The organism is Candidatus Oscillochloris fontis, from assembly GCF_004138135.1.
Classification (GTDB): domain Bacteria; phylum Chloroflexota; class Chloroflexia; order Chloroflexales; family Chloroflexaceae; genus Oscillochloris; species Oscillochloris fontis.
Genome location: NZ_RYFD01000013.1, coordinates 1 through 57,671, shown reverse-complemented (window position 1 = coordinate 57,671; position 57,671 = coordinate 1). Strand labels below are relative to the sequence as shown.

Below are 57,671 nucleotides of genomic sequence, written 5' to 3'. Positions count from 1 at the left end.
CAACCCTGGCCGCCTCGTGGGGGTTGTATGGCCCGGCCTATGAGTTGCTCGAACATATGCCGGTACAGGGTCGCGAAGAGTATCGTAATAACGAGAAATATGAACTTCGTACCTGGAATCTCGATGATCCGCGCAGCATTCGCGGCTTCATTGGCCAACTCAACCGTATCCGCAAGGAGAATGTGGCACTCCAGCGCAATGAGAGCCTGCGCTTCCATCGGGTTGAGAACAATTTTACCGAGAATGACCAGATTATTGCCTATAGCAAGCAGAGTGCCGATCTGAGTAATATTGTGCTGGTGGTGATCAGCCTTGATCCGGTGAACCTCCAATCAGCATGGGTGGAATTACCACTCGCCGATTGGGGCCTGAGTTCCCCGGTGCAGATGCATGATCTGTTGAGTGATCAGCGCTATATTTGGAATGATGGCTTTAACTATGTCGAACTGAACCCATATGCCATGCCGGTGCATATCTTCCGGCTGCGCCGCCGTGTGCGCGATGAGCATGGGTTTGAGTTCTATTCGTGAGGTAATGTATATGTGGAGTTTTGGCGGCGTAGCCGCCAAAACTCCACATATACCATTTGCAGCACGCTTCGCTATGTTCAGCCTGACTACCAAGAAAGCAACGCATGACCAGCAGAAAGACCCCGCAGATCCTCAACGGTGATCCGCTCTGGTATAAAGATGCGATCATCTATGAGATCCACATCCGAGCCTTCTGCGATAGTGATGGCGACGGCATTGGCGATTTTAAGGGTCTGATCAGTAAGCTCGATTATCTCCAAGATTTGGGTGTGACTGCAATCTGGCTCCTCCCCTTCTACCCCTCCCCCCTGCGTGACGACGGCTACGATATTGCCGACTACACCGATGTCAATCCCGCGTATGGTACGATCCAGGATGTGCGCACGCTTATCCGCGAGGCGCATCAGCGCGGCTTGCGGATCATCACCGAACTCGTCTGTAACCACACCTCCGATCAGCACGCCTGGTTCCAGCGTGCTCGTACTGCGAAGCCCGGTAGTAACCATCGCGATTTCTATGTCTGGTCGGATACGCCCGATACATACAAAGATACGCGCATCATCTTTAAGGATTTTGAGAGTAGTAATTGGACGTGGGACCCGGTGGCGGGTGCCTACTACTGGCACCGTTTCTATAGCCACCAACCCGATCTCAATTTTGAGAATCCGGCGGTGCATCGGGCGATTTTTAAGGCGATGGAGTTCTGGTTGGAGATGGGTGTGGATGGCCTGCGCCTCGATGCGATCCCCTATCTCTACGAGGCGGAAGGTACCAACTGCGAGAATCTGCCCGCCACCCACACCTTCCTCAAACAGTTGCGCCGCCAGCTTGATGAGCGCTTCCCTGGCCGCATGTTCCTCGCCGAAGCCAACCAGTGGCCCGAAGATCTGATCGCCTACTTCGGTGATGGCGATGAGTGCCACATGGCCTTCCACTTCTCGGTCATGCCGCGTCTCTATATGGCGGTCTATCAGGAGGACCGCTTCCCGATCATCGAGATTATGCGCCAGACCCCTAGCATTCCCGATGCTTGCCAGTGGGCGATCTTCTTGCGTAACCACGATGAGTTGACCCTGGAGATGGTGACGGATGAAGAGCGCGACTATATGTACCGGGTCTATGCGCGTGATCCCCAGGCGCGCATCAATCTGGGTATTCGCCGCCGCTTGGCTCCGCTGCTCAGTAACCATCGGCGTAAGATCGAGTTGATGAATGGCCTGCTCTTCTCGTTGCCGGGTACGCCCGTACTCTACTATGGCGATGAGATTGGTATGGGCGACAACATCTACCTGGGGGATCGTAATGGGGTGCGTACCCCCATGCAGTGGACTGGCGACCGCAATGCGGGTTTCTCTAGGGCCAACCCCCAGCGCCTCTACTTGCCCGTGATTACCGACCCGGAGTACCACTATGAGATGGTGAATGTTGAGAACCAGAGCGCCAATCAACACTCGCTGCTCTGGTGGACGAAGCGCCTGATTGCGTTGCGTAAGCGCTACCACGCCTTTGGGCGCGGGACGCTGGAGTTCCTCCAGCCCGATAACCGCAAAGTGCTCTGTTTCTTGCGCCGCCACGAAGAGGAGATCATCCTCGTAGTGGCCAATCTCTCGCGCTTTGTGCAAGGGGTTGAACTAGATCTGGCCAACTTCAAGGGCATGATGCCGGTCGAACTCTTTGGCCAAGTCGAGTTCCCGCCGGTCACGGAGCGACCCTACTTCATCACCCTTGGCCCGCACTCCTTCTACTGGTTCCGACTGGTGCCGCAGCGCGTCGAGGGCGTTCTGCTTGAGACCCCGCTCAGTGATGAGCCGGTCTTAATCCAGATGCACGACGCCGCCAAGTGGGATGCGATCTTCTATGATGGCCGCCAGACACGCCTAGAGGCGGTCTTGCCCGACTTCATCCAGCAACGCCGTTGGTTTGGCGGCAAATCGCGCAAGATGAAGGCGGTGCAATTTGAAGACCTGATCATCATGCCGATGAGCCGCGAGGCGAGTCTGGATTACCTCACTATGGTGCGGGTTGAGTATCTAGAAGGTAGTAACGAGATCTATCTGCTACCCATGGCCTATGCCGAGGGTGAACGTGCCGAGCAGTTGCTGAGTGAATTCCGCCATACCGTTATCGCCGCCTTGCAAGTGGGGGATCAGACGCAACCGGGGGTGCTCTACGATCCGCTGGTGGACCGCGAGTTCTGCGCGACCTTGCGCGAGTTGGTGTTGGGGCGGCGGCGCTTACGCGGCAATGCGGGTGAACTGATTGGAAGCCCAACCCGTGCCCTGCGTGGGTTGCTCAACGCGCAGCCCGATGCGAATCTCGATCCAATCCTCATCCGCGCCGAGCAGAGCAACTCCTCGATCAACTTCGGTGGCCAGTTGATCATGAAGCTCTTCCGCAAGATGAGCAGTGGCCTCAACCCAGATCTGGAGATCGGGCGCTTCCTGAGCGATGAGGTCGGGTTTGCTAATACCCCGCCGGTGGCGGGCAGTATTGAATACCTGCGCCCCAATGATGAACCACTGACCGTGGCGATTCTGCAAGGTTTTGTGACCAACGAGGGAGATGCGTGGGCCTATACGCTGGATGAGCTACGCACCTACTTCGATGAGGTCTTGGCGCGCCCGGAGATGGCCGCGCCGTCCGTTCCGGTGACGATTGCGGCGCTGCTCAATGCCACCGATGAGCGTGAGCCAGAGTTGGCGGCAGAGTTACTCACCGGCTATATCGAGCGGGCACATCTGTTGGGCCAGCGTACCGCCGAGATGCACCGCGCTCTAGCCGGGGGGCGTGGCGCTGCGTTTGCCCCCGAACCCTTCTCACAACTCTACCAGCGCTCGCTCTACCAGAGCATGCGTACCCTCACCGTGCAGACCTTCCAGAGCCTCCGCAAGCTGCTCCCAACCTTGCCCGAGTCGATCCACGATGAGGCCGCGTTGGTTCTGGCCGAGGAGGACGCCTTGTTGGCGCGCTTCCAGCGCGTGGTGGGCACCAAGATCGACGCGGTACGCACGCGCATCCACGGCGATTTCCACTTGGGCCAGGTGCTCTTCACCGGCAAGGACTTCATGATCATTGACTTCGAGGGCGAACCGGCACGCCCGATCAGTGAGCGGCGCATTAAGCGCTCCCCGCTGCGCGACGTGGCCGGGATGCTGCGCTCGTTCCAGTATGCGGCCTACGCGAGCTACTTCAGCCGCATTGATGCCATGAGCATCTCCGCTGAAGAGGCCGAGCAATTGCAAGGTTGGGCCGACTTCTGGTGCTTCTGGGTCAGTGCGGCCTACCTGGGTAGCTATATTGAACACGCCGGTGATGCCGCGTTTATGCCCACGTCGTGGGCTGCGCTTGAGGTATTGTTAGAGAGCTTTGTACTCGAAAAGGTAATCTACGAAGTTGCGTATGAGATGAACAACCGCCCCACATGGCTAAGCATCCCGCTTCGTGGTATCCTGCAACAGATAACACGTACACCTTAGGTTCTTGAGCTTCCGGGAAGCTCAAGTAACGATATGGAGATCGTATCCTATGACCGATCAGAGCAAGCTTGTCCCCACCACGCCACCTGAACCCACCCCAGCACAAGTCGAAGCGACCCCCGAAGGGGTTGAGGTGATCCCGGCGGTGGTGGAAGTTGCACCCGTGGCCGTATCACCGGGGGTGAGTATTCTTAGTGGCGATGATCTCTTCCTGTTTGGTGAAGGAACCCACTACCGCCTCTACGAGAGGTTGGGTTCCCACATCATGGAGGTAGACGGTGTCGCCGGTACCTACTTCGCAGTCTGGGCACCCAATGCCGAATATGTGGCGGTGATCGGAGATTGGAATAACTGGGACGCTGGTTCGCACCCGCTCAAGATCCGGGGCAATTCGGGGATCTGGGAGATCTTCATCCCAGGGGTTGCGAAGGGCGCATCCTACAAATACCATATTGCCTCACGCTACCACGGTTACCGCGAGGATAAGACCGATCCCTTCGGAGCCTACTATGAGGTGGCCCCGCGCACTGCGGCAGTGGTCTGGGATCGTGACTACACCTGGAATGATAGTATCTGGATGGCCACCCGCTACCAGCACCAGAATCTGCATGCCCCGATGGCGCTCTATGAGGTTCACCTTGGCTCGTGGATGCGCGACCCGGAAGACCCGGAGCGCTTCCTCAACTACCGTGAAGTTGCGCCCTTGTTGGCCGAGCATGTCAAGACATGCGGCTTTACCCATATCGAGTTACTGCCGATCACCGAGCACCCCTTCTATGGCTCGTGGGGCTACCAAGTCACCGGCTTTTTCGCCCCCACCAGCCGCTTCGGCACGCCGCAGGACTTCATGTATTTTGTGGATTACCTGCACCAGCAGGGCATCGGAATCATCCTCGACTGGGTACCTTCACACTTCCCCACCGATGGCCACGGATTAGCCTACTTCGACGGCACGCATCTCTACGAACATGCCGATCCGCGCAAGGGCTTCCATCCCGATTGGGGCAGCTACATCTTCAACTATGGCCGCAACGAGGTGCGCAGCTTCCTGATCAGTTCGGCGATCTGCTGGCTCGACAAGTTCCACATTGACGGCCTGCGCGTTGATGCGGTGGCGAGTATGCTCTACCTCGACTATTCGCGCAAACAGGGCGAGTGGATACCCAACGAGTATGGCGGTAACGAGAATATTGATGCGATTGGCTTCTTGCGCCAGTTTAATGCCGAGGTCTATAAGAGTTTCCCCGATGTGCAGACCATGGCCGAGGAGAGCACCGCATGGCCGATGGTCTCGCGACCAGCCTACGTGGGTGGCTTGGGCTTTGGCTATAAGTGGGACATGGGCTGGATGCACGATACGCTCCAGTACATGCGCCGCGATAGCATCTTCCGCCGTTTCCACCACAACGAACTCACCTTCCGTGGCCTCTACATGTTCACCGAGAATTATGTGCTCTCGCTCTCGCACGACGAGGTGGTGCATGGCAAGGGCGCATTGATTGACAAGATGTCGGGTGATGTGTGGCAGAAGTTTGCCAATATGCGCATGCTCTTCAGCTACATGTATGCCCAACCCGGCAAGAAGCTGATGTTCATGGGGGCAGAATTTGGCCATTGGCGTGAATGGAACCACGACCGAGGGCTAGATTGGAACCTGCTCGACTACCCCTCGCACCAGGGGTTACAGCGTTTAGTCGCCGACCTGAACCGGCTCTACGTCAACGAACCCGCGCTGCACGAGTTTGATTGTGATCCATCCGGGTTTACGTGGGTGGATGCCAGCGATAGCGACAATAGTACCTACACCTTCCTGCGCCGGGGCCACAGCACTAGCGAGAGCATCCTGGTGGTGATCAACGCCACCCCAGTGGTGCGCGAGCAGTACCGTGTCGGGGTGCCCCACGCGGGGTGGTGGCGCGAGATCCTCAACAGCGACGGCGCAGAATATTGGGGTGGCGGGGTCGGTAATGCCGGTGGGGCGATGGCTAATCCTCTCCCAGCCCACGGACACCAGCAATCGCTCTGTTTGACCCTACCACCGCTCGCGGTGCTCTTCTTGAAGAATGAGGTGGTGTAAGACTCCTGTTGTTGGTGTTTGGCGGCTTCGCCGCCAAACACCAACAAAAAAATATAACGAAAGGATCAACAATGACCGAAGCACCACGGGGCCGGTTCCCCGCACACGACTCACCTCCGGGTGCGACCTATCTCGGCGATGGGCGCACGGCCTTCTCGGTTTGGGCCCCCCTCCACACCCAGATCGATCTCTCCCTGCTAGATCCTACTCCGCGCTCGGTACCGATGCAGCGCGACCCCTTTGGCTATTGGCGCGTCACGCTCGATGCCGTGCCACCCGGTACGCGCTACTTCTACCAGATTGATGGCCACGAGCAACGCCCCGACCCGGCTTCGCGCTGCCAGCCGGAGGGGGTACACGGCCCCTCGGCGGTGGTTGACCCGGCCTATACCTGGCATGATGCGGCTTGGCAGGGTATCCCCCTACGCGACTATGTGGTCTATGAACTCCATGTCGGTACCTTCACCCCCGAAGGCACCTTTGATGCAATTATTCCCCACCTAGCACACCTGAAGGAGTTGGGCATCAGCGCCATCGAGTTGATGCCGGTCGCCCACTTCCCCGGCGAGCGCAACTGGGGCTACGATGGCGTCTACTTCTATGCGCCGCACACTGCCTATGGCGGAGTAGACGGGTTGAAGCGGCTCGTGGATGCCTGCCACCAGCACGGCATGGCCGTCATCCTTGATGTGGTCTACAACCACTTCGGGCCAGAAGGCAACTACCTCTGGTCACTGGCGCGGCCCTTCTTCACCGACCGCTACCACACGCCGTGGGGCGACGCGATCAACTATGATGGCCCGGAGAGTGGCCCGGTGCGCCACTTCATCATTGCCAACGCGCTGAGTTGGTTCCGCGAGTACCATATTGATGCCTTGCGCCTCGATGCGACCCACGAGATCTATGATTATTCGCCGATCCACATTCTGGACGAAATGGCGGATGAGGCACGCAAGCTGGCGCAACAGACAGGCCGCCCGGCCTACCTGATCGCCGAGGGGTATGCCCCGCGCCTCGTAACCCCCCGCGCCAAAGGCGGCCACGATCTCGATGCCCATTGGGCCGATCACTTCCACCACGCGCTGCATGTCGTCTTTACCGGCGAGCGCCTGGGCTATATGGCCGCCTTCGCAGGTCTCGAACATCTCGCCCTTGCGTATCGTCAGGCGCATGTCTTTACGTCCGACACGCACACGGAGACTGATCCGCCCCTCGCCCCCATGCCCAACGCCCGCCCCGATCAGTTTGTGGTCTGTTTCCAGAACCATGATCAGGTCGGCAACCGCCCGGTGGGGGATCGCAAGGGGGCATTACTCACCTTCGAGCAACTCAAGTTGGCTGCTGGGGCGCTGCTGCTGGCACCCTTCATCCCACTGCTCTTTATGGGCGAGGAATATGCCGAACCCGCCCCGTTCCAGTTCTTCACCGACCACAGCGACCCCGATCTCGTGCGCGGGGTGCGCGAGGGGCGTAAGCAGGAGTTTGCTGCCTTTGTCGCGGCCCACGGCGTCGAGTTGCCCGATCCGCAGGATGTGGCCACCTTTGTGCGCTCCAAGCTCAACCACGAGTTGCGTAGTGGCGGACGCCACAAGGTATTGCGCGATCTCTACCGCGAGTTGTTACGGCTACGCCGCGAACTCCCCGCCTTGCATGCCGAGGCGCTCACGGATCTGGAGACCGTAGTGGATGCGGCGGCGGGAACCCTATGCCTGCACCGCCGCAATGGCCCCCACCACGTCTGGATTGCGCTCAACTTCGCAGCCACCCCGGTGGCGCTGGCCCCACCAGCGGGGAGTTGGGAACTCCTCCTCGACTCGGCTGCTGCGCGTTGGGATGATCCAGCAACCCCGGCAACACGCTGCGATCCCGATCTATTGGCGGCGCATAGTGTAAAGATGTGGGTGGGTAACGGCTCTTAGTTCTCCTAGCATCCACGTATTAACGCAAAGACGCAAAGACGCAAAGTCTTTAGAATAGGATATTCTCTGCGTCTTCGCGCCTTTGCGTCAATACTGAAGGTTTGCGTTAGAAGAAGGGAATTTCTTATGCCCCGTGCAACCTATCGTATCCAATTCAATACTAAATTCACCTTCGCTGATGCGGAAAAATTGGTTGCCTACCTGCATGATTTGGGAATGAGTGATCTCTATGCCTCACCGATTCTCACCCCGCGTAGTGGGAGTAGCCACGGCTATGACATTACCGATCATAGTAGCCTCAACCCCGACCTGGGCGGTGAGGAGGGCTTTGAGCGCTTGAGCGCCGTCTTGCACGAGCATGCGATGGGCATGATCCTGGATGTGGTGCCCAACCACATGGGGATTGGTGATGTGCGTAATGGGTGGTGGTTTGATGTGCTAGAGAATGGTGCGAGTTCGATCTATGCCCACTATTTTGATATTGATTGGGAGCCGGTGCCGCGCCAATTGGCGGGGAAAGTGCTGCTGCCGGTCTTGGGCGATCAGTATGGGGAGGTGTTGGAGCGCGGCGAACTCCAACTCCATTATGCCGATGGCTCTTTTGTATTGAGTTATTGGGAACATCGGTTTCCGATCAATCCACGTACCTATAGCGATCTCCTCGCGCATCGCCTCGATTACCTGATTGCGACCCAGGGCGCGGATGATCCCGATGTGATGGAGTTGCAGAGTATTATCACTGCGCTTAAGTATTTGCCGCCCCGTACCGAGACTGACCCGGAGAGTATTGCTGAACGTAACCGCGAGAAGGAGATCATCAAGCGCCGGATTGACCGCCTCTACCGGGCGAGTGTGCCGCTTCAGCAGGCGCTGGCGGAGACTTTGAGTGCATATAACGGTACGCCTGGCCATTCGGCTTCGTTCGATCTGCTCGATGCGCTGTTGGAGCGCCAGCCCTATCGTCTGGCCTTTTGGCGCGTTGCGACCGAGGAGATTAACTACCGCCGCTTCTTCGATATTAACGATCTGGCTGCTATTCGGGTCGAGTTGCCCGAAGTGTTGGAGGCAACCCACCAACGCATCTTCCAACTCTTGGCTGCCGGTCAGGCCAGCGGGTTGCGGATTGATCACCCCGATGGCCTCTGGGACCCCTCCGGCTACTTCCACCAGTTGCAGCACCACGCCGAGCAGACGTTGGGCCGCCCGGTCTATATGGTGATCGAGAAGATCCTCTCGCTGCGCGAGCCGCTCCCTGATGATTGGGCCGTGGCCGGAACTACGGGCTATGATTTCCTGAATGAAGTCAATGGGATTTTTGTTGATCAGAGTACGCGGCGGAGTTTTGATCAGATCTATACCGATCTGGTTGGCCCACAGCCTCAGTTTGCCAATCTGGTCAACTCCAAAAAGAAGGAGATTATGCTCGTCTCGCTGGCGAGTGAGATCAATGCGCTCAGCCACATTCTGGACGATCTGACCGAGCATAATCGCCACTTCCGCGACTTTACGCTCAATAGCCTCACCTTCACCATCCGCGAGGTCTTGGCCTGTCTCGACATCTACCGCACCTATATTCGCGGGCCAGAGCGGGTGACTGAACGTGATGTGCGGGCGATAGATGCAGCCGTGCGTGAGGCCAAGCGGAGGAACCCGCGCACGGCCGGGGCGATCTTCGACTTCTTGGGCGATACATTGACGCTACGCAACTTGACCAATTTTGCTCCCGAAGCGCGTGCGGGTGTGCTGCGTTTTGTGATGAAGTTCCAGCAGATTAGTGGCCCGGTGATGGCGAAGGGGGTTGAGGATACCAGTTTCTATGTCTATAACCGGCTGGTCTCGCTTAACGAGGTAGGCGGACACCCCGAACATTTCGGCTCCGACCTGCGCCATCTGCACGCGCACGCCGCCGAACGGGCGCGCCGCTGGCCCGATTCGCTCTTGGCAACTTCGACCCACGATACGAAGCGTAGTGAGGATGTGCGCGCCCGCATCAATGTGATCTCGGAACTGCCCCGCGAGTGGCGGCAGTTGGTGTTGCGCTGGAGCCGCCTCAATGCCGCCAAGAAGACTGTGGTGGATGGTGAAGCCCTACCCTCGCGGAATGATGAGTACCTGCTCTACCAGACGATTGTCGGTGCTTGGCCCCATACCGAGCATGTGACCAGCGTACCCTCGGCCTTCAAGGAACGCATTGCGGCCTATATGGAGAAGGCCACCCGCGAGGCTAAGGTGCATACCAGTTGGGTCAACCCCAACCCGGAGTATGATGCAGCCGTGCAGAGTTTTGTCGCCGCTATTCTGGATGGCCGCCGCAGTCGCGCCTTTATCGAGAGTATCGGTACCTTCAGCCGCAAAGTGGCCTTCTTTGGGCGCTTCAATTCGCTGGCCCAGACGCTGATCAAGCTGACGGCACCTGGCGTACCCGACATCTACCAGGGAACTGAACTCTGGGATCTGAGCCTAGTTGACCCCGATAACCGCCGTCCGGTGGATTACGGGTTACGCCAGCGCCTGCTGGCCGACCTGCGTCAGCGCGAGGCGTCCGGCGATCTGGCCGCATTGGCCAGCGATCTGCTCAGCAACGCGGCAGATGGACGCATCAAGCTCTACCTGACCATGCGCACCTTGGGCTTCCGGCGCACCCAGACCGATCTCTTTGCGGCGGGGAGCTACCTTGCCCTTGGTGCTACGGGGCCACACGCGGAGCATGTCGTGGCCTTCAGCCGCCGCCTCGAACGGCGCGAACTGCTCTGTGTGGTACCCCGGCTGAGCCTGCGCTTGGTGGGGGGTGAGGAGTTAGCGCCGGTGGGTGCGGTGTGGGGCGAGACATGGTTGCCACTACCGGGGGTGGCCGAGGGGACACGCTACACCAACCTCTTCACCGGGGCGCAGGTGGAGGTTGCCGCCCATGCCGAGGGGGGCGGGCTGGCTCTGCGCGATCTGTTAGCGATCTTCCCGGTGGGGTTGTTGGTGCGGGTGTAGCGACATCTGATGAATATGCTACACTTTCGGCATGAGACATCAACCTGCTTCTCTCCCACCGCCGCTACGCGGTGCTGACATCGGCTCCTTCGCCCACGACACGGTAGTGCGGCGCATGCCCGCTACGGTGCGCCGCGTGTTGCGCGAGAATAGCCTTACGCCTGAGGCGGCCCAGGCGGTGTTGGCCTTGGCCGAGGAGATTCCGCACGCGCCCGTCCGTGCCCCCCACGATAGGAGCGCCCCCGATCTGGCGCTCTGGAATGCCTACTGTGACCCCTACGCGGGCCAGAACTGGCTCGATGTGCCTTGGTTCTTTGCCGAGACCGCGATGTACCGGCGTATTCTGGAAGCGACCGGCTACTTCCAACCTGGCCCCGGTTTCTATGCTGACCCCTACGCGGTGCAGAAGCGGCTGGCCTTGGAGGAGTTCGTACTCTCCGGCCTGCCCTGCGATCTCAGTGCGGCCCTAGCCGCTTCTCTGTGGGGCAACCAAGCCGATCTGAGCCTCTGGCCCGCCGGTGAGAACGAGAACCCCGGTGGTACCCACATCCTCGCCGATGATACCCCGCGTGCCGTGGCGCACCTTGGCGCTCTGGCGAGCCGCGATGCGCGGGTTGATCTGATCCTCGATAATGTTGGCAGTGAACTCGTCCATGATCTGCTACTCGCCGATCTGCTGCTCAGCCAGGGAATACAACTGGTGATCCACGCTAAACCCCACCCCACCTTCGTCTCCGACGCGCTAGTGGTGGATGTGCAAACCACGGTCGGTTGGCTGAGCCAGCACGAAGACGCCGCTGCCGCTGCGGCGGGCCAGCGCCTGCTCGCCGCCCTCGCCGATGGGCGCATCGCGCTGCGCGACGACTGGTATTGGACCTCGCCGCTCCCCGGTTGGGAGATGCCCGTCGCCCTCCGCAATGACCTGAGCCAGTCGGGGTTGCTGATCAGTAAGGGCGATGCCAACTACCGGCGCTGGTTCGGGGATCTCCACTGGCCGACCACCACGCCGCTCCAAGAGATTCTTACCTACACCCCGGCCCCGCTGCTGCTCCTGCGTACCTGCAAATCCGAGATCGTCGTCGGCATTCCGCCTGAGCGCAGCCACGCCGTTGCCCAGCAAGATGCCGAATGGATGACCAGCGGGCGCTGGGGGGTGATTCAGTTTTGGGCGGGGTAACAATTGATGGGCGTAACGCATCATATTTCTGGAAAACTCAGGCGATTTTGTCAAGGGTTTGGCGGCTTCGCCGCCAAACCCTCGACAAAAAATATCCTGGGGCGGCTTCGCCGCCCCAGACCCCACCTTCGTGGGTTTCGAGCGATACCAATAAAAAGGAAACCTAAACACCATGAACAACCCTCAGCAACGCGAGCGCGTGATCATCATTGGCGGTGGCGCAGCCGGGATGAGTGCAGCCGCCAAGGCACGCCGCAGTAACCCCAACCTCGATATTATCGCCTATGAGCGCTCCGGCTATGTGAGCTATGGGGCGTGTGGCTTGCCCTACGCGATCAAGGGCGAGATTGCCCAGATTGAGGATGTGGTGGTGCGAACCCCAGCCCAGTTTGCCAAGCAGGGGATTACCGCATTAGTACGCCACGAGGTCTTGGCGATTGATACGGCAGCCCAAACACTGGAGGTACGCAACCTAGCGACGGATACGATCATCACAGAGCATTATGACAAGCTCCTCATTGCAGCAGGTGGCTCACCCAGCCGCCCGCCCATCCCCGGCATTGATCTGCCGGGGGTCTTTGCGCTACGCAATGTTGAAGATGCCAAGGCGATCCATGCCTGGATCAGCGAACACCGCCCCAGCCGGGGCGTGATCATCGGCGGGGGCTACATTGGCCTCGAAATGGCTGAGGCACTAGCAGTTCACGACATCGAACTGACGATTGTTGAGCAACTGCCGCAACTGCTCCCCAGCCTCGATGCCGAGATGGCCAGCCATGTGCATGCCGAACTCGAACGTCAGGGGGTCGTGATCCAGACCAGCCAGGGGGTCAGCGCGATCAACGGTGATGACCGCGTGCGTGAAGTGGTCGCCGGAGCAACCAGCTTCCCCGCCGAGATCGTGATCGTGGCGGTGGGCGTGCGCCCCAACGTCAACCTCGCCCGGCAGGCGGGGATCACCATCGGCCCCACCGGAGCCATCGCAGTTGATGACCAGCAGCGCACCAACCTGCCCAATGTCTGGTCGGCGGGAGATGTGGCCGAGGCGATCAATCTCGTCACCGGCAAACCGACCTGGGTACCGCTGGGCACCACCGCGAACAAGCAGGGCAAGGTGGCAGGTGAGAACATCGCCGGTGGCGCGGCGCGCTTCGGCGGGATCGTCGGCACCTCGGTGGTAAAGATCTTCGAGGCCACCGCCGCCAGCACCGGCCTGACCGAGGCGCGTGCTAAAGCCGAGGGCTTCACGGTCAAGACGGTCAGTGCGACGGCCAACTCGCGTGCCCACTACATGCCGGGCCACGCCGACATTCATGTCAAGTTGGTGTACGAGGCGGGCAGCGGGCGGATGTTGGGTGGGCAGTTGGTGGGCCGCGAGGGGGTCGCGAAGCGGATTGACATCATCGCGGTGGCACTGCATGCAGGGTGGACGGTGGAGCAGGTGGGCGAGTTGGATCTCGCCTACGCGCCGCCCTTCTCGCCGGTGTGGGACCCGATCCTGGTTGCGGCGAACCTAGCGAAAAAATAGGAAGACGGCGTAGAGACGCAATATCTTGCGTCTCGTATAGAGACGCAAAATATTACGTCTCGTATAGAGACGCAAAATATTGCGTCTCGTATAGAGACGCAATATCTTGCGTCTCTACGCCGACCCACCCAACCGCGATAATAGACGCGCCTCGACGCTCGGTGGAAGGCTGATTTCGGTGGGGGTGCTCGCCAAATCATGCACGATCTGTACCGTGCGACGTAGCGTATCCAGCACCACCTTGCAATCGGGGCAATCGCCGATATGCAGCTCAAGTTCGCGACAAAGATCGGCGGGGAGTTCTCCATCCAGATAGGCACTGAGTTGTGAAGCGAGGCCGCCGCAGCGGCATGGGGTCTGATTCTGCTGCGTCGAAGCCATCGTCTCCTTCCTCCTGCCAGGACAACTAATGTCGGGACATATAGGCGGCCAAGGATTCGCGCAGCCTGAGGCGCGCACGGTGCAGGCGCACCTTCACTGCACCAACGCTGATCCCAAGGTGTTCAGCCGTCTCCTCGGTACTCAAACCTTCCATATCGCGTAACGTGACCACCAAGCGTAGGCTGGCGGGCAATTCGGCGATGGCAGCTTCGATCTCGCGACGCAGTTCGGAATCGAGAGTTGAACGCAACGGATCTTCGGGCCATGCCATGCGGTTGCCCGGCATATCCTCCGGCTGAAGCGTATCCGCCACGTCATCAATCGCCAATGCCTGCCGCCGACTGCGCAAGTGCATCAAGCCTTCGTTAGTGGCAATCCGGTAGAGCCAGGTTCCCAAACCACTCGTACCATCAAAGTTGTCAATCGCATGACACGCCTTAATGAAGGTGGTCTGAAGAATCCCCTCGGCCTCATCGGGATCGCCAACCAGGCGCATGGCCCGCGCATAGACGAGCGGGGCAAACCGCTTGACCAAGCAGGTGCAAGAGTCAGGATCATGATGGCGCAGCCCTTGGAGAAGTTGCTGCTCATCATCATAGACAGTGATCGTGATCGTCGGTCCCGGCACGAGCGCTACCTCCAGAAAACGGTGGATCGCTATTGGTAGTATAGCATGCCGTTGGGGATCGCTCTGTGGGTTTAGATGCAGAGATGGGGTGGATGGTTACATTGCATGCAGTTTGTGGATCTGCTTGATCCGCCCAAGGAAGTAGTGTTCGATCTCATGGGCTATCGCCTGCTCGATTGGGCTGATGGGAAGTTTGCGCACCTCTTCAAAGAACCAGCGCACCATACTCATCTGGTGTTCAGATTTCACACCATTGCGCGGTAGAACACCCTGCGCCCATTCAAGTTCCTGATCGGCTAACGAGGGCAGGTCGAAGATCAGGATGGCGCGCACCAGTTCATTGAGCCGTTCGACCGCCACCGCCGAGAGCCGCCGTACCGGCGTATAATTCTCTTCAAGGCGCAGGCTCTGCGCAATCTCCGGGTACTCAGCCAATAGACGCGCTGAGACGTGGTCGCAAAGAGATTGGTGGTGGGCGCTGAGGGTATCGGCAAGTTGGCTCGCTGCGGCGCTATCCATGGGTTGGCTCTTCTAGAATGGGCGAAGCATCGCCCACCATGTGGCACGGGGAAGACGAACTCTATTGGACGGGCGATGCTTCGCCCCTACGTGTTGATGGTTTCGGAGATCATTATAGCATTCTGGCTTGTGGCTGCGCAATGTGTTAGGAACGCGCCACCAACGGCAGATAGACCCGATAGATCGGCAACCCGGCCAACTCGCGGTAGACCCAAAAACTCTGGCGGTAGGAGGCCGGTTCGCCACTGACGGTGTAGCATGCGCCACCCGGACATGCCGGATTATCGGTGAAGTTGATCCGCACAATCCCCCAGCGTTGCGCGTTGGGGCCATCGGCGGGCGGGAAGTCCTCGTACTTGAACCAGAAGATGCTGGCGACATCCGGGCGCGCCGCCAAGGTGGTATAGACCGCCCGCATAAACGCGGCCTGCCCGGCCTCGGTTTGGGTTTTGAAGGCGGTGTTGTAGCCAATCTCGGTGATCCAGAAGGGGCGGTAGGGATCGTTGATGCTGGCTAAGACGTTACGTAGCGTATTGAGCCGGTCGGTGATCAGGTCAACATCGGCCTGAAGACTGAGCCGGATCTCCTCTGGGTAGGGGTGGTAGCCAATCCCGTCAAGGGGCAGGAAACCATAACGGGTCTGGTAGGCTGGAAAGGGGTCAGTCGGGATGATCTGGCCAGTAGTGAGGTTGTAGCCATACAACTGGCGCAGGTAATCACTATCGCGCAGGTAGCCAGGGCTGTCCTTCTCTAAGGTGCCCTTGGGGTGCAACCCGCCAATAATCACCTGAACACTCCTGCGCCACGCAGCCCCATCGGGAGGGGTGGGGAACTTGAGGTGGTGGAAGAACTTGGTGTGTAGGCGCGCCGCGAGGTAGGCTGGCACCGCCTTGCCGCTCGGCGGCAAGCGGTTTTGCTCGTTCAGCACCTCATAGGCGGCGATCTTCGCGCCATAGCGGTTCGCTATCGCTAAAGAGCGCGTGAGCCAACGCTTGATGTAGGAATTTACCCCACCTCCGTACTGTAGATCATCGAAAAATGGGACAGCGGTAATCCCCGTATTAGGATCGAGGACATCGCTCTCATTCACGATACCAAAACCAACCAGCGCCAGGATCTTAAAGTTGTGGCGCGGCGCGACTTCATTGATAAAGTAGTCGTAGCGCGCAAAGGTCTGGTTGAGCGCCTCCTGCCCATCACCAAGCACAAAAAACTCTAACCGCACCCAACGCACCCCCGCCTCGGCCAAGACCTGACCCATGCGATCCTGGGCAACCCGGTTGGGTTGGTTGGGCATCCCTGGGTAGGTACCGAAATCGTACCAGGGATCGCGGATGACCATGCCCATCATGTCGCGGGGGAGTGCCTGGGGTTGGGTTGATGGTTGTTGGGCAACAACCGGGGGTTGAATCGGGCTGAGCAACACACTCACCACTATGATGAGGATGTCCGCGTGAAGCATGAGGCGCATCGCGGTCTCCTTTCAATATCCTGTAGGGGCGAAGCATCGCCCTCCATGTGGTAGGGGAATATCATCTAAGTTGGCGGGCGATGCTTCGCCCCTACGGGATGATCGGGGAACCCCTTTCAATATCCTGTAGGGGCGAAGCATCGCCCTCCATGTGGTAGGGGAATATCATCTAAGTTGGCAGGCGATGCTTCGCCCCTACGGGATGATCGGGCAGGCTGCACACAGTATTGCAATCAGTGTTACCATTGAACCACAATCGCAAGCAATCTATGAAGGAGGCGACGATGAGTGACCTGCGCGCTCAGTTTGACCAGGCGGCCCTAGATGCCAAGAACCTCCCCAAGCGCCCCGACAATAACGAGTTGCTGAAGCTGTATGCCCTCTACAAGCAGGCTACTGTGGGCGATGTGAGTGGCTCCCGTCCCGGTATTCTCGACATGACCAACCGGCTCAAGTATGATGCCTGGGCCAAACTCAAGGGCACAACTCTAGAACAGGCGCAAAACGACTATATCGCGCTCGTTGAACAACTCAAGGCTGCTACGGACTAACACCATACGCAGCAATACGTGTAATAACGATGTGATATGCTGTCAGACACAGCGTTTTTGGGTAAAACTGATCAATCTCCTCGTTCGGTCAGATAGCGGATCGTTCCGATCTGATCTGCCCTTCACCATTGAAACAACGAGCCACTAGGAGCCTCCGATGGCGACGATTATCTCTGTCCACTCCTTCCGTGGCGGTACGGGGAAGTCCAACACTACCGCTAATATCACCGCACTGCTCGCCGCACAGGGCTATCGTGTTGGCGTGATTGATACCGATATTCAGTCTCCGGGTATTCACGTCCTCTTTGGTCTGGATGAAGACCATATGGCCCACTCGCTCAACGACTATCTGTGGGGGACGTGCGAGATTGAAGATGCGGCCTATGATGTCACCAACGAGCTTGGAACACCCATCAGCGGGAAGATCTTCCTCATTCCTTCCAGTATCAAGGCGGGTGAAATCGCGCGCGTACTACGCGATGGCTATGATCCGGGCTTGCTCAACGATGGCTTCCAGCGCCTGGTTGAGGCGCTCGATCTCGATGTCTTGATGATTGACACCCACCCCGGACTGAACGAGGAGACCCTACTCTCCATCGCAATCTCCGATGCGCTGCTGATCATTATGCGCCCCGACCAGCAGGACTACCAGGGCACTGGGGTCACGGTCGAGGTAGCACGCAAGCTTGATGTGCCGCATCTGTTGTTGATGGTCAATAAGGTACCTCAGACCTACGACATGAACGATGTCGGGAAGCGGGTGGAGCAGATCTATAACTGCCCCGTTGCCGCTGTCATCCCCCATTCGGACGAACTCATGGCCCTGGCAAGTGCGGGCGTCTTTGCGCTGCGCTTCCCCGATCACCCAGTAACTGCCGCCTATCGTCAGGTGGCGGCACGCTTGATGGGTTAATCTACCGCTGCCGGAGGGGGCAACGGTGCGGATGTTGAGGAGTGAGGTTATGGCTGCTACAGCCACATCGCGGGGGGTTCGCGTTGGTCTGGTCTGGCGCTTTCTGTTGGTGGCACTACTGATTGGTCTCGCTCCGCTGGGCGTGATCAGTTTCTTTGCGATCAATGGCTACCAAGAGGCAGGCGATCAGGCGACTGAGGTGACACGGGCAACGCTCGATGAGAAGTCGCTCGATTCGCTCCAGTTACGCACGGTCGAAACCGCCAATGCGATTGCACGCTTTCTTGAAGAGCGCGTACAGGATACCCGAACGGCTACGCTGATCCCCCGCGATGCGGCGAGCTTCACCACCTTTCTCGCCGCTCGTCAGGCTGAAGTCTGGTATCTGGGCGGGACGAACGCGGCTCCGGTTGAGATGCGCGAGATGATGCCGATCTTCCGCGAGATAGCCTATGTGGGTGCGGATGGCCGCGAACGCCTGCGGGTTGCTGATGGCCAAGCCCTCCCCGCCAATCAACTGCGCGATGTCAGCGACCCCGCAAATACGACCTACCTCTCTGAAGACTACTTCGCCGCAACGAAAGCCCTCGCACCCGGCGAGATCTATGTCTCGCACGTCACCACCTGGTATGTCAGCCAAGCGGAACAGTTGGGCGATGCCGCTGATCCGTTGGCGGCGGTGGAGGGTAAAAAGTATGAGGCGATCATCCGCTTTGCCGCTCCGATCTATACCAAGACGGGAGCCTTTGATGGTTTGGTTGTGCTCTCGCTCGATTATCGCCATGTGATGGGCTTTGCGCTGCACATTCTGCCCACCTCAAACAAGAATTTTACCGTCTTCCCCGATTATGCGAGTGGCAATTATGCCTACATGTTCGACAATGAGGGCTGGGAGATTGCCCACCCGCGTTTCTGGGTCTTGCGCGGTCTCGACCCGACCGGCCAACTGGTGAGCCCGGTGCTAGAGGAGATGAGTAAAGAGGAGCGCGGTCGGCATCCGATGAACCTCCAGTATGGGGCATGGGCTGATCCCAATCTGCCGATCATGTATGAGAAGGTGCTCCAGGGTGAAGATGGCTTTGTCATTACGGTGAACCAGTCGAATGCCAAGAAGGCAACCACCTATGCACCCATCCGCTTTGCGCATGGAGTCTATGCGGAAGATGGGGTATTTGGTGGGTTGGCGGTTGGGGCCGAGATGGCTGAATTCCATATGGCGGCTGACAAGGTGACGACGAGTATCGCAACCCAGCGCCGGAGCCTAGAGATCCAGATGATCGGCGTCATCATCGCCACGGCGGTAGTAGTGGTGATCGTCGCCATCGTGATGAGCCGTTCGATTAGTGCGCCGGTGCAACGCTTAGGTGAAGCGGCGCAAGCCCTCGAACGGGGTGAGATGGCCGAGGAGATCCTCAACGAGCTCCAGCAACGCCGTCTACGCGATGAGGTCAGCGATCTAGCGGCGGTCTTCCGTTTGATGGCCGAGCAGGTCATCAAGCGCGAACACTCGCTCAAGCAGCAGATCGCGGCACTGAACATTCAGATTGATGATCAGAAGAAACGCCAACAGGTCGAGTCGATCACCGAAACCGACTACTTCCAGAGTTTGCGCGCCAGCGCGGGGCAGATGCGCCGACGCCACCAAGATCGGCGTAGTAGTGAAGAATCATGAGCAACTCGCGTTTCAGCTTACCAACCGACCGAGTAACGCTCAATGAGGAGACGTTGCGCGATGGCGAACAGACGGCGGGGGTCATCTTTTTGCGTGATGATAAGGTGGCGATTGCGCACCAGATCGCGGCGGCACTACCCGGTTGTATCATCAATTCCGGCTACCCACCGATCAGTCCGGCTGAATTTGAGGCGGTGCGTGCTGTAGCCCAGCATGTCACCGGGGCGCAGGTTGAATGTGCCGGCCGCGCTACCCGCGAGGATTTCCAACTCTGCTACCAGGCCGTCGCCGATGCCGAAATGCCACGGGTCTCGTTCTGGTTCCCGGTCTCGCGGCTGATGTTGGAGAGCCGCATGGGGATGAGCCAGCGCGAAGCGTTGGAGCGGGCGGTTGAGTTAGTCCACTTCGGGCGCGATTTGGTCGGGGATCGCGCCGGGATTGATGTGGCCCTGGCGGATGCCTCACAAACCCCCGAAACCGACCTGCTGATCGAGGCATGTCAGCGCCTGACCGAGGCGGGCGCGGAGATGATCGTGGTCTGCGATACGGTTGGGCGCATGCTCCCCGATGAGGTGAGCGATCTGGTACGCCAATTGGTGGCCGGTGCTCCCGACGCCGGGATCTGTTTCCACGCCCACCACGACCTAGGCAATGGTACAACGAATAGTATCGCGGCGTTGCGCGCCGGGGCACGCGGGGTGGCCACGGCGGTGAACGGGCTGGGTGAGCGCGCCGGGATGCCGCCGACCGAGGAGGTGGTGGCCAACCTGTTGCTACGCCGCGATGCCTTGGGGTTGGAGTTACTGGCCGACAGTACCGCGCTCCTGCCGCTCAGCCGCTTAGTCGCCAGCTATTCTGGCATCGCCCCGCACGCCAACAAACCAGTCGTAGGCGCTTCGGTCTTGCTGCGCGAAACCGGCACCCAGGTGGATTGGATGCAGCGCGACCGGCGCACCTTCCAGATCATCACGCCGGAGTTTCTGGGGGCCGAACGGATCACCATCGTCATCGGCAAGATGAGTAGCCAGGAGTCGCTGGCGTTGGCCCTCGCCAACCGGGGCATTCACCTGGATGCTGGCGAACTGCGACGGGTCTTTCATGCGCTCAAGGAGCTAACCGGGCGCCAGCGCAGCGTGTCTGAGGCCGATATTGCCCGTCTGGTGGCCGGGGAATAGGATAAGGGTAGCCCCCACTATGCGCCGCAACTACACGATCAATCTGGCACTCTCGGCTGGCCTCTTCATGGGCGAGACCTTAAGTGAGGTACTCTTCCTGAGCCACTACGGGGTTGCCGCTCTGCCATTGGGCTTGATTGGTACGGCGGTGTTGGGCGTCGGCACGACGGCAATCTATACCCGCACCCTAGCCCGCCGCCCCTCCGGGGTGTTGCTGGCAGCGATCATCGTGGGGGTGGTGGCGATCAATCTGCTGATCTGGGGCGCGTTCCAGGCCGGGATGGTGTGGGCCGCCTTGGTACTCTTCCTCGCCTTCCGCCCCGCCCGCGATCTCCTCCAGGCCCAGATCTGGAACTATATCTCCGACCAGTACGACGCCCAAGAGGCCAAAGTACGCTTCCCGGTGATCAGCGCCGCCGGGCGCATCGGGGCGATCATTGGGGCCGCAACCCTGCCGTTCCTGCTCAACACTGTGGGTAGTGGCGGGACAATGCTGGCATGGCTGGCCTTCCTGCTGGTGGGCCTCGCAGCGCTGCTCACCGGCAACCTGCATGCGCGTGTGCGCCACCCCGAACAACCGCGTGCCGCCGATGCGCCGCAACTGCGCCAAAGCCCACTCGCCCGCGCCCTCACCACCAGCGCCGCCCTGGCGGTCACGCTGGTGCTGCTGCTCACCTACCAGACGAGTGGGGTGATGGTGGAGGCCTACCCCGATGAGCGTCAACTCGGCACAATCTATGCGATCATTGCGGTGGCGGCGAATATGGTCGGCTGGGCCTTCCAGACCTTTGGGCTACCGCAGATCATCCGCCTGATCGGGGTCTCGCGCACCAACCTGATCTACCCCGCGATTGCGCTGGCGGTAAGTATTTGGGTCGGTGTCACCGGAAGTGTCGCGGCGGCAATGGCGGGCCAAGTGGTACGCACCACCCTGCGCCAGAGCCTCCAGATTCCTGCCGAAGACCTGCTGATGAATGCGCTGGCGGCTGAACTGCGCATGCGCATGCGGGCGATTGTACGCGGGGCGGTGGTACCGTTAGGGGCAACCATAGGCAGCCTACTCATCCTGGGCTTACAGACAGTGAGTTGGGGCGTGCCAATCATCCCCTGGCTGAGCGCGATCATCGCCTTTGGCACCGTCGCGACCGCCGTATGGGTACGTTGGGCGTATAGTAACGCCACCATCGCGCTGGCGCGGGAGCAGAATCCGATCACGCAGCGCATGGCCTTCGCAGGCTTTGGTAGCGCCGACCCAGAGACAGTGAAGATGTTAGAGGTGCGGCTCGCGGCGACCGAGAGCTTAGAGGATCAGATCTTCCTTGGGCGTATTCTGATCGAACTGGATCGGAATGCAGCAGAACGCGCCCTCACCACCCGGATCGCACATAGCCCAGCCCCAACCCAGGTGGCGATGCTCGATCTGTTGGGCGAGAGTGGGATTGCCGGTGAACCGCTGATCGCGCTGGCCCCGCGCCTGATCCGCGCCGAAGAGCCAGCGGTGCGACGGGCAACCCTGGACGCGCTGTGTGGGGTGCGGGCGTTAGCTGCGCCGCTCTTCCGCAGCATGCTGAACGACCCTGATGCGCGTGTACAGCTCGCGGCGGCGCGGCTCTTGCTGCGTGCGTACCCCGATGAGGCACGGGCGCAACTCGTTGCGCTAGTCGCCTACCCTGAAGCCGAGATGCGCGCCACCGTGATGAGCGTGATCGGCACGCACGCGCCGGAGATGTTGATCACCGGCCTCCACGACTCTTCACCGATTGTGCGCTTGGCCGCCGCCGAAGCCGCCGCCCATCTGAGCAACCTCGCCAGCCAGAGCGCGTTAGTCGCGGCACTCCGCCAGAGCCTCAACGACCCCACGGTACCGGTACGGCGCGCCGTGACGCTCGCGCTGGGGCAGGCTGGCCCCAGCCAGATCGAGATGCTAGTGGGCGTTTTAGGCGACCACAACCCCAGTGTACGGGCATGTGCGAGTAGTACACTCTTCCAGATCGGCATACCTGCGCGGGCGGCCCTGAGCGCATGTCTGAAGCAAGCGGGCAGCCTCGATCAACGCGAAGCGGCGCTCGTCACGCTGGCGCGGCTCAACCCAGGGCGGCCCAGCGCAGAACTGATCGAGTTTGAGCAGAGCCTCCTAGCCCGGCTTGCCACCATCATCCAGATCCGACCAGCACTGGGCAAACTGGAAGGAGCCTTCGGGACACTCCTCTTGGACGACATCAACGAAGAGGAGCAAGACCTGCTGGAACGGCTACGACGCCTATTAGCCGCCAGCGACGGCGACGACGCGGCACGTTCGATCTGGCAAGGCTTAGGCGCCGAGGAGCGTGAGCGCCGCGCACAAGCCAGCGAAGCCTTAGAGAATGCCCGTTCACCTTGGCAAGCGCGGCTCACTGCTGGTATCATGCGTCCTGACCGCCTACCTGAGCGAGTACTGGCCCTGGCGGCCCAGCGTTGGCCGCAATCTGCAATCACACATCACCAAGCCTGGGAGATGGTCGGACATGGTTCGGAGTGGCGGCACAACTTGGCCCGCGCCGCACAAACCGAACACCAACCGAGCCTACCGCCGACCGAACAAGGAGGTATTGCCGTGCTCTCTGTGGTTGAGAAGGCCATCTTCCTACGTGCCGTCCCCGTTTTTGCTGACATGGCCCCCGGCCAACTCCAGATCCTGGCCAGCGCCGCCGAAGAGTTGGAATACCCCCAAGGTGCGCCGATCTTCACCGCAGGCGATCCCGCCGACCGGCTCTTTGTGATTGTGAATGGGCGGGTCGGGATCGAAGAGACGCGGGCACGCGGCAATGTGATCCGCATCGCCACGCTTGAAGCGCGTAGCCCGTTTGGCGAATTGGCCGTCTTTGATGCGCCCGCGCATCCCACCAGCGCCATCGCGATTGATGCCTGCTACCTGCTCGCCATTCGGCGCGAGGTGCTGATTGATCTGATCAATCAATATCCCGACCTTGCGCTGACGATCATCAAGTTCCTCAGCCGACGATTACGCGACGCGAGCAGTACGATTGCCGAGAAGACCCGCGCCCGCCCGCGCCAGATTGTTGATCTGTTTGATAAGATGGGCGAAGGGTAAGGCAGACCATGTATCAACAACTGATTGACGAACTAGCCGGATATACTGGTGAGGGAGGCGTAACCCCCTCTGATCTGCTCAGCCTCCCTGCTGGTCTGCGCCGCATTCTGACCTGGTTGACCCGTCATGGTGGTAGTGTAAGCCTTGCGGAACTCAGCAGTGAAGTGGGCTGCGAACTTGATGAGGCGCAACAGCTTGCCGACACATTCGTTGCTCATGGGTTGCTTGTTGCCGAAGAAAACCAGGGGCAGATTAGCTACAACATCCGTATGGCTCGTGTCCGTACACGAGGTCGCACACCAGATCGGTTGAAGAATTTGTTTGATTGATGCCTGTGAGCATCACAAGCATCAAAAAAATCACACCTATGACACCCATTACCGTCATCCATTCATTCCGCCGGGGCACCGGGAAATCCTCCATCGCGGCGAACCTGGCCGTACTGTTGGCTGATGGCGGGCTGCGGGTGGGATTGATTGATGCCAATTTGCAGTCGCCGAGTCTGCATCTCTTCTTCGGTATTGATGATCTTGACTACCGCCTCACCATCAACGACTACCTCGCCGGACGCTGTGAGTTACGCATGGTGGCCACCGATGTCACCCACCGCATCGCATCGCCTCCGGCGGGGAAGGTGGTTTTAGTGCCTGCAAGTGGCGAAACCGAAAAGATCCTCGAAACGCTGCGCGGGGTCTATCGTGCTGAAACGCTGAGCGAGGGGCTTGCTGCTCTCGCTGAAGATCTGCACCTCGATATGGTCTTGGTTGATACTGCCGCCGGGCTGAGCGAAGAGACGTTGCTCACCATTGCAATCGCCGATCACGTTCTATTACTGCTACGCCCCGATCATCAGGATTACTATGGCACCGGGGTACTGATTGACCTTGCCCATCGGCTGGGAGCGCCCGACATTCGCCTGATCGTGAACGAGGTACCGGTTGATTTTGATGCCGGTGAAGTAGCGCTGCGGGTCGCGTCGGTCTTCAGCCAACCGGTAGTGGCGGTGCTCCACCACAGCGAGTCGCTGCAAACAATAGGAAGTGGCGGGCTCTTCGTGCGGCGCACCCCGAACGCACCGATTGCGCGGGCGCTGCGCCAGATCGCTGCTGAGTTGGTGTAGAGGTTTGGTACTATTCTTAGCACTAAGATTTTGACGCAAAGGCGCAAAGCCCTCAATAGAGGCTGCAATCGAAATCTTTGCGTCTTCGCGCCTTTGCGTCAACCAGTGGTTTCGTCTAGCCCCATCATGAGCCGTTACGAGGTTTGCCATGCTCATCTGTCAGGACAGCCGAACTGGACGCCGTTGTGCCACCGAGAACCGCAACACGGCGCAGTTTTGTCGGCGCTGTGGGGGCAACCTGCGCAACGCGCTACGCCTGCAAGACCCGGAAGCGCAGGTGGGGCGCTACCAGATCGTGCGGACTCTCGGCCATGGCGGCTTTGGCGCGGTCTATCAGGCCGAAGACGGAGCCGAACCGGGGCGGATGGTGGCGATCAAGGAGACCTTTGATCCGGGGAGTATCCGCAGTTTCCAGGGCGAGTTCGCGATCCTGAGTGCGCTGAGGCACCCCAATTTGCCGCGCTACTTCGAGATGTTCGAGGAGGATGGCAACGGCTATCTGGTGATGGAGTTGGTGCCGGGGCAGAGCCTTCAGGATGTGTTAGAAAAACAGCACGGCCCGCTGCTCGAATCGCAGGTACTCGGCTTTGCACTTCAGTTGTGCGATGTCTTGAGCTACCTCCACTCCCAGCACCCGCCGATCATCCACCGCGACATCAAACCGGCCAATATCCGCCTAACCCCCGAAGGGCTGATCAAACTGGTGGACTTCGGGTTGCTCAAGCAGGGCTTGGATGCCACCGAGAACTCACGGCGCGGCCTGACCCCCACCTACGCACCACTGGAACAGTGGGGCAGCAGCGACCAGCACACCGACCCACGCAGCGACATCTACAGCGTCGGGGCCACACTCTACCACCTGCTCACCGGCGAAGCGCCGCTGACCTCAGCCGAGCGCGCATCGAGCAGCTCCGACCCACTATTACGCCCACGCAAACGCAACTCCAGCCTCTCGCACCACGTCGCCGACGCGGTGACTCAGGCCGTCGCGCTGACCCAAGAACAGCGCTTCGCCGACGCAGGCGAACTGAAGCGCGGACTCATGGGCATGGGACAAGTAGCGGTAAGCGTGCGCACCCAGGGCGCGATAGAGGCCCACAAAGGCGGCAGCCTCGCCCTCGCCTTCAGCCCAGAGGGAGACCGGCTGATCAGCGGCGGGATAGACGGCAGCGTGCGGCTATGGAACATCAGCGACGGCAGCCAGATTGCCGAACTCACAGGCCACAGCGAGCGTGTTTTGGCGGTAGCCTTCAGCCCGGACGGGCGTCTGCTGGCCAGCGGGGGGAGCGACAAGACCGCCCGTGTATGGAGCGTGAGCGACCGCGCCGAGATCGCATGCCTCGACGCGCACAGCGGAGCAGTAGCGAGCGTCGCCTTCAGCCCCGACAGCAACCTGCTGGCGAGTGGCGGAGCCGACAAGACCGTGCGCCTCTGGCAGACGAGCGACAACAGCCTCGTCCGAGCGATTCGCGGGCAGATGGGGAACGTCAATGGGTTAGCCTTCAGTCCAGATGGCGAAGTCATCGCCAGCGTGATCACGCTCGACAGCAGCGTGCGCATCTGGCGCATCGGTGACGGGCGCTTGCGGCAGACGCTACGCGAACAACTACGCGGCAAGGCGGTCTTTGCCTACATTGAAGCAACGCTGCTCGGTGCGGCGGTCGCCTTCAGCCCCGATGGCGACCTGATCGTCAGTGGCGGGACAATGGACAGCACGATTCGGCTCTGGAACCTAGGGGACAGCAGCCTGCGACTGATCTTCGAGGGCCACAGCGGCCCGATCACCAGTGTGGCCTACAGCCCGGATGGGCGCACCGTCGCCAGCGGCAGCGCCGACACCACCGTGCGCCTGTGGAGCGTGGCCGACGGGCGGCTGCTGCATACGCTAGAGGGGCACAGCGCGGCAGTCACGGGGGTCGCCTACAGCCCCGACCGCCAGACTCTGGCCTCCACGAGTTTAGACGGAACGATCCGGGTGTGGAGGATTTAGGTTTCCCCCGCTTCAAGCTCCGCATCATTGAGCATACGCTCAAAATCCTCAAGTGTTCGACCACCTTTATGGGTTGAACGCTCGTCCAAAAACGCCATAAATGTCTCACTCTGAGCAAGCATCGCTACTTCTTGCTCAAACGCATCTTCTGACTCAAGAACAAAGCGTTTTCCATCGGATCGAACAATTACAACAGTGTCTTGATCAACAGTGCGTAATAATTCATCGAGAGAAATAGATCGTTGACGGAGATCAAGAGTTATCATAATGGCACCTCCTTGCCGCGAATATAGAGTATGTTATGAATTTTATGACCAACAGCCATAATAAAAATGATCGCTTCATCGAAACGATAAAAAACTCTGTAAATATCTATACGTAATTCCCATGGTGCAATTTTATTTGAACGAAGTGGTTTTTTACGATTACTTTCAACATCGGGTTGTATTTGAAGGTACGTTTTAATACCGTCAATAATGATTCGTTGTTCACGAACACGGTAATAGGTAATATCTTCTTCTGCATCAGGTTGTATAATAATTACATACGGCATATTTTAGTTCTTTAGGCAGTATACGATCCTTCTCATTGTATCGTATCAGAAGCTGTACTGCAAGACGAATATGGAGGATCGCATCATGGTATGCTAGTGCTGATGGCTAGTTCCTCCAACACGTTACTAGAGAGGAAACACCCTATGCGCGAGTATCCCAAAGCGATCAAGCGTCTCATCTGCGAATATGCGACCCAAGCATACGAGGCCGAGCTTAACCAAGCGCTGCGTGAGCTTGAACAACACTTCCAACACTGGCAACATGGCGCAATCAGTCCCTTCGATCTGAGCGACCACATCCACACCTTCCACTCCCAAACGGCCCGCGAGCTATGGAGTCGCTACAATGCGCGGATGGATGATGCCATGGTTGCCCGCGCCATTGTCATCGGGCTCCTGCCCGCTGCGAGCATCCCCGCCGAGTTGCGAGAGGCACTTGCACCGCTCTTGGAGTTCTACAAACAGGAGCACGAAGCCGCAACCTAGACCAGTCAGATGGGCACGTAGGAGCGCCCCTCGGCGTCCTCTGAAGGAACAGACATAGGATGGCGTTTATGGAGCAGGAGCCTACTTCAGCACAAGATCGGTTAGCCGAAGTCTCCCTACTTGCACTACGGCTCGGTTTGACCGCCTTTGGTGGCCCGGCGGCGCATATTGCCATGCTGCGCGATGAGGTGGTGACGCGGCGCAAGTGGATCAGTGATGCGCATTTCTTGGATCTGTTGGGGGCGACGAACCTGATTCCTGGCCCCAATTCGACCGAGATGGTGATCCATGTTGGGCAGGTGCGGGCGGGATGGCGTGGGATGATCGCCGCCGGTTTCTGCTTTGTGTTGCCTGCGGCGTTGATTGTGCTGGCTTGTGCTTGGGCCTATGTGCAGTTTGGGGCGTTGCCTGCGGCAGAGTGGCTGCTGTATGGGATTAAGCCGGTCATTATTGCGGTTGTGGCGCAGGCGCTCTGGGGCTTGGCAAAGACGGCGGTGAAGGGGTGGTTCTTGGCGTCTGTTGGCGGAGCGGTGCTGTTGCTCTATCTGCTGGGCGTTAATGAGTTGACCTTGCTCTTCGGAGGTGGCTTTTTGGTGATGCTGGTGCGCAATCTGGTGCGCATGCCACCGGGGGCGCTTGGGGCGCTGCTGCCGCTAGGAACTCTGACTCCGTTGGGGTTGGCTCAGGTTGTGCCGGTGTCGTTGGGGCAGCTCTTTTGGAGCTTTCTGAAGATTGGGGCGGTGCTGTATGGGAGTGGCTATGTGTTGCTGGCCTTCCTGCGCAATGAGTTTGTGGTACGACTCGGCTGGCTGACCAATCAGCAACTGCTTGATGCCATCGCTATTGGCCAGTTTACCCCTGGTCCGCTCTTCACCAGTGCGACATTTATCGGCTACCTCGTGGCTGGTCTGCCCGGAGCGGTCTTGGCGACGTTGGGCATCTTTCTGCCGTCGTTTCTCTTTGTGGCGGGGGTCAATCCGCTCATTCCTGTGTTACGGCGCTCTCCCTGGATGGGTGGCTTTCTCGATGGGGTGAATGTGGCGGCCTTGGGTTTAATGGCGGCGGTGCTCTGGGAGTTGGGGCGGGCAGCGCTGGTGGATTGGTTGACGGTGCTGTTGGCGCTGGTGGCGGCGCTGCTGCTCTTTCGCTTTAAGCTCAACTCGGCGTGGTTGGTGTTGGGAGGCGGGGTGGTGGCGCTGCTGGTACGTTGGCTCGTGCCGGGGTGGTTGGGGTGAGATCACCCGCGCACCACTACCTCTGAATCCTCTGCGTACCTCCGCGTCCTCTGCGGTTGATTATGTACCCCATACTGCAACTCAGCAATCGTGATGGTAGATATACAAATATCGGTCAGGTGGTGATTGGTAATATGCTGAATAACCGCCGGTGGTCGTTGCCGAATGAGGGCCACACAGATGTTCGTGTCAAGCAGATAGCGCATATAGTGCTCACCGCTCTCGTCTTACAAGGGCTCGTCAAACAGATTATCCCGTTCTTCCACGGGAGGTTGCACACGCTCTACCAGAAAATCATCGGAAAAAAGCGCTAAACTTTCGATCATCAATTGCCACGAATCGTGCTCAGGAATGAGCACAATCGCATTTCCCATCCGCTTAATATACACTTTTGAGCCGCGAAACCGATACTCTTTGGGAAGTCTGACGGCTTGGCTTTTTCCATTTTGAAAGAGCTTTGCGCTATCCATATGAGCCTCCCTCCGTGACATAGTATATACTCTAAGTATACATTTCCCTGGGAGAAATTACAAGCACAGATGTGCGGGGCGCACCACGGGCGCTCCGGCTGCGCAGCCTTCAAACAGTGGCGGCTTTTGATAAGCCGCCCAACACGAATTGGATGTCATCGGGGGGCAGGGCGGCGGGTACCATCGCCCACCGCACGCACCCGTGGCTCGCGCAGCAGCTCGGCGAGGCTGGCGCTCGTGGCGGCGCTGCTGCTCTTCCGCTTTAAGCTCAACTCGGCGTGGTTGGTGTTGGGGGGTGGGATGGTTGCGCTACTGGTGCGTTGGCTCGCGCCGGGGTTGCTGGCGTGAGATCACCCGCGCACCACTACCTCTGAATCCTCTGCGTACCTCCGCGTCCTCTGCGGTTGATGTGGTGTACCGCAGAGGGCGCGGAGGTACGCAGAGGGATGACGATAGGCGCATCCCGGCGGGCGCATCGCGATGCGCCCCTCCATGGGTGGCTCGTAGTGGGCGCATCACGATGCGCCCCTACGGTTCGTCCTCTGCGTACCTCTGTGTCCTCTGCGGTTGATGTGGTGTACCGCTTTGCGTCAAAACCAGGATGCAAGGAGAAATGTAAACAGTTACGCTACCCCGCTACTCCCCCGAACCCGGTACCAGGAAGCGTAGCCCGATCTCCAGCGCTATCGGGATGACGAGCAGGCTCAGGAGGGGTGCCCAGATTGGGCTGAGGGAGAAGTAGAGGACTGCCGGGGGGATGGCGAGAATGATCCCGAAGATGCTCATGCCGAGGCTGCCCCAGCCGATGGCGACGATGACGCCAATGATCGTTAAACCCACGATGAAGCCGTCGGCGCAGGTGTTGATGGCAAAGCCGTTGTAGCACGATAAGAGTGCTGATGGCCCAGAGATGTCGAAGGGAACGCCTTCGGCCTCGAAGAAGGTGGGTAGCGCGTAGCGCCGTAGCATGTAGAGGATCGCGCCCATGGCGATCACCAGGTAGGCGCGCACGATCCGGTTTTCAAAGATTGGCATAGTCTTCCATGAGCATGCGCCGCCCCAATGGGGCGGCGCATGCGGTTTATCCCACTACGACGTTGACCAGTTTGCCCGGGACGACGATCACTTTGCGGATGCTCTTGTCGCCGACGTAGCTATTCACGCGCTCGCTGGCCATAGCAAGGGCGCGTAACTCTTCTTCACTCGCCCCGACGGGTACGGTGAGTTTGTCGCGCACTTTGCCGTTGACTTGCAGCACCACTTCGATCTCGTCCTCGGCGGCCAGCGCCGGGTCGGGGGTGGGCCAGGTTTGCTGGTGGACGCTGTAGCTGTGGCCGGTGCGCATCCACAGCTCTTCGGCGATGTGCGGTGCTACCGGGGCGATGAGCAGCATCAGCGTGTGGATCGCTTCCTCCCAGGCGGGAGTACCGAGCAGCCCGGCGTCGCGTGCGCGGTAGAGTGCGTTGGTGAACTCCATCAGTGCCGAGATGATCGTGTTGAACTTGAACTCGATGGTGTCGCGCTCGACCCGGATGATGGTCTGGTGGGTGACGCGGCGCAATTGGCGCTCGTTCATCTCGCCGGTTTGCCCGCCATCTTCGGGGGTGCTCAGCACAATCCGCCAGACCCGATCCAGCCAGCGCCGTACTCCGGGCACGCCGTCGGTGTTCCAGGGTACCGAGGCTTCAAAGTCGGAGATGAAGCATTCGTAGCCGCGTAGTGCGTCTGCGCCGTGTTTGGCCACTACGTCGTCGGGGGTGATGACGTTGCCCTTCGACTTGGACATCTTCTCGATGATGATCTTGCCCTCTTCTTCGCGCGCCGGGGCGAGAATTAGCCCTTGGTTGCGTAGGCGCTTGAAGGGTTCCTTGAAGGGCACCACCTCCAGATCGTAGAGTACCTTCGTCCAGAAGCGCGAGTAGAGCAGGTGCATCACGGCATGTTCGGCCCCACCCACATACATGTCTACCGGCAGCCAGTAGTTCAACTCCTCTGGAATTGCCAGTTGCTGCGGGTTTTTGGGGTCGGTGAAGCGCATGTAGTACCACGAGGAGCAGGCAAAGGTGCCCATCGTGTCGGTCTCACGCCGCCCGCGCCGCCCGTCGGGCAGGGTGACGTTGACCCACTCGTCAATCAGAGCCAGTGGCGATTCGCCGGTGGCGGTCGGTTCGTAGCTCTCGACGCCCGGTAGGGTGAGTGGTAGTTGATCATCAGCAACGGGGATCTCCAAGCCATCCTCGGTGTGGATGATCGGGATGGGGGTGCCCCAGTAGCGCTGGCGACTGATCAGCCAGTCGCGCATCTTGTAGTTCTGGCGGCCTTTGCCCTGGCCCTGTTCTTCTAGGTAGGCCACGGTGCGGCTGATGGCCTCCTCACCCGGTAGGCCGTTGATCGGCCCGGAGTTAATCGGGCTGCCATATTCGGCGTGGAAGAGCAGATCCTGGTAGGCGGGGATGCTGTTCAGGTAGGCCATGTAGCTCGGCCACGCGCCCTCCATGCGGGCGACCAGCGTCGCATCGGCGGCCTGCGAGTCGAAGGGGATGATCGCGTCGGGGAAGATGGCCAGCCAGGCCGCGCCGACCACCTCGCTCCACCCGGCGAGCAGGTTGGGGCGCACCAACTCGGCGTAGCGCTGCGCTTGGTCGCCGCGCATCGCGGTGATGAGTGCGCCATCTTCTTGCAGCACCGGCTCAAAGCCCGCTGCCCGTAGCGCGTCGGGTAGCGCCTCGGTGTAGCTGCCCGCCCGCAACAGTGAACGCGCACGGTCGTCGGTGCGCGCAATCACGGGGATGATCGGTAGGCCAAACTTGAGCGCAAAGGCGAAGTCGCGCTCGTCATGGGCGGGGACGGCCATGATCGCGCCGGTGCCGTAGCCCATCAACACATAGTCGGCGACCCAGATCGGGATGCGCGCACCATTGACCGGGTTGATCGCGTAGCCGCCGGTAAAGACGCCGGTCTTCTCTTTGTCCTCGACCGGGGCGACTACCGCGCCCTTGATTTTGGCCTCGGCACTATATGCCTCCACCGCCGCCCGCTGCTCATCACTGGTGATGCTGGCGACCAGTGGATGCTCTGGCGAGAGTACCATGAAGGTCGCGCCCCAGAGCGTATCGGGGCGGGTGGTGTAGATGATGATCGGCGCACCTTGCTCGGTGGTGAAGATCACCTCGGCACCCTGCGAGCGCCCAATCCAGTTGCGCTGCATGGTGACGATGCGCCCCGGCCAGTCTACGGTGTCGAGGTCCCGATCCAGACGATCCGAGTAGGCGGAGATGCGGAAGAACCACTGCTTGAGCTTCTTGCGCTCCACCAGTGCGCCTGAACGCCACGCCGTGCCGTCGGGCAGCACCTCTTCGTTGGCCAGCACCGTCTTGTCTACCGGGTCCCAGTTGACGGTCGCTTCGCCCCGGTAGGCCAACCGGAAACGCTTGAGGAACTCCTGCTTTTCGAGGGGGCTATAGCCATTCCACTCGGCAGCACTGACCGGCTGCTCCGAGAGGGGCAGACCGAGTTGGCTGGTGCCATGCGTGGCCAGTTCGGCTTCCAGATCCGCAATTGGGCGCGCCCGATCCACGCGGGTGTCGTACCAGGAGGTATAGAGGCGCAAGAAGATCCACTGTGTCCAGTGGTAATACTCCGGGGTGGAGGAGTTGATCTCGCGGCTCCAGTCATAACTGGCCCCAATGAGCGACATCTGGCGCTTATAGTTGTCGGCGAAGCGGCGGATGAGGATTGCCGGGTTGGTCTTGAGCTTGAGCGCCGCATTCTCGGCAGGCAGGCCGAAGGCATCCCAGCCCATCGGGTGCAGGACGTTGAAGCCCTTCATGCGGTAATAGCGGGCGATCAGGTCGGTGGGGACGTAGTTGCGGCAATGACCAACGCTCAACCCCTCACCGCTCGGATAGGGGAAGAAGTCCAGAATATAGTATTTTGGACGATCATCTGCGGGGGTGGTGCGATAGAGATCATCGGTGGCCCAACGCTCTTGCCACTTCGACTCGATAGCAGCGGGATCGTAGCGCTCGGTGCGATCAGGTTTGATGTCGCTCATAGTTTATAGGGATTCTTGATATATGGCATGCATTGTAGGGGCGAAGCATCGCCCACCAATCCAGTTTGTATTTCTCAGACCCTATGCTGGGCGATGCTTCGCCCCTACTAAAAATGGTATTATAGCAACGCCGGTTATTATAGCACAGCCTATGCCAAGGAATCCGTTCTATGCCGCTACCTGCGTTGCTTCTGCTGCTGGGTGCGATCACGAGTGAAGTGATCGGTACGACGGCGCTCAAATACTCGGACGGCTTCAGTAAGTTGGTTCCTAGCCTGATCGTGATTGTCGGGTACGGGCTGGCATTCTACCTGCTCGCGCTCAGTCTGAAACAGATCCCGTTGGGTAACGCCTACGCGATCTGGTCGGGGGTAGGCACCGCCGCCACCGCCGCGATTGGGGTCTGGTTGTGGCAGGAGAGCCTGAGTCCACTGCGGATCGTGGGGATCGTGCTGATCATTGTTGGGGTGGTGGTGTTGAATCTGGCGCAGGAGGCATTGTAGGGGCGAAGCATCGCCCTCCATGTGGTCGGCGAACCCAAACGAGGTTGGCGGGCGATGCTTCGCCCCTACTTGCATCATCATGTCAAAGATCGGCTATGATGCGTCAAGCAACTTTTTGACCCCTCATACCAACCCTACCCAAAGGAAAACCACGCATGAACCTCCAGGCGTTGCTTGTCGATCCACAGCGGTTTGTGACACTCTACGGTTCAGTGCCGCCCCGCGCTACCACCAGCCCCGAAAAGATTGAGCGTGCCGCCGACCTGTTGGCCGAGCGCGTGCGCAGTTTGCCGATTGATGGCCTCGTGGTGTATGACGTGCAGGAGGAGACTGGACGCACGACCGAACCGCGCCCCTTCCCCTATCAGCCCACGATTGACCCGCGTATCTACAGCCGGATGTTGCAGGATCGCACCGGCTTGCAGGCGATCACCTATAAGAGTGTGGGTGAACTGGGTGAAGCGGGCTGGGTCGAGTGGCTGCACGCGGCCCATCATGACTACCAGATCGGCCAGTTTATTCTGGTTGGCTCGTCCGTCCCGGTGCCGCCGCCGGACACACTCTTTGTGGATCGCGCCATGCAGTTGGCGCAGGAGCATGTGACGACCGCGATGCTGGGTGGGGTGGTGATTGCCGAGCGCCACACGCCGGAGTATAACGAGAGCCAGCGTTTGGTACTCAAGGCCGCCCGTGGCAGCCGCTTCTTCGTCTCGCAGGTGGTCTATGATCCGGCTCCAACCCTGCAACTGCTCAGCGACTATGTGCAGGTGTGCCGCGAGCATAGCCAGACCCCGCGCCGCATCGTGCTGACCTTCTCGCCATGTGGTCGCCCCGGTACCATGACCTTCCTCAAGTGGCTGGGGGTGGCGGTGCATCCCGATGCTGAGCGGGCGATCTTTGCGAGTGCCGCGCCCTTTAGTACCTCGATTGAGATCTGTAGCACCTACCTACGCACGATCTTCGAGCATGTGGACGAGAGCATCCCACTGGGGGTGAATATCGAGAGTGTCTCGACCCACCCCGATGAGATGGCAGCCTCGGCCGAGTTGGTGCATGCGCTCCGCGCTGTTGCTGATGAGTACCGCAAAGAGCAGGTGGTATCGTCGTCATAATTATTCAACCGCAGAGGATGCAGAGGTGGAAGGTGGAAGGGTAACTATTCACAGTTCTCCTAGCATTCCGGTTTTGACGCAAAGACGCCAAGGCGCAAAGTATTTCATAGAAGCCCTATCAAAATCTTTGCGTCTTTGCGCCTTTGCGTCAATCAGAAGCTCTCTTTACCCCAAGTGTGAACAGTTACAGTTACGTGGAAGGTCGTAATTGACAGCCCTCTGCGCCCCTCTGCGTCCTCTGCGGTTGTACACCGGGCTAATCTGCGTAATCTGCGGATACGTATGCGTCCTCTGCGATTGTACACCGGGCTAATCTGCGTAATCTGCGTAATCTGCGGATACTAACACCCCATCCAGTGCTGGAACTGCTCCCGCTGCTGCTCGGTCGGGCTGGCCACAGCCACCACCTCCAGCCGGTCATACGGCGCAGCCGTGAGGGCCACGGGCACCGTAATCAGCGCGTCGCCCCGGAAGAGACTCAGGCGCACGGTGCTGCCGGGGGCATATTCGGCCAGCCGCGCCTGCACCTTCTCCTCGTCCACCCGCCAGCCATTCAGGGCCACCAGTTCATCTTCGGCGTAGACCCCGGCGCTGTAGGCGGGGCTGTCTGAGCGTACCGAGGCAACCACGGTACGTTCGCCCTTGCGCTTGAATGTCGCGCCCAGCCATGCCGGGGCGCTGCCGTCGGGGCGGGGGGCGCGGTGGCTCCAGCGCAGTTCGAGGCCCACCACGGCGAGGCCGGAGCTATAGTCAAGCTCGGTCGTCCCGGCGATCATGTGGGCGAAGAAGTCGCGGAACAGCCCCGCCTGCGCCCCGGCGATCTCCTCCACCGCTGCCAGCACCGCACCCTCTTCGGGGATGCCGGGGCCGCTGATCGGGTAGCGCTGGTAGAGCAGGCGCACCACGTCATCCAGGCAGTGGGTACCGTTGGTCACGCGCCGGATCTGCATATCCAGCAACATACTCACCAGTGCACCCTTGAGGTAGTAGGAGATACTGGTATTGGCCGAATTTTCATCGGGGCGGTAGTACTTGATCCAGGCGTCAAAGCTGCTCTCTTCCAACGTCTGCAACTGGCGACCCGGCTGGCTCTGGAGGTTGAGGATCTCATCGGCGAGGCGATCCAGAAAGCGTTCGGGCTGCATCAGCCCACCGCGCACCAGCAGCAACTCATCATAATAGCTCGTCACCCCCTCCACAAACCAGATCAGGCGGGTGTAGTTCTCCTGGCTATAGTCGAAGGGGCCGAGTGCGGCGGGGCGCAGCCGTTTCACATTCCACACATGGAATAGCTCGTGCGAGGTGAGTGAGAGGTAGCGTTCGTAGGAACGCTCCGGCTGGAAACTCCAGCGGTCTACCATGTTGGTGACACTGTTGCGATGCTCCAAGCCACCCCCGCGCCCGTCGGTGAGGTGCAGGATGAAGAGGTAGTGCGGATAGGGCAGGCTACCAAACATGTCGCGCTGGGATTCCACAATACGCTGGGTATCGCGCAGCAGCCGCGCTTCGTCCTCGTTCCCATAGCCATACATAGCAATCTCGTGGGGAACACCATCCACACAGAAGGTCAACACACGCTGCGTCCCACACTCGCAGGGGCTATCCACCAACTCATCATAGTCGTTGGCGCGGTAGCACCACGGCCCCGATCCATCCGGCTCAAGGGCGGTACTGACCCGCCAGCCCTCGGCGGGCAGCACGCGCAGAGTGAGTGGCGCGTGGCTACGTTCGGGGAGGTACATGCAGAGGTTGCCGGGGTTGAAGTAGCCGTGGCTGGCATCGAGGTAACTGGTACGCACCGTCTGTTCAAAGGCGTAGACCTTATAACTGACCCGCACATCCGTAACGCCCTCGGTATCCACCTGCCAGAGCGCCTTCGCCGTCTTGCGCCAGGGCAGCAACTGACCATCCGGGCCAGTGGCGCAAAACTCCTGCACATGGCGCGCATACTCGCGGATCATGTAGGAGCCGGGCGTCCACGCGGGCAGATGCAGCTCAAGCTGGGGGCTGGCAACGGCGTCAATGGCCACCTCAACATGGAAGAGGTGGGTATGCGGATCGGGCATGGAGACGGTATAGGTAAGCATCAATCACCAATCACAAAATAGCGCGTATTGCGTTCATTACTCGCAAAACTCGGCCCAAAGACGAGGCGCACCTCTGGGGTATCCTTGGGGATCTCGACGGTAATCCAGCCACTACCCTTACCACCCGGATAGAGATAGTGCGAGAGCTTAGGTTCAGGTTCTACCACGGCTGGATAGCGCTGGATAGTGGCCTCAATATCTTCGGCATTGCCGATGACAGTGTAGAAATCGCTATCACTGACCATGACTGTATCATCCTTAGTACTGAGGGAGCGCACCTCAACGCGGGCCAAGAGATACTCATAGCCCTGCTTGGGGGGATCATTAAATTGATTCGCCTCAAGAAGTTGCTGATAGGCTGCCTCACCACGGATCTCTTCTAGCACCGTCACCTCAAAATCCTCGGTGGTCACCGTCTCACCGATCTCAGCCGGTTCACGCGGATCTTCGCCCAGGGAGGTTGGGCGAAGATCGCGCAGACTCATATCCACAGAGACACTAGCTCCGGCATCAAGCGCCACAAAGACCGGCGCTTGATCAAAACTGCCCAGATCATCCACCGCAAGAATCAGATTGCCCTCATCCTGCACTACCAAATAGGGAATATCAATATCGAACACCGCATCCTTAGCGTAGGTATCCGGGCGCTGATGAGGCGTGACCGCCGCAACCGGGAGGTAGCCAACCCGCTGATCACCCGTCAGTTGGGGATAGAGATCAGGGTTATCCTCGCTACCTTGCAATGCCTGCGCACGCAGATGCACCACCACATACTCATGGCCATCAGGCGGTGGATCGTTGTTCGAGTTGGTCTCGTACAGCAGATCCCAGGCGTCCTTACCACGAGTGACATCCTTGACCGCCACGGCCCAACTCGCGATCTGGGCGGTGGAGCCAGGGGGAAGGGGCGTAGTGCGGCTACTCCCGGCGTCAGGCAGCGGGGTTGCGGTACTGGCCCCCACATTCAGCACGATGGTGGCGACGGGATTGGGGCGTTCCCCCACCTGCACCGATGAATCGGCGCTAAAGAGGCGGAGCATCCCCACTAGCGCCGCGATCAGGATGATCATGGCCAACCCTGCCACCAGCCCAATCAGCGCCAGCTTATTGGGTGCCGAGGAGGTCGGCGTGGCCTCGCGGGCCATGGCGATAGTCGGCTGGCCAGCGCTACTGGGCGTATGGGTAATGAGGTTGGCAGGCGTCGCGGGAGCAGCCGGGAGAGCAGCCTGCCACGCCTGACGCAGCGCCGCAGCCGAGGCGGGGCGTTGATTAGGAGCCTGGGCCATACAGGTCTGGAGCAGATCGCTCAGGGCGAGCGGGAGACCCGAATTGAGCAGATGGGCGGGGCGCAGCGGATCGGGGTTGCCCGCTACCAGGGCCGCAGCGCGGGTGAGCGCGTCGGGCGGGGCATTGCCGGTGAGCAGTTGGTAAAACGTGGCCCCGAAGGCATACAGATCGCTACGCGGGTCGGTGCCGGTGCCCTGAATCTGTTCGAGCGGCGCATACTGCGGCGTATAGCCAAAGAGGCTGGGCATCGTTCCAGCCTGACCCGTCCCGAGTTGGCCTTTGGCAAGACCAAAATCGAGCAGCACAATCTCACCACGCGGCGTCAGTTTGAGATTCTGCGGCTTGAGATCGCGGTGGATGATCGGCGGCGTCTGGGCATGCAAGTAATCGAGCGCATCAAGCAGGCGGTCGGCCCAGGGCGTCACCTCGGCAAGCGCGAAGGGGCCAGAACGGGCGGCCAGGAGCGCGGCCAGATCATCGCCGGGGATATACTGCATGACGAGGAACTGACCACTGCCCTCGGTAAAGTGGTCACTGACCACTGGCAAGGCGGGGTGGTGGAGGTTAGCCAGCAGGCGCGCCTCGCGTTCAAAGGCAGCCAGCAGAGCCGGATCACTCATCAAGGTCTGTTTGAGCGCCACCGTATTACCGAGGCGTTCATCCACGGCACGGTAGACGGCCCCCATACCACCCTGAGCGATCAGCGTCTGAATCCGGTAACGGCCCTGGAGGAGATCATTGGGGGCAAGCTGCTTCATAACGGGCCTAGAGGCTTCTACTCAGTATACGGCTGGAAGAGGCGGGCAAAGAGCGCATCGAAGTTGGGCGAATCGCCTGCCAGGCGATCATAGATTTGGATAACCCGTGCAGCCTGGTCGCGGCGCCGCCAGATCGCATGGGCAAAACGGTCATCGGCGAGCAGACCGCGATCCTTGAGGAAGGCATAGAACTGCTTCATCGAGGTACAGATCTCGCGCACCTGACGCGGCGAGGTATTCATCACCCGGCGCGGGTAGTAGTAGAAAAGGCACTCATCGAGACTGGCATAATCGCCCTGGATCAGACTGCGCTGGTAGTAGAGGGCGAGAAACTCGGCATAGACGAGTACATTATGTGAACGTGAGCGAGCCGTCGTGCTACGCTTCCCCAATTCGAGCAGATAGTCATAAAACTGGCTAATCAGGTCGCTACTCTCATCGTAGAAACGCGCCGAGTCATCATCAATTGCAAAGAGGTCATCAACCTCCTCACTCCAATCATCATCATCATCTTCTTCTTCGACCTGCTCTTGCCAAGCGGCGGCATCAAAGAGGCTCTCGGTAGGCGGTTCAATCCCCATCTCATCGGGACTCATGCTGAGATCGAGAGGGGGGAAGAGGTGGGGCTTTTTAGCCAGCAACATATTGAGGTGCTGGGAGAGAATTACCTCGGCCTCTTCGGGGCGAGCGGCTTCGATCTGATCGGCAACTCCGGGTGGGAGCGCCTCGATCAGTTCGCGATGCGCGGCTTGGAGGCGGGCAAACTCGTCATTCTCGAAGAGCAACATGGCGTCCGATTCGAGATGATCGAGACCAAAGGCATCATCATCATCATCGTCGTCATCGGTATCAAACTCATCATAGCCCTCAATCGCACTCAGTGGGCTAGTACGAGTAAAGAGTTGATCAATATCAGCATCGAGGGTCGAATAGGCAGCCGAAGCGCGCTGGATCTGGCCGTTCCACAAACCGGCATCAGCGTCTTCCTCACGTGAGCGGCGCAAATCGCGCTGAAGCGCCTCAATTTCGGCCAAGAGGGCATTATCAGCCGCCATACGCTCCACTTCAGGAATAGACTGCGCTTCAAAGACCACCTGGATGGTAGAGGGCAAAAAGTTGATCGCAATCTGGTGCTGGTTGGTGAGGAAGGAATCATCCACCAACTGCACGCGCCCATCGCGGACCACGAGGTGCTGCCAAGGGGTACCGGGGTAATCGGTGCGCCATGGTGCGAGGGCGAAGATCGGCAGAATAACATCCTCACACGCAACCAGCACATCCTGAATGTGGTTCACCCGATCCACCAATGTTTCGAGCAGATCGCGATCCTGATCGGGGGTTGGCTGGCGCAACGCCTGCGGCTCATGGGAAACCCGCAGGATTGACCCACGCAGCGCAGGATGAATAATCCGCACCAAGAGACTATCACCATGCACAAAGCCGGTACGCTCAAACCAAACCCGCAGATCGAAACTGGCAAGCAAATCGCTATTGGAGTCATTCAGATCCGGTGAGATGAAGGGGAAGGGCTGGCCATGCTCATCCACGAGATCAAACCAATTGCCACGAATGCCCGCAAAAGGCAGGAAGTGAGCTAATGGCAAACGGCCATCGGCAATATCACATGCACGCGGCACACAGCGAAAGTGGAGATCTTGGAGGAGCACCCGCAGCGGGATCAACTGGCTACGACTAATGCGCAGCCAACCCAAGCCCATACCTTCCCAACGCAGCCGCTCGCGGATAGTCGCATAGGGATTCTTGGCCGAACTTGGACGATGTTGCAGCACATGGTCTAAGAGTTGGCGCTCATCAACTGGCCCCGCGTACTCATGGGCGAGTTGGCGCAGGATGTTTGCAATCGTCGGCTCCTGGTTTGTCATCGCCTAGCCCCTATCCGATGTGGACGCTGCTATGCTACAGGGTAGCATTGAGGTGGGGTAGTGTCAAGATAGGGAGTAGCAGTAACTGTTCACACTTGGGGTAAAAGAAACCTCGTGTTGACGCAAAGGCGCAAGGACGCAAAGGTTTTGTTGCAGGCTTTGCGCCTTGGCGTCTTGGCGTCAAAATCTGGAGGCTAGGTAAGTATTCACCCTTGGGGTAAAAGAAATCTCGTGTTGACGCAAAGGCGCAAGGACGCAAAGGTTTTGTTGCAGGCTTTGCGCCTCTGCGTCTTGGCGTCAAAATCTGGAAGCTAGGAGAAGTGTGAACAGTTACGAGGCTAGGAGAAGTGTGAACAGTTACGGGTAGCAGGGCATGGGTAAAATCCTTGGGGCTGAAACCCCAGACCCCAATATTTGTTGCTCTTTGGCGACTTCGAGCACGAAGAAGCCTTGGGACAGTCTGGAAGCGAGGGCGTCTCGCCCGCGTATCCGCTGAGGGCGGGACGCCCTGACTCCCAGGGCTTTTTCGCGCTAAGAAAGAGCTTCGGGATTCGTCGTGACACGCTCCTTTCTAAGGAGCGATCTGGGTACTCAGCCAGTCACGCAGAGCAGTAATAGAGAAATTAGGTGCTATCTCCTCTAAATCCTTGAGCGGAGTACTTAATGGAGTCGCCTCTGGAATACCAAACTGATGGTAGAGGCTAGCTTGATCTATAGGGTAGGCATCAAGGACTGCTTGAATGGTCATCCAGCCTTTGATAGTGGCGGGGTCAGTGCCGCTCAGTTGTACCGGCACCCCATTTGGGGTGAACTTGCCGGAGACCGACCAGAGGCCGCTGGCTTGAGCGATCAGGATGCTGCCGAAGAAGAGGCCCAGCACGAGGGCGGCGTAGACGAGGCCAGGGACGTGGAGGCTGCGGCGGGCGGGTGTGGGTATATTCATGGTGGGTTCCTCATCCTCTGTTCTGCGCTACTGCTTGGGCGTGACGACCGAGGGCGTACCTGGTACGGCAAGACGCATATCAATCGCCTCGGTTCGGGAGCAATCACTCACACACTTCATACATCCGATGCAGCGCATGTCGGTGACGACACCTGCATGGGCTACATCAATACCCATCGGGCAGTGCTGGGTGCAAAGGCCACACTGGTTGCACGCGCTTTTGGATATCTCAATCCGAAAGGGGCTGAAGCGTCCAAGCAGGCTGATCGTTGCGCCAAGTGGGCATGCGTACCGGCACCAAGCTCGATCAACAAAGAAGGAGGCCACCAGCGAGGCGATCAGGATATAGGTTCCCACCGTCACCTGGAGTTCGGCAATGCTCAACAGCGCCGACCAGGGATCGTAGTCGCGGAAGACCATGCTGCCATAAGCGATGGTGGCCCCGATGATCCAGGCCAGTACCACATAACGCCCATAGCTCAGGGCTTTGTCAATACGCTGGCCGAGGGTTGGGCCAGTGTAGGCATCGCGCTTTGTGCGCGGGTTCAGATGCTGGTTGAGGGAGTGCATCGCCCGCCCAAAGGGCCGAATGCGGCGCTGGAGCCAGCGGCTCACGCTCTGAATCCACTCCTGGATGGTGCCAAATGGGCAGATCCAGCCGCAGAAGGCACCACGGGCGATCACGCTGGTGATGACCACGGCCAGGAAGATCGCCAGATTGGAGAGGTGGGTGTGGGCGATGGTGCTCCCGCCTGTGAGATAGCTGTAGAGGGTCTCAAGACCCCCAAACGGGCAGAAGGCTTCGGGAGAGGCACTGGCATCGCCAAGAACAAGGTGTTGCGTCGCAACGACGATAATAAATCCGACTACGGCGAGTTGAACGAGGTGTCGGAGGCTCTGGAGCATGCGGAGGCGGGTCGAGGTTTGGTGGGAATGGGTCGGCGTTTGCATGAGGGACAACTCCTTACACTATGATCTGCTCCGAGCATAGCGCAGAAGTATGGATAACTCATGGAGATGAAGTGGAGATGTGGGGGAAGTAGGGGCGATGGTTCGCCCCTACTCAGTGGTAATTATGGGCGACCGCGCCGCCCGTTGCCGCGCCCATTACTATTGCCCGACCCATTGGTGTTCTCAGCATTCATAATCGCCTGATAGCTCGCAGCATCCAGGTACTGGGGCTGGTAGGTGCTGCCGGTCTGCGCTTCCCACTGGCGCACAAACGCCCGCAGGTGATTCTCCGAGCCTGCAACCAGATTCTGGAAGACCTGGGTGATGTCCGCTGGGGTGGTCGCAGTCAGGTGCTGCTGGAGGTCAAGGATGTCAATCTCCTCAATTGCCGCGCCAACCGCGAGCGCCTCGCTGAGTGAGATCTGGCCTCGCGCCACAAGCTGGGTGTAGAGGGCTTGCAGATCCGGGTTGTTAAATTCACCCGCAGCCGTTGTTGCCGCCGGGTCACTCAGACCATAGCGGTCAAGCAGGGTCTTGAGGGCGTCCATGTGGGTCTGCTCACTGGCCGCAATATTCTCGAAGATCGGCAGTGACCATGTCTGGCCGAGGAAGAGATAGACATCGCGAGCGAGTTTCTCCTCCTCGCGCATATAGATCAGAGCTTCGGCATCCTCGGCAGAGAGCGCAGTGGGCGGGGACGTGGTTGCCACCGGACGGGCGACCTGGGCGAGATCAGGCGGCGCGGATTGGGCGAAGGCATTGGTGACGAAAGGCAGGGCGAGTAGGGCAATGATGAGGCCGGCAATACCGGCAATGATGAAACTGAAGGTACGTTTCATGATGGTTCTCCGCTGCATATGGCCCAGAATTCCTGGGCGGGTATCTCGATAGTTCTAGGATAGCAGCGGAGTGTGGAGGATCTGTGGAGTCATGATGGAACAACGATGCTATTCACGCTGCTCGGCAAACGCGGCCACGAAGTGGCGGCGGGCGACACGCAGGGTACCAAAGCTGATCGTTGCTTCGCCCGTCTCCGGGTCGCTCATCTGGTGCTGATCGAGATACTCACGGATGGCCAACAGCGCGGCCTTGTGGCACAAGCCCTCCAGATCGGCCCCGACGTAGTTTTGGGTCTCCTGCGCGAGCAGTTCCAGATTGACATCGGCCTCCAGGGGTATGTTGCGCGTCTGCACGCCGAGAATGGCCTGGCGCACCGCTGCATCAGGCAGCGGCATCTCAACCAGGAAGTCGAAGCGACCGGGGCGCTGGAGGGCCGGGTCTACCATATCAATCCGGTTGGTAGCCGCCAGCACCACCACCCCCTTGAGGGCTTCAATCCCATCCAGTTCGGTGAGTAGCTGGCTCACCACACGCTCGGTGACGCCGCTGTCGCCACCACCACGCGGCGGAGCGATAGCGTCAATCTCATCAAAGAAGATGATACACGGGGCGGCTTGGCGCGCCTTGCGGAAGATCTCGCGCACCCCGCGCTCCGACTCGCCCACCCAGCGGTTGAGCAGTTCTGGCCCCTTGACCGAGATGAAGTTGGCTTCGCTCTCGCGTGCCAAGGCCTTGGCCAGCAATGTCTTGCCGGTACCGGGCGGGCCATAGAGTAGCACCCCCTTGGGCGTGCGTACCCCAATGTGCTCAAAGGCACGCGCATGGCGCAACGGCCACTCCACCGCCTCGATCAGCAAGCGGCGCACATCCTCCAAGCCGCCCACATCCTCCCAGGTCACATCGGGGATCTCGGTAAAGACCTCGCGGATAGCGGATGGCTCGATGTCGGCCAGGGCCGCCGCGAAGTCATCGGGGAGGACTTCGAGCGCCATGAGTTTGTCGTAGGGGATCTGGGCTTGGCTGAAATCAATATCGGGCAGCAGGCGGCGCAGTGCGCCCATGGCCGCCTCGCGACAGAGCGCTTGCAGATCGGCCCCGACAAAGCCGTGAGTCACACTGGCCAAGCGGTCCAGATTAACCTCAGCAGCCAGCGGCATGCCACGGGTATGGATCTCTAAAATCTCAGCGCGCCCGTCCTTGTCGGGGACATTAATACTGATCTCGCGGTCGAAGCGACCGGGGCGACGCAGCGCCGGATCGAGGCTATTGGGCAGGTTGGTGGCGGCAATGACGATCACATTCCCGCGTGATTCGAGGCCATCCATGAGCGCCAACAACTGCGCGACAACGCGCCGCTCAACTTGGCGGTCGCCACTCAGATCCTCGCGTTTAGGCGCAATCGCATCAATCTCATCAATAAAGATAATTGCCGGAGCGCGTTTGCGGGCATCCTCGAAGATACCGCGCAGATTGGCCTCGGAAGCCCCATAGAGCTTATCAATAATCTCCGGGCCATTGATGGTCACAAAATGGGCACTCGTCTCATTCGCCACCGCCCGTGCAATCAGGGTTTTGCCCGAACCGGGCGGACCATAGAGCAGCACCCCCTTGGGGGCATCAATCCCCAGGCGCTCAAAGACCTCCGGGTAGCGCAGGGGCAACTCAATCATCTCGCGGATGCGCCGCGTCTCACGACGCAACCCACCGATATCCTCATAGGTCAGGGTACCCCTAGCGCGCTCGCGACCGCCCTTCTCGCCTGAAACACGGATGAGCGTGGTCGGACTGATCAGCACCGGGCCGGATGGGTTGGTCTCCAGCACACTAAACGTCTGAGCGCGGGTACCAAACAGGTTGACGCGCAGCAGATCGCCACTGATCACCGGAATACCATCGAGCAACTTGGCCAAATAGCGCGCCTGGGCGGCGACTTGGCTGGCGCGTATCCCCTCGGTAGGTGCCAAAACCAACCCCCGTGCTGGTTGGGTCTTCACGGGCTGGATCGTCACCCGTTCATCAAGACTGGCCCCGGCATTCAGGCGCACAATCCCATCGGCCTGGATGAGACCCTGACCACGCTGATCGGCATAGGCGGGCATAGCGCGGGCGACCGTGGTGCGCTTGCCGGTGATCTGGATGACATCGCCGATACGGATACCGAGTTGATCCAGGTTTTGCGGATCGAAGCGCACGAGGCCGCGCCCAACATCCTTGGGCAGCGCCTCGACGATCCGTAGGGAAAGGTTGGTCTGATTTGACATCGTGAGTTCCTAATGACAATAGGGGCGAAGCATCGCTCATATATATTCTGGGGAGCACGAACTGGGTTAGTGAGCGATGCTTCGCCCCTACGCCTTGGTCAACCGTAACTCCAGAATCCCATTGGTATAGGTCTGCTGGAGCGAATCGGGATGCACCGCTGCCGAGAGCAAAATCTCCTTGGTATAGCGGCGCTCGCCAGACGTGGTGATACTGAGGATATCATCATTCAGATCAACCTGGATCTGGGCGGCATTCACCCCTGGCAACTCAGCAACAATGAGGATCTCCGCCCCCTCATCGAAGATATCCACCAGTGGCTCGCGCACATCACTCACCACCGGCCCCTCTTCCGTCTTGCGGATGTTGCCGAAAGGCTGAATACGTGGCGGGCCACCGATAGCACTGCGGATGGTGAAGCCATACACACCGCGTGCTTGATCGCCCATGCCCTTCACCTGAAACTCCGCCGAACGACTGACCTCACCCTGGGTCGCTTGGGCCTTATCGGTCAGATCGGCGAGCACATTGAGCATATCACCCAGATTCTTAAAGATCCCGCCCAAGCCAAGATCGAGGCCAAAATTCGCCTTCGTCGGCTCTTGCTCATCTTTTTTGTCAGTCATGGTATGGTTCCTCCGATGGATGAAATACACACCGCAGCGTGCGTTGCTCACTTCATTGTACGGTATTGGGGGCGAGTTCGCATGATCTCTGGTGGAGGTTTGCAGGGCATGTGCAAATTTACCTCCGGTGGGGGTTCGGGGCGGCAAGCCGCCCCCGAAGATCTTCTACATTCCATCTTCACAACTTCTGAAATAGTGGATGGTACAACTACACATACAACCTACATCGAATAGTTCAAAGACACGAAAGATACACTGCACCATGAAAGCAAGCCCTACCACTAAATGGATCACCGACGCCATCCTCCTCGTGGGGTATTGTGTTGCCGTATGGCTCGACCTCACCGGCTTGGAGTTGCACCAGTGGCTTGGCGTGGGTGTGGTACTCCTGGCGGGGTACCACATGCTCACCCACATGGATTGGGTCAGCGCCGTTACGCGGCGCCTCTTCAGCAAGACCAACCCGCGTGTGCGGCTCTACTACCTGATCAATGTACTGATGCTGGGCAGTTTTGCCGCCATCGGCATCACCGGGATACTCATCTCCACCTGGCTCAACCTGACGCTAGAGAGCATGGCGCTCCTCATAGCGATCCACAAATGGACGGCCTATCTGACGCTGGCCGTAGTAGGGATCAAACTGGCGCTACATTGGCGCTGGATCGTGAATGTTGCGGGCAAACTCGTAGCCACGCCCGCCGCACGCCAACCGGCAACAGCCGAGGTGGTTGGGCGCACCTATACCCGACGTGAAGTACTTAAACTGATGGGCGTCGCGGCACTCTCCAGCGTAGCCGGAGTGGGCGTGCTGGGCAAAGCGCTAAACGCGCTGCAAATGCAAGATACTGAAGTGGCGAGCGCCGCAGAGAGTCTGGCCACCAGCACCGCCACGAGCGCCCCAGCCGTACCGACTGCGGTGCCGGTAGTCGCCGCGCCAGCCAGCGTAGCGAGCGAGGTGCCGGTAGTGGCGGTACCGACCGAGGTGCCAACTGCGGTGCCCGTAGTCGCCGCACCGACTGCTGTGCCCGTAGTCGCCGTGCCGACTGCTGTGCCCGTAGTCGCCGCGCCGGTTGCCTGTAGGACTTGCCGACGCCGCAAGCACTGCGCGTACCCCGGCGACTGCCGCGATTATGTGGACACGAACGGGAACGGACGTTGCGACCTGGGCGAGTGTGGGTGATGGGGGAGTAGCTATCAGTTAAAGGTCATTGCGTTGGGAAATCGGGAGCGTTCTTCTCCGAATCTGATGAGTCGGAGAAGAGCGCTTTATGAGCAACAATAACCTTATCCTGAGGATTTGACGGTGCTTTAAGCAGGAGTATTCGAGTATCTGCGATAACTTCTAGAATGATATGCGGTATATGTGGTCGGACCAACAAGAGATGTCCAGGTGAAACATCTATGATTTCAGTATCAATTTGAATTTTCATATACCCACTTAGTACCAGATAATATTCTTCAGTCTTTACATGTAAGTGGTACTGATCTGCACTATCTACGTGTTGAAGATGTAGATAACCGACCTCGATATTCGAACTATATGCTCCATGGGTTTCGGGCAAGAATGAACCGACAAACCATTTACGGCCACTTCTCGCTTCTTCCTCCAGATTAAATAAAGTATACCCTGAGTGAGTCATTTAGTTCCTCCTGAAAACCACGTTTGTATAGACAAACATCGCCTATTGTACCAGAGAAATGCAGTGGTTGTAGTGAATGATCTTGTCGTCTATTAAAGATATTCCACGAGCGGCTCGCGCACATCACTCACCACCGGCCCCTCCTCCGTCTTGCGGATGTTTCCAAAATTTACACGTGCTGCAACCTTTAGCCTACTTCTTGGTCAGCTTTTCGCCGATGTAGGCAACATACAAGGGCGTATGGCTCTGAATTGGATAACTGAAGTGGATACGAAATTGTATCGGTCGTTTCACCTTGCCATGCCAGAAACAGATCAACTCATGACCATCTGGGTCTTTGAAGGTCATTGCGTTACGGAAAACGGGATCATTCTTCTCCGAATCTGATGAGTCGGAGAAGAGCGCCTTATCACGTCGAAAGAAATTATCTATCAACTCCTCTCCGGCGGCAGTACGCTGGCCCTCTGCATCAAAGCAGGTTTTGAGCCGATTCAGCACATCGAGCAGCACAAAACTTCGCTCCACCAAGTACGGAGAGAACGTGGTTCCTTTGAGGTAATCTTCTAATCCAGGAAGAAACGTGAGGTGGGGAAAACGTCCGGGGAGTTGGGCAATAAAATCATTCCAACTTTCCGGAGGCTGACGGTAGGATTCGAGCAGACATTGGAGTTGTTCTGGCTCGCAACAATTGGGTAATGCGCAACTCTCCACACTACCATCATCATGGTGCCAGTGTACACTGATTGGTGTATGCTGGTATGTTGAAGGTGCAAAACTGATCAACCCGGCAGATAAGCCTTGAAAATGGCGGGTTGCTGCCTCACCAATAGCCTCATCGGTGACAAGCGTATCATCGCTCAGGGCAAGGTATTCATTAGGGTTGCGTAAGAGATCATCTTCGACAAATGGCCCACGCTTATTAAGCCACTCCATAATCAGCATAACGAAATTGCGATCACGATTCGCTTGCACTGCTTGGCGAAAGTCTGCTTGGGGCGTGACTTGACGCTCAATGATCGAGCGTGGAACACGCAACGTTCGTTGGTAATTGGCGGCGCAGGTGCGGCAGGCGAGTACGTCATCGAGTGAGCGCCGAAATGCTTGATAATCACCGAACTGACCGTGGAGCGAGAGATCATTGACGAAGAGATCCACAGTGTACCTACCATCCAATCAGCGAGCCGACATCCTTCTCATACTGGTCGAAGAAGTCTGGCGGCCATGAATCGAGATTGCCCTGAGCATCAATAACTGGAGAGATGACCTGCGGACGCTTCCCGCTACCATCACGCGACTGAAAGAAGTGGATTGCCACCTGATCTGGCCTGAGGATTGCTTCCCCTTCTACCCCTTTGACCGCCCTACGGATACCGTTCAAAATATGGTCGCTGTGGGTCTCAATGATCACCTGCGCACCAGTAGCCGCTGCCCTAGCCAGAAAGAGACCCATCGCTGATTGTCCAGCCGGGTGAAGATGTAACTCAGGGTTCTCAATCATCACGAGCGGAGCAACCTGTGAATCGCGTTGGGCAAGGCCAACGGCTCCGAGGCATGCGGTAATCACCGGTAGTACATGGCTCAGGCCATAGCCCACATTCACTGGGCGGTGGTAGTTGGTGGCGGTACTAGTTCGCAGCCGCATCACCAACAGATTGGTTCGTGGGAGGCGTTCAATCTCAAATCCGCTCCCAGGGAAGAAGGCATCGAGCCACGCCTCCACCTGACGCTTGAGGATTGGTGTTGCACTAGGGTGACACATCGCACCAGGGATCACCAGATCTTCATAGGTATCAATAAACCATGGCGTGTACTCACCGCGTGCGCCAACGCCTGTCTGCTGTGTGCAGCTACTGGCTTGGTAGGTTTCGCGGGGGCCAATACGATCTGCTGAAATATAGGTCAGGCCCTGGAGGGTTTGGAGCAACCCGCTTGGCGGCCCAGGCATACTGAGAAAGGTTCGCGTATGCTCGTGATCAAGTTGCCCGCGAGTATCTTCCGTCTCCCACCGAATGGCGGCAAACGGCGCGATTAACTCGTTAGCCTCAACCTGCATCCGCCAATGGATCGCGCCTTCACTATGCTCGATCTTAATCGTAAAGCTATCGCGTCCAGTGATCTTATCAACAATCTCATCAGCGCTGCCGAGCGAGACATCCTTGCCATTCAGTACCAACCCTGGGCTACCTGGATTCTCGGTCATGGTCTGATGCAGCAGCGCCAGCGACTGAATAACGGTTGATTTACCCGAAGCATTCAGTCCACTCAGCAGGGTGAGTGGCGCCAGGGGCAGTCGGAGTTGCTCAAAACATTTGAAGTGCCTAAGAATGATCTGTTGAAGCATTATGCCACCTCAATATCCGCTGGAAGGTCAGCGTGGATGTTTTTGATCGCCTCAAATCGCTCGGTAACTTGGCGCAGGCCATTGGTGGCGTTGGTAATTGCGACCTGAAAATCGGGGTTACGCAGCAGGAGATAAAAACGCTGATGGAACTCTTCAGTATGTTGAGCCACAAATTGCTCGCTATAGCGAGTCATCAGCACCGAATAGATATCGAAGAGGGCGATATTGATCACATTGCGGTTAGCATGAGGATCGGTATGTTTACGGAAGGCATGGCGCTGAAAGATCTGGTAGTTGTTACGCATACTCCGTTGGAATGGCTTGGTAAGATGATCGGCGATCCAGCTTGGAGGCTGGGTATTGATCATCTTGAGTGTTCGCGCCAGGAATCCATCCATATCGCTGCTGCTCTGCCGGTAGCCCTCAACACCAAAGAGCAAAAATGCACAGAAGCGATTGATCGCCTCACGGTCGCGCATCGTACTGCTATTCAGGCTGCCACCAGTAGCTTGCAGGAAGTCGGCACTCTGCGCCTGCTCCTTGAGCCAGCGGGTAGCGGGGCCAACATAGAGGCTATTACGCATCTGCTGGCGACTAAGTGGTACACCACTATTCACCCGGTCGAAGATATCCAGACGTGCCCGTTCAGGCACCTTCGCATCAATCAGATAGAGAATGAGTTGCGTATCTTCGATCCGATTTTGGAGCTTAGCTGGCAGATCATTGAAGCGCATACCATTGAGGCGCTGACTTTCACGATACTCATTCGGCTCACCACTATCAGTACCCAAGCCACGCAGCACCAGATCATTATTCAAGAAGCGCTGAAGAGTGGAGAGGCGTTGAAGCCCATCAACGACAATCACTTTACCCTCGTCATTTTCGGCCAGATAAAAGACCGGTAGCGGAATACGCATCAGCGTCGACTCAATAAGTTTGCTCTGTTTCGCCTCATCCCAGACAAAATCGCGCTGAAAATCGGGGTTAAGGATAAAATGGCCCCGCTCCATACGCCGAAGCACATCAAAAACTGTGCGCTGCTCTGAGCGAATAAGCAAACTATCAATCGGGTAATTGCCCAAATCGAAGGTTGTGGTATCAAACCCTTCGGGCAAAATCTCGCCACTCGTTACTTTCGTCGGCGCAATACCATCACGCGCCAGATCATCGCGGATAGAATCCACATAGGCTTGGCCGGTTTCGGTAATTTGCCACCGAGCAATACTTGGGTCATAGGGATAGACATAGCCACGTTCAACCGCAGCGCGGCTGATCAGGCTACGCAGCGTATCGCGCCCCTGCTGGGAGAGTATAGCCCCGCCCATATAACGCTCGATAGCATAGTAGAGATCCCGCACCACCGACTCACCACCACGGCTAACCATCTCCAGAAGGGCAATATCGAGCTGACGTTGGGTAGACAATCCTGCTTCAGCGGCGGTCATCTCTTGAATATCAGTACTCATATAGGTTGTTTTCTGATAGCCTGTGTTGACGAGGACAGTATAGCAAATAATAGCGGAGGGTGGGTAGGTATCTGGCGGGTTCTATTGCAATCACAATGTAGAAGACAAGGCGGCGGTGATGTCAGAAGGAAGGCTTATGGTGTGTCGTCCGGGAGATCTTCAACCATGACCCCCAGAGCGCGCAGCGCCGCTTTAGCGCGGGCGATCCCGGCTCGTGCCTCTGTGGCACCGTGCATAATATGCGGAGGGGCATAGGCTGTACCGAAGACCGCAAGCTGTTGCAGGTAGTGGCCCAGGGTGCGCCGATGGGTCGCCAAGAGGGTGTGCTGGTGGGTGATGGCTTCGGATTGCGCCCCCGCCGGGGCGGGCGGGTTGCCAGAGTTCCTGCCAATGATGCTGCCTACGCTGCCGCCGCTGATCGTGATCTGCTGCACTGTGCCGATAGCGATGTTTGGCGTGGGTGCGGCGACAGGCAGCTCCGCCCGCCACAACGCCCCGTCCCGCACCGCCATCCAGAGCGTCGGCATCCACCAATCGGGGTACTGGTGCAGCGCGGCGCGTGCCGCCGCCAGGGCACGGTCAATCTGGCCGTCGCGGCGCAACTCGGTGAAGAGGCGCGGCGTCAGTTGGGACACCAGGGTCATCGGCACATTGCCCTGGATCGCGATCACCGCGCCCACTCCAGCACGGGCCAACTGCGGGCCAAGCGCCGCCAACATCGCATAGGTGTCGCCCGCCCCCTGGCACGAAGCGAGCACCACCAGCAGCGGGCGGCGGGTCAGCGCGGTGATCTTCTGCACCAGCGCCGCCCCAGCGGTGGGCTGGTACGCCCCGCTACCATCCATCTCCAGGAAAAGGTACGGTTCGCCCTTGGTCAATGTACCGTGGCACACGAGGTAGAGAATGCTGACCTCCTCGCGCAATGCGGCGGCGATGCTGGCCAGACTCGCCAGTGGGCGACCTTCCCGGCCATCCAGGATCGTGGCGCGCAGATCGCCCAGGCCGCGCTGGGCGCGTTGCACCTCAGCGGCAACATCCACCTGCGCCATCTGGTATTTGTGCAGATCCGGGTTGGCCACCGCAATGACCGCGTGCAGGGTGGGTTTGGCCGGGGCCTGCACCTCGGCCAAGCTCGCAGTGTCCATGAAGCGCGACAAGGGCGTGCGTTCACTGGAGGCCAGCGGCGTACTATCCACGGGGTCACGCAACAACTCCCAGCGGATAGCGTGCAGCCCATCATCGCCCATCAGCACGAGGCGCACTCGCACCGGCTGGCCCGCGTCGGCAAAGCCGCGCACCCGCTGCCAACCCTCGCGCAGCGCCGGCGCAAAGACCATCGCGGTCAGGGCAACTCCGTAAGCATCGGGGATGGTGGTGAGCGCACGCAGCGCCACCGCATCGAGGGGGATCGGTTCGGGTGGCACGAGATCGGCGCGGCGGTTGGGCAACTCAGCCCGCAGGGCGGCGGTGGTTGCCCCATCAGCAGTACGGGTGATCGTGAGTTCAATATTGAGAGAAGAGTGCAAAGAGTCGGTAAAATTATTAAGAATAGTTATAGTATCAGGATGATTGGCTCCTAGTACTGCTTTATTGATTGCCAAAGCGCGATCATACAGTGGCTGAACTTCTGCATAATCGCCTACTGCTTCTAGGAGTACCGCTAGGTTATTCAAGCTTTGGGCGGTCTGGGGATGCCTTGAACCAAGGGTCGCCTCGTGAATCGCCAGAGCGCGTTCTAACAGAGGGCGTGCCGCCGCGTAGTCCCCTATTGCGCGGAAGATCTCGGCCAAGTTGTTAAGGCTAGTAGCGGTAGTGGGATGGGTCGGGCCAAGAGTCGCCTCGTGAATCTCAAGAGCACGCTGGAAGAGCGGGCGGGCGATGGCGTAGTCACCTTCTGAGTAATACAGTAAGGCAAGGTTGTTGATGCTTATGGCAGTAGCGGGATGGCTGGGGCCGAGCACCGCCTCGCGAATGGACAGGGCTTGATGAAAGAGTGAGTGCGCTTCCGCATACTCTCCCACTGTTTGCAAGAGTGTCGCTAGGTTATTCAGACTTTGAGCAGTCTGGGGGTGACTGGGGCCAAGCACGGCTTCGTGAATCGCCAGGGCACGTTCCAATAGTGGGCGTGCTGCTGCGTAGTCTCCCACTGTTTGCAAAAGTGTCGCTAGGTTATTCAGACTTTGAGCGGTAGTGGGATGGTTTGATCCAAGACTAGACTCGCTGATGGCGAGGGCACGTTCCAATAGTGGGCGCGCTGCATCATAGTCTCCCACTGTCTGCAAGAGTGTTGCGAGGTTGTTCAGACTTTGAGCAGTTTGGGGGTGGCTGGAACCCAGCGTGATTTCGGCTATGGCTAGGGTGCGCTCATAGAGCGGGCGAGCGGCGGCGTAGTCACCTCGCATATCCAAGTGGTAGCCCAAGGCATTGCATAGACTCGCCGCCCGATCATCATTACGCCCGACGGTGTGATCAGTGGCATAGCGCAAGTGGGCGACGATGGTATCCATCGCGGCGGGGTAACCGGTTGCATTCAGTTGGTCTGCGTGATCAATCAGCACATCTTCGATTGCTCCCTGCGCTGCTGGATCGTTCGCGACTTGGCGCACGAAAGCATGCAGCAGGCGATGTAGGGTGAGGGTATCGTGTTCTTGTTCCAATAAGCCGAGAGCCAGCAGGCGGTTCAGTGCATCTTGGGCGTCGAGGTGAGCAGCCTCGTCTGTGCGGTCACCTCCGAGGCTATCCAGTAGCAAATCGGTAGGAAATGGTGCGCCTGGTGCAAACCATACTGCCCGTGCTAGGAGATACAGAGCACCGGCGTCTATTGGGTGAGTAGTATCCAGACGATCATAGCTCATGGCAATGGTGCGAGCGACATGGAGTTCGTGATTGGTTGGCGAGTGGCGGGAGCCACGTCCCATAAGCGAGTGATGATTAATCAGGGCTGTATCGAGTCGTTGCAGGTAGGTTGCTGGTTGCTCCTGGGGGTAGGTGCGCAGGTAATTCCCAGCGAGGTGTAACGCCAGCGGCAGATCACCCAGAACCTCAGCGATCATGTCCGCCTCGTCCTCACTCAGATTTTCACGCAGATTACGCAGCAGGGCGATACTCTCCGTCCGACTGAGGATGCCCATCGGGTAGATCGTCACTGCTGCGCTATGAATCCAGGTTGCATTGCGGCTCGTCACCACCACTCGGCAGCCGCCCGTCGTCGGTCGCCACTGGGTCAGCAGCGACTCGTCTTCGCAGTTGTCGAAGATCAGTAGGCGCGGCAACGCTTCCTGCCACGCAGCAACCACCCGCTGCACCTGATCGTCAATTTTGAGGTCGGCAAAGCCGGAGATGTTGAGCGACATCCCACACGCGGCGATCTCACCGGGAATACCAGCGGGGTCGGCGAAACTGAGCAAGAAGACTCCTCCTGCGAAGAATTGGCCGTAGCGATGGGCAAACTCTATCGCCAACTGGGTTTTACCGATTCCACCAAGACCAGTAATTGTCAGCACTGAGACAATTGCTGCATCAGCCGTCTTGAGCAGTCGCGCGAGAGCAAGTAAATCGGTCTCCTTTCCAACGAATTGGTGATTACGGCTGAAGATACGCGAACTGGGAGGCAGAGGAGCGAGTGGGGCAAGTGTCTCTAGCGGTATTGCTTCGAGCAACTTTTGGGCAGCGGTGGCAGTAACTTGTCGCGGGAGATGTGGGAGTTGGATTGTGATCGAATCTTTACTATTTGAGATAATGGTAATCTGTTCAACAACACCATTTGCATCAAGAGTTTCTAGAATTTGACCAATTCCAGTAATATTCTTTCCCGCGAGCATACGCAGAGCCACAACAAGTACAGGATGTTCAGTCAGAAGATCTATGATTAAATCTAATTCAATAGGTGTAGCACAAAGTTTTTTTAGGGTTCCAATATAACTGTGTAGCTCAGGAGGAAGTGCTTCAACAAGGGAAATGGAAGGTACGGTATATATTTGTGCGGATGATGACCATCCATGTATGCTAAAGCTACTACTACCTACCCGTGCTAGGCGTTCCGCCAATGCACGGTGGGAGCCACCAAATCCATACAACGCTTCAGCCGTTACCATAGCAAAGGGCCGGCGAGGATCATCTTCAGCAAAAGGCTTATCTTCGCTTATCCATGTGCGGAAATCATGTGATTGCCCTAAACGCGAACCAATATAAGCAGAGACAGCGTGTATAACAGTGAATACATCTTCAGATGGAATCAGTGAGCGCAGGCGCTCTCGAACCCCTGGATAGAATTCATAAACAATCTCTTCTGGGTCTGTGGTAGATGCCCTGAGATCTGTGGTACGTTGGATCAAACCACTTAGCCAGACTTCTGCTAGATGGGTAAGATCTGCATTCGGTAACAATGCACGCTGCACTAGGCGAGCCACAGCGAGATTTAGTGGGGCAGCGACTGCAAGCAGACCACTTAAGTACTGAGCCGTAGGCGAAGCACTGCCTAAGAATCGTTGCACAATAGATGCAGCATCTAACTCATCATCGTATTGTGTCTCTTCAAGCAGATCGGGATTGGACTGCATGAAATAGGCGGCAAGTGTGGTTCCAGGGACACCCGCAGCAAATTGAGCCCATTGTGCAACATGGTTCGGCAGAAGATTGAATACTGGTAAGCAAACACTTGTTGCTATGTTTTGAGTACGCCGTAGGCGTCGATGTCGATAGGGTAGACGTCTATTGGGTGTACCTGGTTGACTTGCTAACACCTGCGCTCCTGGCCAAGCCCCAAGTCCACTCCGCTCCCAGCATGATTCAGGTAGTACCTGAATCATGCTCACAAGTCCATAGCGTGCCCATGCTATAAGTGCCTCTGCCATTGCACCACTGCGCCAAGCAATACCAACCCCATCACTGATTAAAAGTAGGGGGTTGTGCTAGTTGAAAATTGGTTCATAGCAGGTCTGGGAGGTTGACCAAAGACCTCCGGTGTGGTATGGCTGG

The 57,671-nt window shown here is 58.7% G+C and carries 44 protein-coding genes and 1 pseudogene (1 of these 45 running past the window's edge); 21 read left to right on the top strand and 24 right to left on the bottom strand.

From position 1 onward, the window contains the following. The 7 genes from EKD03_RS07220 to EKD03_RS07190 all read left to right on the top strand — a co-directional run. Positions 1-530, top strand: the final stretch of a protein-coding gene (locus EKD03_RS07220; RefSeq protein ID WP_238613429.1) for an alpha-1,4-glucan--maltose-1-phosphate maltosyltransferase. The gene continues 1,519 nt to the left of window position 1, outside the view; the window shows 530 of its 2,049 coding nt (coding positions 1,520-2,049); its start codon lies beyond the left edge, outside the window; its stop codon occupies positions 528-530. A gap of 104 nt (positions 531-634) precedes the next feature. Continuing rightward, positions 635-4,006 (top strand): maltose alpha-D-glucosyltransferase, encoded by a 3,372-nt coding sequence (gene treS, locus EKD03_RS07215; RefSeq protein WP_129629075.1) that lies wholly within the window; start codon positions 635-637, stop codon positions 4,004-4,006. A 49-nt stretch (positions 4,007-4,055) separates the two neighbouring features. After that, on the top strand, positions 4,056-6,083 hold the full coding sequence (gene glgB, locus EKD03_RS07210) for a 1,4-alpha-glucan branching protein GlgB (RefSeq protein ID WP_129629073.1): 2,028 nt from the start codon (positions 4,056-4,058) through the stop codon (positions 6,081-6,083). A 71-nt stretch (positions 6,084-6,154) separates the two neighbouring features. After that, positions 6,155-8,002 (top strand): malto-oligosyltrehalose trehalohydrolase, encoded by a 1,848-nt coding sequence (treZ, locus tag EKD03_RS07205; RefSeq protein ID WP_129629071.1) that lies wholly within the window; start codon positions 6,155-6,157, stop codon positions 8,000-8,002. A gap of 126 nt (positions 8,003-8,128) precedes the next feature. Next, positions 8,129-10,984, top strand: a complete 2,856-nt coding sequence (treY, locus tag EKD03_RS07200; RefSeq protein WP_129629069.1) for a malto-oligosyltrehalose synthase — start codon at positions 8,129-8,131, stop codon at positions 10,982-10,984. A 31-nt stretch (positions 10,985-11,015) separates the two neighbouring features. Then, positions 11,016-12,161 (top strand): damage-control phosphatase ARMT1 family protein, encoded by a 1,146-nt coding sequence (locus EKD03_RS07195; RefSeq protein ID WP_129629067.1) that lies wholly within the window; start codon positions 11,016-11,018, stop codon positions 12,159-12,161. Positions 12,162-12,333: 172 nt separating this feature from the next. Continuing rightward, a complete protein-coding gene (locus EKD03_RS07190) occupies positions 12,334-13,689 on the top strand; it encodes a CoA-disulfide reductase (RefSeq protein WP_129629065.1) in 1,356 nt (451 codons plus the stop codon). Positions 13,690-13,803: 114 nt separating this feature from the next. On the opposite strand, the gene EKD03_RS07185 is transcribed toward EKD03_RS07190, so the two are convergent. The 4 genes from EKD03_RS07185 to EKD03_RS07170 all read right to left on the bottom strand — a co-directional run bounded on the left by EKD03_RS07185 (position 13,804) and on the right by EKD03_RS07170 (position 16,688). After that, entirely contained in the window at positions 13,804-14,070 is a 267-nt protein-coding gene (locus EKD03_RS07185) for an anti-sigma factor family protein (RefSeq protein WP_129629063.1), read from the bottom strand. A gap of 25 nt (positions 14,071-14,095) precedes the next feature. Then, positions 14,096-14,698, bottom strand: a complete 603-nt coding sequence (locus EKD03_RS07180; protein ID WP_174842829.1) for an RNA polymerase sigma factor — start codon at positions 14,696-14,698, stop codon at positions 14,096-14,098. A gap of 96 nt (positions 14,699-14,794) precedes the next feature. Next, complete coding sequence (locus EKD03_RS07175; protein ID WP_129629059.1) at positions 14,795-15,217, bottom strand: hypothetical protein; 423 nt, start codon at positions 15,215-15,217, stop codon at positions 14,795-14,797. Between the two features lie 145 nt (positions 15,218-15,362). Next, positions 15,363-16,688 (bottom strand): glycosyl hydrolase, encoded by a 1,326-nt coding sequence (locus tag EKD03_RS07170; protein WP_238613428.1) that lies wholly within the window; start codon positions 16,686-16,688, stop codon positions 15,363-15,365. Between the two features lie 284 nt (positions 16,689-16,972). Here EKD03_RS07170 and EKD03_RS07165 point away from each other — a divergent pair, with 284 nt between their 5' ends. The 8 genes from EKD03_RS07165 (at position 16,973) to EKD03_RS07130 (ending at position 27,200) form a co-directional block, all read left to right on the top strand. After that, on the top strand, positions 16,973-17,239 hold the full coding sequence (locus EKD03_RS07165; RefSeq protein WP_129629057.1) for an acyl-CoA-binding protein: 267 nt from the start codon (positions 16,973-16,975) through the stop codon (positions 17,237-17,239). A gap of 157 nt (positions 17,240-17,396) precedes the next feature. Then, complete coding sequence (locus tag EKD03_RS07160; RefSeq protein ID WP_129629055.1) at positions 17,397-18,152, top strand: MinD/ParA family ATP-binding protein; 756 nt, start codon at positions 17,397-17,399, stop codon at positions 18,150-18,152. Positions 18,153-18,201: 49 nt separating this feature from the next. Continuing rightward, complete coding sequence (locus EKD03_RS07155; protein WP_161569206.1) at positions 18,202-19,824, top strand: HAMP domain-containing protein; 1,623 nt, start codon at positions 18,202-18,204, stop codon at positions 19,822-19,824. Beyond that, positions 19,821-20,999 (top strand): LeuA family protein, encoded by a 1,179-nt coding sequence (locus EKD03_RS07150; protein ID WP_129629051.1) that lies wholly within the window; start codon positions 19,821-19,823, stop codon positions 20,997-20,999. Before EKD03_RS07155 ends, EKD03_RS07150 begins: the two co-directional genes overlap by 4 nt. Before the next feature lie 19 nt (positions 21,000-21,018). Next, complete coding sequence (locus EKD03_RS07145; protein WP_129629049.1) at positions 21,019-24,090, top strand: cyclic nucleotide-binding domain-containing protein; 3,072 nt, start codon at positions 21,019-21,021, stop codon at positions 24,088-24,090. An 8-nt stretch (positions 24,091-24,098) separates the two neighbouring features. After that, on the top strand, positions 24,099-24,419 hold the full coding sequence (locus EKD03_RS07140; protein ID WP_129629047.1) for a hypothetical protein: 321 nt from the start codon (positions 24,099-24,101) through the stop codon (positions 24,417-24,419). 38 nt (positions 24,420-24,457) lie between these two features. Next, positions 24,458-25,210: a MinD/ParA family ATP-binding protein gene (locus EKD03_RS07135; protein WP_161569205.1), complete on the top strand. Its 753-nt coding sequence runs from the start codon at positions 24,458-24,460 to the stop codon at positions 25,208-25,210. Positions 25,211-25,358: 148 nt separating this feature from the next. Beyond that, on the top strand, positions 25,359-27,200 hold the full coding sequence (locus EKD03_RS07130; RefSeq protein ID WP_129629043.1) for a WD40 repeat domain-containing serine/threonine protein kinase: 1,842 nt from the start codon (positions 25,359-25,361) through the stop codon (positions 27,198-27,200). Here the strand turns inward: EKD03_RS07130 and EKD03_RS07125 are convergent. Together EKD03_RS07125 and EKD03_RS07120 are read right to left on the bottom strand one after the other, a co-directional pair. After that, positions 27,197-27,466 carry a hypothetical protein gene (locus tag EKD03_RS07125; RefSeq protein WP_129629041.1) on the bottom strand — a complete coding sequence of 90 codons (270 nt, stop codon included), beginning with the start codon at positions 27,464-27,466 and terminating at the stop codon, positions 27,197-27,199. The genes EKD03_RS07130 and EKD03_RS07125 overlap by 4 nt on opposite strands. Then, the gene (locus EKD03_RS07120; protein WP_129629039.1) at positions 27,463-27,753 is read right to left on the bottom strand and encodes a type II toxin-antitoxin system RelE family toxin; all 291 of its coding nucleotides are present in this window, start codon (positions 27,751-27,753) and stop codon (positions 27,463-27,465) included. Before EKD03_RS07120 ends, EKD03_RS07125 begins: the two co-directional genes overlap by 4 nt. 144 nt (positions 27,754-27,897) lie before the next feature. Here EKD03_RS07120 and EKD03_RS07115 point away from each other — a divergent pair, with 144 nt between their 5' ends. After that, positions 27,898-28,239: a hypothetical protein gene (locus EKD03_RS07115; protein ID WP_129629037.1), complete on the top strand. Its 342-nt coding sequence runs from the start codon at positions 27,898-27,900 to the stop codon at positions 28,237-28,239. Between the two features lie 68 nt (positions 28,240-28,307). Further along, on the top strand, positions 28,308-29,474 hold the full coding sequence (chrA, locus tag EKD03_RS07110; RefSeq protein WP_129629035.1) for a chromate efflux transporter: 1,167 nt from the start codon (positions 28,308-28,310) through the stop codon (positions 29,472-29,474). A gap of 2 nt (positions 29,475-29,476) precedes the next feature. Here the strand turns inward: chrA and EKD03_RS07105 are convergent, their stop codons facing one another. Then, the gene (locus EKD03_RS07105; protein ID WP_129629033.1) at positions 29,477-29,680 is read right to left on the bottom strand and encodes a type II toxin-antitoxin system VapC family toxin; all 204 of its coding nucleotides are present in this window, start codon (positions 29,678-29,680) and stop codon (positions 29,477-29,479) included. A 21-nt stretch (positions 29,681-29,701) separates the two neighbouring features. Continuing rightward, on the bottom strand, positions 29,702-29,944 hold the full coding sequence (vapB, locus tag EKD03_RS07100; RefSeq protein WP_129629031.1) for a type II toxin-antitoxin system antitoxin VapB: 243 nt from the start codon (positions 29,942-29,944) through the stop codon (positions 29,702-29,704). A gap of 69 nt (positions 29,945-30,013) precedes the next feature. Here vapB and EKD03_RS07095 point away from each other — a divergent pair, with 69 nt between their 5' ends. Further along, positions 30,014-30,292, top strand: coding sequence for a hypothetical protein (locus EKD03_RS07095; RefSeq protein WP_129629029.1), 279 nt, complete (start codon positions 30,014-30,016; stop codon positions 30,290-30,292). A 288-nt stretch (positions 30,293-30,580) separates the two neighbouring features. Here the strand turns inward: EKD03_RS07095 and EKD03_RS07090 are convergent, their stop codons facing one another. Further along, positions 30,581-30,979, bottom strand: coding sequence for a hypothetical protein (locus EKD03_RS07090; protein ID WP_129629027.1), 399 nt, complete (start codon positions 30,977-30,979; stop codon positions 30,581-30,583). A 46-nt stretch (positions 30,980-31,025) separates the two neighbouring features. After that, positions 31,026-33,998 (bottom strand): leucine--tRNA ligase, encoded by a 2,973-nt coding sequence (locus EKD03_RS07085; protein ID WP_129629025.1) that lies wholly within the window; start codon positions 33,996-33,998, stop codon positions 31,026-31,028. A gap of 170 nt (positions 33,999-34,168) precedes the next feature. On the opposite strand from EKD03_RS07085, the gene EKD03_RS07080 reads away from it, so the two are divergent. Both EKD03_RS07080 and EKD03_RS07075 read left to right on the top strand, forming a co-directional pair. Next, positions 34,169-34,501, top strand: a complete 333-nt coding sequence (locus tag EKD03_RS07080) for a DMT family transporter (protein WP_129629023.1) — start codon at positions 34,169-34,171, stop codon at positions 34,499-34,501. A gap of 155 nt (positions 34,502-34,656) precedes the next feature. Continuing rightward, positions 34,657-35,613, top strand: coding sequence for a hypothetical protein (locus tag EKD03_RS07075; protein WP_129629021.1), 957 nt, complete (start codon positions 34,657-34,659; stop codon positions 35,611-35,613). Positions 35,614-35,954: 341 nt separating this feature from the next. On the opposite strand, the gene EKD03_RS07070 is transcribed toward EKD03_RS07075, so the two are convergent. The 8 genes from EKD03_RS07070 to EKD03_RS07035 all read right to left on the bottom strand — a co-directional run bounded on the left by EKD03_RS07070 (position 35,955) and on the right by EKD03_RS07035 (position 47,247). Further along, positions 35,955-37,700 carry a M61 family metallopeptidase gene (locus EKD03_RS07070; RefSeq protein ID WP_129629019.1) on the bottom strand — a complete coding sequence of 582 codons (1,746 nt, stop codon included), beginning with the start codon at positions 37,698-37,700 and terminating at the stop codon, positions 35,955-35,957. Then, positions 37,700-39,745, bottom strand: a complete 2,046-nt coding sequence (locus EKD03_RS18375) for a serine/threonine-protein kinase (protein ID WP_161569204.1) — start codon at positions 39,743-39,745, stop codon at positions 37,700-37,702. The genes EKD03_RS07070 and EKD03_RS18375 overlap by 1 nt, the downstream gene beginning before the upstream one ends. A gap of 17 nt (positions 39,746-39,762) precedes the next feature. Then, on the bottom strand, positions 39,763-41,628 hold the full coding sequence (locus EKD03_RS07060; RefSeq protein WP_129629017.1) for a hypothetical protein: 1,866 nt from the start codon (positions 41,626-41,628) through the stop codon (positions 39,763-39,765). A 571-nt stretch (positions 41,629-42,199) separates the two neighbouring features. After that, positions 42,200-42,571, bottom strand: coding sequence for a hypothetical protein (locus tag EKD03_RS07055; protein ID WP_129629015.1), 372 nt, complete (start codon positions 42,569-42,571; stop codon positions 42,200-42,202). Positions 42,572-42,598: 27 nt separating this feature from the next. Then, positions 42,599-43,522 carry a 4Fe-4S binding protein gene (locus tag EKD03_RS07050; RefSeq protein WP_129629013.1) on the bottom strand — a complete coding sequence of 308 codons (924 nt, stop codon included), beginning with the start codon at positions 43,520-43,522 and terminating at the stop codon, positions 42,599-42,601. A gap of 122 nt (positions 43,523-43,644) precedes the next feature. Continuing rightward, the gene (locus EKD03_RS07045; RefSeq protein ID WP_161569203.1) at positions 43,645-44,361 is read right to left on the bottom strand and encodes a DUF2202 domain-containing protein; all 717 of its coding nucleotides are present in this window, start codon (positions 44,359-44,361) and stop codon (positions 43,645-43,647) included. A gap of 108 nt (positions 44,362-44,469) precedes the next feature. After that, positions 44,470-46,623, bottom strand: coding sequence for a CDC48 family AAA ATPase (locus tag EKD03_RS07040; protein WP_129629009.1), 2,154 nt, complete (start codon positions 46,621-46,623; stop codon positions 44,470-44,472). Positions 46,624-46,710: 87 nt separating this feature from the next. After that, on the bottom strand, positions 46,711-47,247 hold the full coding sequence (locus EKD03_RS07035) for an Hsp20/alpha crystallin family protein (protein WP_129629007.1): 537 nt from the start codon (positions 47,245-47,247) through the stop codon (positions 46,711-46,713). A 262-nt stretch (positions 47,248-47,509) separates the two neighbouring features. On the opposite strand from EKD03_RS07035, the gene EKD03_RS07030 reads away from it, so the two are divergent. Further along, positions 47,510-48,427, top strand: coding sequence for a DUF4405 domain-containing protein (locus EKD03_RS07030; protein WP_129629005.1), 918 nt, complete (start codon positions 47,510-47,512; stop codon positions 48,425-48,427). 25 nt (positions 48,428-48,452) lie between these two features. Here the strand turns inward: EKD03_RS07030 and EKD03_RS07025 are convergent, their stop codons facing one another. The 6 genes and pseudogenes from EKD03_RS07025 to EKD03_RS19045 all read right to left on the bottom strand — a co-directional run. Beyond that, entirely contained in the window at positions 48,453-48,887 is a 435-nt protein-coding gene (locus tag EKD03_RS07025) for a cupin domain-containing protein (RefSeq protein ID WP_129629003.1), read from the bottom strand. A 192-nt stretch (positions 48,888-49,079) separates the two neighbouring features. Beyond that, entirely contained in the window at positions 49,080-50,042 is a 963-nt protein-coding gene (locus EKD03_RS07015; protein ID WP_129629001.1) for a hypothetical protein, read from the bottom strand. 7 nt (positions 50,043-50,049) lie between these two features. After that, on the bottom strand, positions 50,050-51,228 hold the full coding sequence (locus EKD03_RS07010; RefSeq protein WP_129628999.1) for a DUF3696 domain-containing protein: 1,179 nt from the start codon (positions 51,226-51,228) through the stop codon (positions 50,050-50,052). Beyond that, positions 51,228-52,694 carry a GmrSD restriction endonuclease domain-containing protein gene (locus EKD03_RS07005; protein ID WP_202976774.1) on the bottom strand — a complete coding sequence of 489 codons (1,467 nt, stop codon included), beginning with the start codon at positions 52,692-52,694 and terminating at the stop codon, positions 51,228-51,230. Before EKD03_RS07005 ends, EKD03_RS07010 begins: the two co-directional genes overlap by 1 nt. A gap of 134 nt (positions 52,695-52,828) precedes the next feature. Continuing rightward, the gene (locus tag EKD03_RS07000; RefSeq protein ID WP_161569202.1) at positions 52,829-56,515 is read right to left on the bottom strand and encodes a CHAT domain-containing protein; all 3,687 of its coding nucleotides are present in this window, start codon (positions 56,513-56,515) and stop codon (positions 52,829-52,831) included. Between the two features lie 360 nt (positions 56,516-56,875). Beyond that, positions 56,876-57,586, bottom strand: a pseudogene (locus EKD03_RS19045) (hypothetical protein); the annotation flags it as partial. Positions 57,587-57,671 lie beyond the last annotated feature (85 nt).

Coding starts and splice junctions, on each gene's coding strand:
- treS (WP_129629075.1), top strand. CDS start 635: ATGACCAGCAGAAAGACCCCGCAGATCCTCAACGGTGATCCGCTCTGG.
- glgB (WP_129629073.1), top strand. CDS start 4,056: ATGACCGATCAGAGCAAGCTTGTCCCCACCACGCCACCTGAACCCACC.
- treZ (WP_129629071.1), top strand. CDS start 6,155: ATGACCGAAGCACCACGGGGCCGGTTCCCCGCACACGACTCACCTCCG.
- treY (WP_129629069.1), top strand. CDS start 8,129: ATGCCCCGTGCAACCTATCGTATCCAATTCAATACTAAATTCACCTTC.
- EKD03_RS07195 (WP_129629067.1), top strand. CDS start 11,016: ATGAGACATCAACCTGCTTCTCTCCCACCGCCGCTACGCGGTGCTGAC.
- EKD03_RS07190 (WP_129629065.1), top strand. CDS start 12,334: ATGAACAACCCTCAGCAACGCGAGCGCGTGATCATCATTGGCGGTGGC.
- EKD03_RS07185 (WP_129629063.1), bottom strand. CDS start 14,070: ATGGCTTCGACGCAGCAGAATCAGACCCCATGCCGCTGCGGCGGCCTC.
- EKD03_RS07175 (WP_129629059.1), bottom strand. CDS start 15,217: ATGGATAGCGCCGCAGCGAGCCAACTTGCCGATACCCTCAGCGCCCAC.
- EKD03_RS07170 (WP_238613428.1), bottom strand. CDS start 16,688: ATGCGCCTCATGCTTCACGCGGACATCCTCATCATAGTGGTGAGTGTG.
- EKD03_RS07165 (WP_129629057.1), top strand. CDS start 16,973: ATGAGTGACCTGCGCGCTCAGTTTGACCAGGCGGCCCTAGATGCCAAG.
- EKD03_RS07160 (WP_129629055.1), top strand. CDS start 17,397: ATGGCGACGATTATCTCTGTCCACTCCTTCCGTGGCGGTACGGGGAAG.
- EKD03_RS07155 (WP_161569206.1), top strand. CDS start 18,202: ATGGCTGCTACAGCCACATCGCGGGGGGTTCGCGTTGGTCTGGTCTGG.
- EKD03_RS07150 (WP_129629051.1), top strand. CDS start 19,821: ATGAGCAACTCGCGTTTCAGCTTACCAACCGACCGAGTAACGCTCAAT.
- EKD03_RS07145 (WP_129629049.1), top strand. CDS start 21,019: ATGCGCCGCAACTACACGATCAATCTGGCACTCTCGGCTGGCCTCTTC.
- EKD03_RS07140 (WP_129629047.1), top strand. CDS start 24,099: ATGTATCAACAACTGATTGACGAACTAGCCGGATATACTGGTGAGGGA.
- EKD03_RS07135 (WP_161569205.1), top strand. CDS start 24,458: ATGACACCCATTACCGTCATCCATTCATTCCGCCGGGGCACCGGGAAA.
- EKD03_RS07130 (WP_129629043.1), top strand. CDS start 25,359: ATGCTCATCTGTCAGGACAGCCGAACTGGACGCCGTTGTGCCACCGAG.
- EKD03_RS07125 (WP_129629041.1), bottom strand. CDS start 27,466: ATGATAACTCTTGATCTCCGTCAACGATCTATTTCTCTCGATGAATTA.
- EKD03_RS07120 (WP_129629039.1), bottom strand. CDS start 27,753: ATGCCGTATGTAATTATTATACAACCTGATGCAGAAGAAGATATTACC.
- EKD03_RS07115 (WP_129629037.1), top strand. CDS start 27,898: ATGCGCGAGTATCCCAAAGCGATCAAGCGTCTCATCTGCGAATATGCG.
- chrA (WP_129629035.1), top strand. CDS start 28,308: ATGGAGCAGGAGCCTACTTCAGCACAAGATCGGTTAGCCGAAGTCTCC.
- EKD03_RS07105 (WP_129629033.1), bottom strand. CDS start 29,680: ATGCGCTATCTGCTTGACACGAACATCTGTGTGGCCCTCATTCGGCAA.
- vapB (WP_129629031.1), bottom strand. CDS start 29,944: ATGGATAGCGCAAAGCTCTTTCAAAATGGAAAAAGCCAAGCCGTCAGA.
- EKD03_RS07095 (WP_129629029.1), top strand. CDS start 30,014: ATGTGCGGGGCGCACCACGGGCGCTCCGGCTGCGCAGCCTTCAAACAG.
- EKD03_RS07090 (WP_129629027.1), bottom strand. CDS start 30,979: ATGCCAATCTTTGAAAACCGGATCGTGCGCGCCTACCTGGTGATCGCC.
- EKD03_RS07085 (WP_129629025.1), bottom strand. CDS start 33,998: ATGAGCGACATCAAACCTGATCGCACCGAGCGCTACGATCCCGCTGCT.
- EKD03_RS07080 (WP_129629023.1), top strand. CDS start 34,169: ATGCCGCTACCTGCGTTGCTTCTGCTGCTGGGTGCGATCACGAGTGAA.
- EKD03_RS07075 (WP_129629021.1), top strand. CDS start 34,657: ATGAACCTCCAGGCGTTGCTTGTCGATCCACAGCGGTTTGTGACACTC.
- EKD03_RS07070 (WP_129629019.1), bottom strand. CDS start 37,700: ATGCTTACCTATACCGTCTCCATGCCCGATCCGCATACCCACCTCTTC.
- EKD03_RS18375 (WP_161569204.1), bottom strand. CDS start 39,745: ATGAAGCAGCTTGCCCCCAATGATCTCCTCCAGGGCCGTTACCGGATT.
- EKD03_RS07060 (WP_129629017.1), bottom strand. CDS start 41,628: ATGACAAACCAGGAGCCGACGATTGCAAACATCCTGCGCCAACTCGCC.
- EKD03_RS07055 (WP_129629015.1), bottom strand. CDS start 42,571: ATGAATATACCCACACCCGCCCGCCGCAGCCTCCACGTCCCTGGCCTC.
- EKD03_RS07050 (WP_129629013.1), bottom strand. CDS start 43,522: ATGCAAACGCCGACCCATTCCCACCAAACCTCGACCCGCCTCCGCATG.
- EKD03_RS07045 (WP_161569203.1), bottom strand. CDS start 44,361: ATGAAACGTACCTTCAGTTTCATCATTGCCGGTATTGCCGGCCTCATC.
- EKD03_RS07040 (WP_129629009.1), bottom strand. CDS start 46,623: ATGTCAAATCAGACCAACCTTTCCCTACGGATCGTCGAGGCGCTGCCC.
- EKD03_RS07035 (WP_129629007.1), bottom strand. CDS start 47,247: ATGACTGACAAAAAAGATGAGCAAGAGCCGACGAAGGCGAATTTTGGC.
- EKD03_RS07030 (WP_129629005.1), top strand. CDS start 47,510: ATGAAAGCAAGCCCTACCACTAAATGGATCACCGACGCCATCCTCCTC.
- EKD03_RS07025 (WP_129629003.1), bottom strand. CDS start 48,887: ATGACTCACTCAGGGTATACTTTATTTAATCTGGAGGAAGAAGCGAGA.
- EKD03_RS07010 (WP_129628999.1), bottom strand. CDS start 51,228: ATGCTTCAACAGATCATTCTTAGGCACTTCAAATGTTTTGAGCAACTC.
- EKD03_RS07005 (WP_202976774.1), bottom strand. CDS start 52,694: ATGAGTACTGATATTCAAGAGATGACCGCCGCTGAAGCAGGATTGTCT.
- EKD03_RS07000 (WP_161569202.1), bottom strand. CDS start 56,515: ATGCTCGCGGGAAAGAATATTACTGGAATTGGTCAAATTCTAGAAACT.